We start from the raw sequence: 44,894 nt of genomic DNA, 5'->3' as shown, positions 1-44,894 counted from the left end.
GCGGCCGCCAACATCTTGCAGGGTAACGAATGATGCTTTACCCATGATGCGACGAGTCATCATACGGCCCGCAACGGCAACTTCGATGCCCAACTCTTCCAGCTCTTCGTTCTCTTTCGCGTCGAAGTCAGCGTGCAGTTGGTCAGAGGTATGATCGCGACGGAAGTCATTTGGGAAAGCGATACCCTGCTCGCGCAGGCCAGCCAGCTTTTCGCGGCGAGCTTTCAGTTCATTATTTAGATCGACCGCTTCGGTGCCCTGTGCTTGTTGTTCAGACATGTTGGTTCCTCATAACCCTGCTTTCAAACTTGCTTCGATAAATTTGTCCAGATCGCCATCCAGTACCGCTTGCGTGTTACGGGTTTCAACCCCAGTACGCAAGTCTTTGATACGGGAGTCGTCCAGCACGTAAGAACGAATCTGGCTGCCCCAACCAATATCCGATTTGTTGTCTTCCAGCGACTGCTTCTCAGCGTTTTTCTTCTGCATTTCCAGCTCGTACAACTTCGCTTTCATCTGCTTCATCGCCTGATCTTTGTTCTTATGCTGCGAACGGTCGTTCTGGCACTGAGTGACGGTGTTGGTTGGAAGGTGGGTAATACGCACCGCAGATTCTGTACGGTTAACGTGCTGACCACCGGCACCGGAGGCGCGGTATACGTCGATACGCAGGTCTGCCGGGTTGATTTCGATATCAATATCGTCATCCACTTCCGGGTAGACAAAGGCGGAGCTGAAAGAGGTATGACGGCGGCCGCCGGAGTCAAATGGACTCTTACGCACCAGGCGATGTACGCCTGTTTCAGTACGCAACCAACCAAAGGCATATTCGCCCTGAATACGAATGGTGACCGATTTGATACCCGCCACTTCGCCTTCAGACTCTTCGATGATTTCTGTTTTGAAACCGCGAGCTTCAGCCCAGCGCAGATACATACGCATCAGCATGCTGGCCCAATCCTGGGCTTCGGTGCCGCCAGAACCTGCCTGAATGTCGATGTAGCAATCGGCACTGTCGTATTCGCCGGAGAACATGCGACGGAATTCCAGCTGTGCCAGTTTCTCGTCAAGCACGTCAAGTTCGGCGACGGCTTCGTTGAAGGTCTCTTCGTCATCGGCTTCAATCGCCAATTCCAGCAGACCGGAAACATCTTCCAGGCCTTGAGACATCTGGTTGAGCGTATCAACAATGGCTTCCAGTGCAGAACGCTCTTTGCCCAACGCCTGTGCGCGCTCGGGTTCGTTCCAGACATTCGGCTGTTCCAGCTCGGCGTTTACTTCTTCGAGACGCTCTTTCTTAGCATCATAGTCAAAGGTACCCCCTAAGAACGTCGGAGCGCTCCGTGAGGTCCTGAATGCGATTTTTTACCGGATTAATTTCAAACATGATCGATTATCTTTTTCTGGGCTTGTAAAAATGCGGTGATAAGAGCGGGATTTTAACGGATCTCCGCTCTTTTTTATAGGAAATCCTGACGCTAAATTGGCCAGATATTATCGATAATCAGTTGCAGGCTGCGATTGCCACGAAACTCGTTGATATCGAGCTTATAAGCCAGCTCAACTTCACGCACGCCATTGTCTGGCCAGCAGGCGGTATCAACGTTGAACGCAATACCGTCAAGCAGCGGGCCACCGCCAACCGGTTCAACCATCACTTTCAGATGACGCTCGCCCACCAGCCGCTGTTGCAGCAGACGAAAACGTCCATCAAACAATGGCTCCGGGAACATCTGCCCCCAAGGGCCCGCATCACGCAGCATCTGTGCAATTTCCATCGTCATTTCCGCAGCCGTTAACGGACCATCGGAAACCACTTCGCCTTGCAACAAGGCGGGATCGAGCCATTCGGTGACGAGTTCACCGAAACGCTGCTGAAAGAGATCGAACTGCGCTTCTTCCAGCGACAGGCCAGCAGCCATCGCATGGCCGCCGAACTTGATCATCATCTTCGGATAAAGCGTATCCAGACGCTCCAGCGCATCGCGCATGTGCAGCCCCTGAATCGAACGCCCGGAGCCTTTCAGCGTGCCGTCACCCGCCGGAGCAAACGCAATCACTGGGCGGTGAAAGCGCTCTTTGATACGCGAAGCCAGAATACCGACCACGCCCTGATGCCATTCCGGATGGTACATCGCCAGACCGCCGGGCAGCGTTTCGCTGCTGCGCTCCAATTTTTCGCACAGCGTCAGCGCTTCCGCCTGCATGCCCTGCTCAATTTCTTTGCGCGTCTGATTTAGCGCATCCAGTTCATTGGCCAGCTGTCGCGCTTCGCCAATGTTATCGCTGAGCAACAGCGCCACCCCAACGGACATATCATCCAGTCGACCTGCGGCATTCAGGCGTGGGCCAAGCGCGAAGCCGAGATCGCTGGCCGCCAGTTTTTGCGCATCGCGATTCGAAACTTCCAGCAGTGCTTTAATGCCCGGACGGCATTTTCCAGCGCGGATACGGCTTAGCCCTTGCCACGTCAGAATACGGTTGTTGGCATCCAGCGGCACAACGTCAGCCACGGTTCCCAGCGCCACGAGATCTAACAGTTCGGCGAGATTGGGCGCAGCTATGCCCTGCGATTCGAACCAACCCTGGTCGCGTAAATGGGTACGCAACGCCAGCATCAGATAAAACGCGACACCCACGCCCGCCAGCGATTTCGATGGGAATTCACAATCGCGCAAGTTCGGATTGATGATAGCTTCGGCCGCAGGCAGCGTATCGCCCGGCAAGTGGTGATCGGTAACCACCACAGGAATGCCCAATGCATGCGCACGATCGACGCCAGAGTGAGAAGAAATCCCGTTATCGACGGTCATAATCAACTGCGCACCGCGTGCATGCGCCTGATCGACCACTTCCGGGCTCAGCCCGTAACCATCTTCAAAACGGTTTGGCACCAGATAGGTGACGTTACTGCAACCAAGCTGGCGCAGGCTCAGCACGCTGAGTGCCGTACTGGTCGCGCCATCGGCGTCAAAATCCCCTACGACGACAATCCGCAGCCCTTCGCGAAACGCGTTATAAAGGATCTCAACAGCCTTCTCTACGCCAGAAAGTTGCTGCCACGGCAGCATACCCTTCACGCTACGTTCGAGATCGACAGCGCTTCGTACCCCACGGCTGGCATACAGTCGCTGGAGCAGTGGCGGCAAATCTGGGGGCAGCTGCGCCGAGTTGTCCACTTCCCGGCGACGGAGTTGTATCTGCTGTTTCACGCCGATTATTTACCGCTGGTTTGTTTTTGGTGTTCATCGAGGAAGGCTTTCATCTCCTGTGGAGCCTGATAGCCCGGCACCACATAACCGTCATTCAGTACCACGGCCGGAGTACCGTTCACGCCAAACTGCACGCCTAACGCGTAGTGGTTGGCGATATTGATGTCACAGCTTGCCGCCTGCACGCCTTTACCGTTCATGGCATCGTCGAACGCTTTATTACGATCTTTCGCACACCAGATGGATTTCATATCCTGCTCAGCCGGGCTCTGCACACCCTGACGCGGGAAAGCCAGGTAACGCACGGTGATCCCCAGCGCATTATAGTCTTTCATCTCTTCATGCAGCTTGTGGCAATAGCCGCAGGTGATGTCGGTAAAGACGGTAATCACATGTTTTTCCTGCGCGGCTTTATAGACAATCATCTCTTTTTGCAACGCATTCAGCTTGCCCATCAGCAACTGATTGGTCACGTTCACAGGGTGCGCGCCGCTCACGTCATACATCGGTCCCTGAATAATATGTTTACCGTCTTCGGTTACATACAATACGCCGCTGTTGGTCAGTACGGTTTTCATGCCCGCAACCGGTGCCGTCTGGATATCCGAGCTCTGCACACCCAATTTTACCAGCGACTGCTGAATGGCGGCGTCGTCAGCCTGGGCCGGGCCGCAAAAAGCAGCCGCCAGCAGAGAGAACATCACTAAACCTTTTTTCATAACTTTTCCTGTGTCTTTCGTATTCAGATCACGCCCGAGGGTGATGCTGTTGATGAAGTTGCCGCAGCCGCTCCGTGGCGACATGCGTGTAAATCTGCGTGGTTGAAAGGTCACTGTGGCCTAACAGCATTTGCACCACGCGCAAATCTGCACCGTGATTGAGCAAATGCGTGGCGAAAGCATGGCGCAACACGTGCGGTGACAGTTTCGCGCTATCGATACCGGCTAATACCGCATAGTGTTTGATGCGGTGCCAGAACGTCTGACGCGTCATCTGCTGCGCGCGCTGGCTGGGAAACATCACGTCAATGGACACTCCGTTTAGCAGCCACGGACGGCCATGTTCGAGGTAATTCTCCAGCCAGTACACTGCTTCCTCACCGAGCGGCACCAATCGTTCTTTATTGCCTTTCCCGATAACCCGCACCACACCCTGTCGCAGGCTGATATCACTCATCGTCAGCCCCACGAGCTCAGTCACGCGAAGGCCGGTGGCATAAAGCAGTTCCAGCATCGCTTTATCCCGCAGTTCCAATGGGTTATCCACCAACGGGGCCTGTAGCAGACGATCGACCTGCGATTCGCTTAAATCCTTGGGCAAACGCTGGGGAAGCTTCGGTGACGCCAGCTGTGAACTGGGGTCGTCCGGGCGCACTTTTTCCCGATACAGATGCTGGAAGAAGCGGCGCATCGCGCTCAACAAGCGTGCCGAACTGGTGGCTTTGTAACCCCCTTCAACACGCTCGGCCAGCAAAAGTTGCAGGTCGGAGTATTGCACCGTTTCACTGCTCAAGTTGTGCTTATGAAGCCATTCAACCATCATCGTTAAATCGCGACGATAGGCGCTGAGGGTATTCTCAGCGAGGTTTTTCTCCAGCCAAAGCGCATCGAGAAAATGTTCGATTTGTGCGAGATCCTTTTCCATATGTGCCTCCCGGAGCGGCTGTCTGGCTCATTATGCCTTAAGGCAATACCTTTCTGATACACTAGCGCAAAGTCATAGCAAGCACTGAGAGTTTTCGCGATGAAAATTGGCCTATTTTACGGTTCCAGTACCTGTTACACCGAAATGGCGGCGGAGAAAATCCGCGACATTATCGGCGCAGAGCTGGTGACGTTGCATAATCTGAAAGATGATTCCCCCACGCTGATGGAGCAGTACGACGTACTGATCCTCGGTATTCCGACCTGGGATTTTGGTGAAATCCAGGAAGACTGGGAAGCGATTTGGGAACAGCTGGATAACCTGAGGCTGGACGGCAAAATCGTGGCGCTGTACGGCATGGGCGATCAATTAGGATACGGCGAGTGGTTCCTGGATGCACTCGGCATGCTGCATGAACAACTCGCGCGCAAAGCCGTGAAGTTCATCGGCTACTGGCCAACAGAAGGTTATGAGTTCACCAGCCCAAAACCTGTCATTGCAGACGGCCAATTGTTTGTCGGCCTTGCGCTGGATGAAACTAATCAGTACGACCTGAGCGACGAGCGCCTACAGACCTGGTGCGAACAGATCCTCGGCGAAATGGCCGAACAGTTCTCCTGATATTGACGTTATTGTTGCGCTGGCTGTTGTAAAATCGTCCGGCGCAAATCCCGCCACTCCCCTGTATCCATGCTGTCTGCGGCTAACCACAGATGCGTTTTCTTACGCCCGTCAATGCGACGTAAACGCAGCATCATGCCGCTCTTAAGCACCCAGGGTGTGCCGAGCACATCCCACTCCTGATTTTGCCAACGCAAACGGGAGTCCATCAGCAGTTTTATCTCACCCTGGCTTGCGTTAATGCGTCGCTGACTGCGCACACAGTCAAAAACCACCAGCGACAGAAGCAACAACCATAACGGGGTATAGCTCAGCGGCCAGGGCATCAGCAGAATAAAAGCTGCAACCAGTCCGTGGAGCAATAAAGAGACCCACTGCGAGCGCCATGAGACGCGTAAATCAGATTGCCACAGGACCACGTTCCCGATTCCGTGTTTGAATAAGTTGCACCATCCGTTGCATTTCCGCATCTGCTGGCTTGCCATGGTTCATCAGCCAGTTAAACAGATCCGGGTCGTCGCACTCCAGAAGACGAATAAACAGCGCTTTATCGCTGTCGCTCAGCGTGTCGTACTCATACTCAAAAAACGGCATGATGGAAATATCGAGCTCGCGCATTCCCCGACGGCATGCCCAATGAATACGGGCTTTATTGGTAATGTCCATGTTGTCCTTCCTGAATATCGATACAAGTAGTTTAACGCGTTTTATTCACTTACTTTACAGCAATATCGTTTATTGCGGCGCTGTTTCAGATAAATACCACATAGAGTGCAAGGAATTACATTATTTTCCGTGCCACCTCGTAAAACAGAATAATGGCACAAATGGTCTTCGGAAAGCGCTTGCAATGCGCAATAGCTCTTTTACCATTAGTCATTAACGTTGCGTTAAGCTATTCAGGACATGACTATGGCTTTTACTCCTTTTCCTCCACGTCAGCCTTCATCCTCTGCGCGTCTTCCGCTCACGCTGATGACCCTCGACGATTGGGCGCTGGCAACTGCTACCGGTAACGAAGCCGAAAGTTATTTGCAGGGCCAGGTCACTGCGGATGTCGCGCAAATGACAGAACAGCAGCATTTGTTGGTGGCGCATTGCGATGCCAAAGGCAAGATGTGGAGCAATCTGCGTTTGTTCCGCGAACCAGAAGGTTTTGCCTGGATTGAGCGTCGCAATGTGCGTGACGCGCAGCTCACCGAACTGAAAAAATATGCCGTCTTCGCGAAGGTGACAATTACGCCAGACGATACCCGTGTGCTGCTAGGCATTGCTGGTTTCCAGGCTCGCGCCGCGCTGGCGAATGTCTTCACGACATTGCCTGACAACAACAATCAGGCCGTTCGCGATGGTGATAGCTCCCTGCTGTGGTTTGAATACCCGGCAGAGCGTTTCCTGCTGGTTGTCAGTGAAGAAACAGCCCAACGCGTCACCGAAGCGCTGAGCGGTGAAGCCGCTCTGAACAACAGCCAACAATGGCTGGCGCTCAACATCGAAGCTGGCCTGCCGGTTATCGACACCGTAAACAGTGCGCAGTTTATCCCGCAAGCGACAAACCTTCAGGCCCTCGGCGGCATCAGCTTTAAAAAAGGCTGTTACACCGGTCAGGAGATGGTGGCGCGTGCGAAATTCCGCGGAGCAAACAAGCGTGCGCTGTGGTCTCTGGTGGGCAGCGCTAGCCGTGTGCCAGAAGCGGGTGAAGATCTTGAGATGCAGATGGGTGAAAACTGGCGTCGTACCGGCACTGTGCTGGCTGCGGTACAGTTGGATGACGGTAGCGTGCGGGTTCAGGTGGTCATGAACAATGATATGGAACCTGACAGCCTCTTCCGTGTGCGTGAGGATTCCGGCTCGCTGCGCATTGAACCACTGCCCTATTCACTCGAAGAAGCCTGACAGGCTGTTGCCGGAAAATTATCACGCCGGCAATAGCAATTTTATACAAAACAGAAGCGGAGGGGTGACATGAAACTGAATATCAAAGAACACACTCACTTCCACCGCGTCGATGCCCTCGGCGGCATCGACATGCTGCAGGCAAGATATTACAAACAGCGCTTTGCACGCCATGTACATGACACTTTCTGTATTGGCGTTATCGATCAGGGCGCACAACGCTTTTATCGTTCGGGTGCAGAACATGTCGCGCCACGTGGCGATATCATCATTGTTAACGCCGATGACGTGCATACCGGCAGTTCCGAACTGGAGCATGGCTGGGCGTACCGCGCGATTTATCCGCACCCGGATATGCTGAATGACATTCTTCGTCAGATGCCGGACGGAAAAGATTTCGTTCCGTGGTTCCCGGATGCGGTTATCCACGATCCTGGGCTTTCAGAGCAGCTACTACTGACTTTCAGCATGCTCGATAAAGAAGGCAATAATCTGCTAAAAGAAACCCTCCTGCTCTCTTCTTTAACCCTGCTCAGCGTTCGTTACAGCCGCACCCGTAAAGCCCCGCTTGAGTTACCAGCGGCGACTCAACGCATTTTGCGAGCGAAAGATTTCATCGACAGTTGCCCGGAAGAAGATCACACCCTGACACGGCTGGCAGAACTCGCGGGTCTCAGCCACTGGCATTTTCTCAGGCAATTCAAAGTCGTTACGGGCATGACCCCGCACGCTTATCTGGTTCAGGCCCGGTTGCGCAAAGCCCGTACGCTGCTACGCCAGGGCTTAACAATCCTCGATACCTCCATCATCTGTGGCTTCACCGATCAAAGCCATTTCCACCGCCATTTCAAAAATTCGATTGGCCTGACCCCGGGCGAATTCATTAAAGCCTGACCCCTTTCAGGCAGAGCAATAACATTCAATACACCCTCTTCCTGCTTCTATAGCGTTAACGGCATGTCCGTAAAGCCAGTTGACGTATTCCATGAGAAAAGCCATCGCTGAGTCCAGTTCATATACTGAACTGCAAAGTTCGCCACGTTCCTCGTTCATGCGCGGCGCCGTAGAAATGCTCCCACTCTGTGTGTCTGTGATCCCATGGGGGATCCTCGCCGGTTCGATGGCGATTCAGGCGGGACTGTCGTTCTGGCAGAGCATTGGTATGTCCGCCATTATCTTCGCGGGTGCAGCTCAACTGGTGACCCTTGGCCTGACCATGACCGGTGCCAGTGTGTTAACGATTATTGTGTCGGTGTTTTTCATTACCTCTCAGCACTTTATTTATGGCCTGACGCTACGAGAATTTGTCTCCTGCCTGAAAACAAAATTACGCTTGCCGATTGGTTTTTTATTGACCGATGAATTATTCGCCTTAAGCGAAACAAAAGATAAACGAACCGAACTGACACCGGGTTATATGATTGGCGCGGGGCTGACCTTTTATTTATCGTGGAATATATTCAGCTTTATGGGAATTGTGATGGCGTCGTCTGTCCCTAACCTTGATAAATACCACCTGGATTATTCGATCGTCGCAACGTTTATTACGATTGTGGTGCCGATGATTAAAAAAATCAGCACCCTGGCGGGCGTCGTTATCTCACTGGTGTTGTCGATGCTGCTAAGCTACTACCAGTTCGAAGGCGCGATTGTGCTGGCTGGCCTGTGCGGTATGTTCTGCTCGGTCGTCATCTCGACTCTTATCAAGGAGCAATAAATGAGCTGGTTACTTATTCTAACCCTCGCGGCCATTGTATTTTTCAATCGCTATGTGTTCCTTGAGCCGAACGTTCCGCTGAAAATCCCTGGCGTCATTAATAAAGCGTTAAAATATTCTGCCCCTTGTTTACTGACTGCAATTTGCGGCCCGATTATTTTGATGGATCATGGTGTGGTACGGGAATTCCCACTCAACCCTTACTTTCTGGGAGCCATATTCAGCGTCATTATTGCGTTGTTAATCCGTAATATTGTCAGCGCTGTATTATTAAGCCTGGCTGTGTTTTATCTCATTAACCATTTTCTACAGTAAGTCAGAACAGGAGCGATTATGCGTCGTCCAGTAAAAGGATATCACCAGTCAACGGAAATAAGGCGCTCATATGAAATATTGCCTTTTCAAGGGGTGTGGACGTGGCTGACAGGAAAAGAGTTACCTGAGCGCAAACCGCTTTGGCAAAGTAATTCTACCGAAATGGTGTTGTGGGCGCTGAGTTGGGTCGCGATCGGGGTTGTGCTAATCACGCTTTCAGTGGTGTTCATCGAAAGTATTATTCTGCAAATCGTCTGCTGGCTGGTTGGCGCTCTCTTCTCGGCCTCAGGTGCTCGTTATATTGTGGCGACCATTATTCATCATGGTGTACACGGCCATTTGTATAAATCGCAGAAAGTGAACAAAGCACTGTGTGAAATATTGTCGACATTATTTATCGTTCAACCTTACGAGTCCTATCGTCAGTTCCATGTCTACGAACACCATGGCCGCGAATTTTCCACGCTTGAAGATAAAGATTTGGCGGCGATTTATCAGCTTGGGTTTACGCCAGGCAAAACCAAATCTGCGCTGTATATGCGGCTGCTTCTGACCCTGCTCAGCCCAAAATTCCATTTGGTATTTTTCTATGGCCGCCTGAAATCCAATCTGATCGGCGTGCCTTTTTATCGCTTAATGATGACTCTGGTGTGGTTTGCGGTGCTAGCTGGCTTGAGCTATTTCATCGGTATTACAGGCACTCTCTTCATTCTGGTGATGCCCTTTGTCGTGATTTACCAAATGGCTTCGTTGATGCATCTGCTGACCGAACACGTATGGCTGGTGCGCAAAGAAGGCGAATCGGTGCGCGACAGCCATATCAATAACTGTCTGGCGCGTTTCTGTGGTTCGAAATGCCCGCCAAATTTCAGTGTTAAACACTGGGGTCACTGGAGCAAATGGACTGCGATGCATCTGTTTGTTCATCTGCCGTGTCGGATGTTGTTTGTGCAGGGTTCACTGGTGTGCCACGACTGGCATCATCGTTACGGCAGCGTGCGCCAGTGGTACGACTATGCCCGCCTGCGTGAACTGCACGCGCAGAAACTTTCAGCGGAAGACCGCTACGACTATATCGATATCTGGGGTGTTCACAACGCGCTGGATTATGTGCTGAGTTCACTGAGCGAAGAGCAAGAAGTGGAAATTGAGCATCTGGAGTACCGACTGAATTAACCCGTTACCCTCTGTCTGAAGTGATATTGCAAGCATTAATGCCCTCGGCCTTTCGGCAGTTGGCATTAACCCCTGGTGTTGTTAATGGTCATTGACCGCCTGATCGTTCTTCCGTATACGGCTGACGATCAGGTTTTTTTTCACCTGTTATCTGGCTTAAAGCTTCCCAACGTAGAGATATATGGCCAGAAAATGGCACACACTCCCGCCGAGTACAAAACCGTGCCAGATAGCATGGTTGTACGGAATCCGCTTGCAGACATAGAAAATAACGCCGAGCGAATAGACCACTCCGCCCGCAGCCAGAAGCGTAACGCCTCCCGCTGAAAGCTTCATCGCAAGCTGATACACCACGATCAACGACAGCCACCCCATCGTCAGATAGGTCACCAGCGACAACACTTTAAAGCGGTGCGCAATCGTCAGTTTGAACAAGATCCCGAGCAGCGCCAGGCTCCAGATAACAATCATTAATCCGCGCGCCAGCGTTGAATCCAGCCCTACCAGCAAAAATGGTGTGTAGGTTCCGGCAATCAATAAATAGATAGCACAGTGGTCTAATTTTTTGAGCCACAGTTTGGCTCGTTGATGGGGTACGGCGTGATAAAGCGTGGAAGCCAGAAACAGCAGGATCATGCTGCCGCCATACAGGCTGTAACTGGTGATCGCCGTTGCGCTGGCGTGAGTATCAACCGCCTGAACCAGCAGCAATACCAGTCCGACAATCCCGAACACCAGCCCTATCCCGTGACTGATGCTGTTGGCAATTTCTTCTGCCAGTGAATAACCGTGCGTAATTAATGGTTTGCTAACCATACTGAACTCCGGAAGGATAAAATACGTTAACGCATCACTAGCCTAACTGAGAATGATTCCAGTGAACACCTGTTAGCTAAAATAAAAACAGCCGACTTTACAAGTCATTTAAAATCATATTGTTAAACTGTCATTTCGCCGCACAGATGTTTCCTAAAATCAAACACACTGGAATTCAATCACATAAAACTGCTGCTGGTCCGGGTAGATTTCTGCGATGACCGATTTCAGTTCTGCTAGCGTCATGTTTTCCTGCTGCGCATGCTGCTGCGTCAGGCTGTCGAGCGTGACTTGTGAAGTGGCCGTCACGCGAATTGTGCAGAAATAGCCGTCATCCTCAAAACGCCCTACACGCAGGACATCGCCCGTTTTGAAGTGTGATTCGCTGGCATCCCGGATGGTTATGGTTTTACGCCCAGCCAGAATGTCTTCCTGAAAGCGTTGAAAAAAAGTGATGTCGTTCGGGGCCATGTTATGATTCCTGTATTGAATTTGCCGGATGAGTGCCTGCCAACGTGAGTCTTTTCTCCCACGCCGCCATCGCCAGTCTCAACAATCTTGAGATGATGGTCTACCAGTATGTCATTAAAAATCGTGACAAAGTCATGTATATGACCATCCGCGAACTGGCGGATTCTGCAGGCGTGTCCACGACTACGGTACTGCGCTTTTGCCGCAAGCTGAACTGCGAAGGTTACTCTGAGTTCCGCGTGCGCTTTAAGCTGTATCTGGAACAAGATGAACCGCAGCAAAGTAATACCTCCGCCAGTGAAATTATCAGTTTTTTCAAAAGCGTCAATAATGATGAATTTGATAAACTGATTGATGATGCCGTTGATATTATTTTAGCTTCGGAGCGAATTATATTTGTCGGTGCGGGCACATCAGGCGCATTAGCCAAATATGGTGCACGCTTTTTCTCTAACGTGGGGAAATTCAGCAACCATATTGATGATCCTTATTTTCCGGTCACCAATGATATGGCAAAAAATGCTCTGGCTATTGTCCTTTCGGTTTCAGGCGAGACAGAAGAGATCCTGCGTTTCGCCGGGCAGTTCAGCCTGCACCGCTGCAAGGTACTGTCGATCACCAGCCATGAGCATTCCCGGTTGGCTAAACTGGCCGATTTTAACCTCTCCTGGCATATATCCCCCATTCGCATTGGCGGCGTTTACGATATTACGACACAAATCCCCGTTATTTATATCCTCGAAACATTGGGCCGTAAACTGGCGAAAAAACTGACATAAAAAAACGCCCTGTTTTTTAGATGTAACAAATTACCTGAGCGTGAGTTTGTTATATCGTGACAATTATTTCCCCTTTGTTAGACTCATTCTCAATCAGCATTATCAGGGGAATGTGAAAGATGAAAAAATTAACCTTACCAAAAGATTTTATGTGGGGCGGCGCGGTTGCGGCGCATCAGGTTGAAGGCGGCTGGAACAAAGGCGGCAAAGGCCCAAGCATTTGTGATGTGCTGACCGGCGGGGCACACGGCGTTCCACGTGAAATCACTACTCAGGTTGAACCTGGCAAATACTATCCAAACCACGAAGCCGTTGAGTTCTACAGCCATTACAAAGAAGACATTAAGCTGTTTGCTGAAATGGGCTTCAAATGTTTCCGAACTTCCATCGCCTGGACGCGAATCTTCCCGAAAGGCGACGAAACACAGCCGAACGAAGAAGGGCTGAAATTCTACGACGATATGTTTGATGAGTTACTCAAATACAACATTGAGCCGGTGATCACCCTCTCTCACTTTGAAATGCCGCTGCATTTAGTGCAGGAATACGGCGGCTGGACCAACCGTAAAGTCGTTGATTTCTTTGTGCGTTTCGCCGAAGTCGTTTTCGAGCGCTACAAACATAAAGTCAAATACTGGATGACCTTCAACGAGATCAACAACCAGCGTAACTGGCGTGCGCCGCTGTTCGGCTACTGCTGTTCAGGTGTGGTGTACACCGAACACGATAACCCGGAAGAAGTGATGTATCAGGTGCTGCATCATCAGTTCGTGGCAAGCGCGCTGGCTGTGAAAGCCGCACGTCGCATTAACGCGCAGATGCAGGTTGGCTGCATGCTGGCGATGGTGCCACTGTATCCGTTCTCCTGTAAGCCAGAAGATATGATGTTCGCTCAGGAAGCGATGCGTGAACGCTATGTCTTTACCGATGTGCAGATGCGTGGCTACTACCCGACTTATGTACTCAACGAGTGGGAACGTCGCGGATTTACCATCAACATGGAAGAAAGTGATGCAGAGATCCTGCGTGAAGGCACCTGCGCTTACCTCGGCTTAAGCTACTACATGACCAACGCCGTGAAAGCAGAAGGCGGCAGTGGCGATGCGATTTCCGGCTTCGAAGGCAGCGTGCCGAATCCGCACGTGAAAGCATCCGATTGGGGCTGGCAGATTGATCCGGTTGGCCTGCGCTACGCGCTGTGCGAGCTGTACGAGCGTTATCAGAAGCCTCTGTTTATCGTGGAAAACGGCTTCGGTGCGTACGACAAAGTCGAAGAAGATGGCAGCATTAACGACGACTATCGCATTGATTATCTACGTGCACACGTCGAAGAAATGATGAAAGCCGTCACCCACGATGGTGTGGCGTTGATGGGTTACACCCCGTGGGGCTGTATCGATTGCGTATCCTTCACCACCGGTCAGTACAGTAAGCGTTACGGTTTTATCTATGTGAACAAGCATGACGACGGCACGGGCGACATGTCCCGTTCACGCAAGAAGAGCTTCAACTGGTACAAAGCAGTGATTGCCAGCAACGGCGAGAATCTGTAACCACGAATTGCCCGGTGGCGGCTTGCGCCTTACCGGGCCTACAAAACCCTACTGCTTTATCCGTAGGCGCGGTAAGCGTAGCGCCACCGCGCATCTCAGTGACTTACCGCCCGCCCGACAACTCCATAAAACTCCCGGTGACATACGACGCTTTGTCACTCAGCAGCCAGACAATCGCCTGCGCGACTTCTTCCGGTTGCCCACCGCGCTGCATCGGCAACATCGATTTCACGCGATCGACGCGTCCCGGTTCGCCGCCAGAGGCATGCATTTCGGTGTAGATAAGACCCGGTCGAACGCAGTTCACACGAATGCCCTGCGCCGCGACTTCCAGCGCCAGACCCGTCGTCAACGTATCCACTGCGCCTTTTGAGGCCGCATAGTCGACATATTCGAAAGGTGCGCCCAGCCGCGACGCCGCCGACGAAACGTTAACAATCGCCCCGCCTTTGCCACCATGGCGGTGTGCCATTCGTTTGACCGCTTCACGACAACAAAGGAAATAACCGGTGACGTTGGTCGCCAGGACGTGGTTGATTCGCTCGGCGGTGAGATTTTCAATGGTGCTTTGCTGGAACAAAATTCCGGCGTTATTGACCAGCGCGGTCAAGGGTTCGCCTTCGCGGTCCAGCGCTTCAAACATTGCCATGACCTGCGCTTCATCGCTGATATCCGCGCGCACCGCAAAAGCCTTTCCGTCATTCTCAATGATCTCATTCACGACCTGCGTAGCGGCCTGGATGTTGTGATGGTAATTCACTGCGACAGTGTAGCCTTCCTGTGCCAGTTGCAGCGCCGTCGCTCTGCCAATTCCCCGGCTCCCACCGGTTACCAATGCCATAGCCATTCTGTTCTCCCAAAAAGTAAGGGCGCCGAAGCGCCCTCAAAAGATAGTGTCGTTACCCGATTACTGGTACTCGCTCATTGGCACGCAGGAACAGAACAGGTTGCGGTCGCCGTAGACATCGTCCAGACGTTTCACCGTCGGCCAGTACTTGTTCGCCATGCCTGCCGGGAACACAGCCACTTCGCGGCTATAACCGTGGTTCCACTCAGCCACCAACTCGTTCTGCGTGTGCGGCGCATTCACCAGCGGGTTATCTTCCAGCGGCCATTCGCCTTGCTGTACGCGATTGATTTCATTGCGGATAGCCAGCATCGCGTCGATAAAGCGGTCGAGTTCGACTTTGCTTTCCGATTCGGTCGGCTCCACCATCAATGTGCCCGCGACCGGGAAGGACATCGTCGGGGCGTGGAAACCGTAGTCGATCAGACGCTTAGCGATATCCAGCTCGCTGATGCCAGTTTCTTCTTTCAGCGGACGAATATCGAGAATACATTCGTGCGCCACGCGACCATCGCGCCCGGTATACAGCACCGGATAAGCATCCTGCAAACGGGTGGCAATGTAATTGGCGTTCAGAATCGCCACCTGGCTCGCCTGTTTCAGCCCTTGCGCGCCCATCATGCGGATGTACATCCAGCTGATTGGCAGAATCGAGGCGCTGCCGAACGGTGCAGCTGAAACTGCGCCCTGACGGGTGAGCATCCCTTCGATTTGCACCACGCTGTGACCCGGTACAAACGGGGCCAGATGCGCTTTCACGCCAATCGGTCCCATACCTGGGCCGCCACCGCCGTGCGGAATGCAGAAGGTTTTGTGCAAGTTGAGGTGCGACACGTCCGCGCCGATAAAGCCTGGCGAAGTAATGCCGACTTGCGCGTTCATATTCGCGCCATCGAGGTAAACCTGACCGCCAAACTGGTGCACGATTTCGCACACTTCGCGGATGGTTTCTTCATACACACCGTGGGTAGACGGATACGTCACCATGATGCAGGAAAGGTTCGCACCTGTTTGCTCGGCTTTCGCACGCAAATCAGCAAGATCGATGTTGCCTTGCTTGTCACACGCCACAACGACAACCTGCATTCCCGCCATCTGCGCAGAAGCCGGGTTGGTGCCGTGCGCTGAGCTTGGGATCAGGCAAATATCGCGATGCCCTTCGTTGCGGCTTTCGTGATAGTGACGGATCGCCAGCAGACCTGCGTATTCGCCCTGTGCGCCAGAGTTTGGCTGCATACACAGCGCGTCGTATCCGGTCAGTTTCACCAGCCAGTCAGACAACTGGTTAATCATCTGATGATAACCTTCTGCCTGATCCGCCGGGCAGAACGGGTGCAGTTCGCTGAATTCCGGCCAGGTAATTGGGATCATTTCGGCGGCGGCATTGAGCTTCATGGTGCACGATCCCAATGGGATCATCGCCTGATTCAGCGCCAAATCTTTACGCTCCAGCGAGTGCATGTAGCGCATCATCTCGGTTTCGCTGTGATAGCGATTGAACACCGGATGAGTCAGAATTTCGTCTTCACGCAGCATTGCCGATGGAATAGAACGGCTGTCGTGCGCCACTTCTTTATCCAGGCCGTCGATAGTCAGGCCATGATTGTCGCCAACGATAACGCCTAACAGTGCCAGCACATCTTCACGCGAAGTGGTTTCATCCAGTGTGATGCCCACTGCGTTGTGGATGTCACTGCGCAAGTTGATTTCTGCCGCTTCGGCACGCGCCAGTACGGCGGCTTTGTCAGCCACTTCCACACACAGGGTGTCGAAGAAGTGTTCGTGACGCAGCTTCAGGCCTTTCTGTTGCAGGCCCGTTGCCAGAATATCGGTCAGGCGATGGATACGCCCGGCGATACGTTTCAGGCCAGCCGGACCGTGGAATACGGCATAAAGGCTCGCGATGTTCGCCAACAGCACCTGGGAAGTACAGATGTTGGAGTTCGCTTTCTCGCGGCGGATATGCTGCTCGCGGGTCTGCATCGCCATGCGCAGCGCGGTATTACCGGCAGCGTCTTTCGACACACCAATAATACGGCCCGGCATGGAGCGTTTGAATTCGTCTTTTGCGGCGAAGAAGGCCGCATGTGGGCCGCCGTAGCCCATTGGCACGCCGAAGCGTTGAGCAGAGCCGAACACAATATCCGCGCCCTGTTTGCCCGGTGCGGTCAACAACACCAGCGCCATGAAATCAGCGGCGACGCTGACAATCACTTTGCGCGTTTTCAGTTCATCAATCAGTTTGCTGTAGTCATGCACTTCACCCGTGGTGCCAACCTGCTGCAACAGCACGCCGAACACGTCCTGATGGTCTAACGCTTTTTCAGCGTCATCGACAATTACTTCAAAACCAAAGGTTTCCGCACGCGTGCGCACCACGTCCAGCGTCTGCGGGTGAATGTCAGCCGCTACGAAGAAGCGATTCGCATTTTTCAGTTTGCTTACGCGTTTTGCCATCGCCATCGCTTCGGCGGCGGCAGTTGCTTCGTCCAGCAGTGAAGCAGAGGCGATATCCAGACCGGTCAAATCCAGGGTGATCGTCTGGTAGTTCAGCAGTGCTTCCAGTCGGCCCTGCGACACTTCCGGCTGGTACGGCGTATAAGCGGTGTACCAACCCGGATTTTCCAGCATGTTGCGCAGGATAACCGGCGGCAGTTGCACAGCGGTGTAGCCCATGCCGATGTAAGACTTAAAGCGCTTGTTGCGGCTGGCAATGGTTTTCAGTTCTGCCAGCGCGGCGAATTCGGTGGTCGCGTCACCTACCTGCGGCGGGGTCGCGAGCTGAATGTCCTGCGGCACAATCTGGCCGGTCAGCGCGTCTAACGACTCTGCGCCAACGGTGTTCAGCATCTCCTGCTGCTGTGCCGCATCCGGGCCGATATGGCGTTCAATGAAAGCGCCGCGATGTTCAAGCTGGCTTAAGGTCTGTGTCATGAGCGAGGGTTCCTGATACGTGCAGTAAATCGTGATGATCTCGAACGGGATTGCCCGGTGGCGCTAGCGCTGACCGGGCCTACGCTTTTACTCGTCTTCTAACAGGGCTTCGTATGCTGTCGCATCCAGAAGCGCCGCGACTTCTGCTTCGTCGCTGGCTTTGATTTTGAAGATCCAGCCGCCAGTGTAGGGCTCACTGTTGACCTGCTCCGGGGAGTCGCTCAGTTCATCGTTGACGGCAACGATTTCACCGCTGATAGGCGCGTAAATATCAGAAGCCGCTTTTACGGATTCCGCGACGGCACAGTCATCGCCTGCGGCAACGATTTTTCCCACTTCCGGCAAGTCGACAAACACCATATCGCCCAGCAGTTCCTGCGCGTGTTCGGTGATCCCAACGGTGTAAGAGCCATCGGCTTCTTTACGCAGCCATTCGTGTTCTTTGCTGTATTTCAGTTCTGCAGGTACATTGCTCATTCACATTACTCCTGAAAAAATAATCGATTACACGACGGCTTTGCCAGCGCGTACAAAAACAGGTTTGGTCACTTTGACCGGCATTTCACGGTTACGAATTTGCACCACAGCGGTTTCGCCAATCCCTGCCGGAACGCGCGCCAGCGCAATGCTGTAGCCGAGAGTTGGCGAGAACGTGCCGCTGGTGATAATGCCTTCGTGCTGATTGCCTTGGGCATCGGAGAAGCGCACAGGCAGTTCGACGCGCAGTACGCCTTTCTCGGTCATCACCAGCCCGACGAGTTGTTCGGTGCCATGCTGACGCTGAGATTCAAGCGCTTCGCGGCCGATGAAATCACGGTCTGCCGGTTCCCAGGCGATGGTCCAGCCCATGTTAGCCGCCAGAGGTGAAACGCCTTCGTCCATCTCCTGACCGTACAAATTCATGCCCGCTTCCAGACGCAGCGTGTCACGCGCGCCGAGACCGCAAGGTTTAACCCCGGTTTCAACCAGTGCATGCCAGAAATCTGCGGCTTTTTCATTTGGCAGCGCAATTTCATAGCCTGCTTCACCGGTATAGCCGGTGGTGGCAACAAACAAATCACCTGCCTGCACCCCGAAGAACGGCTTCATACCTTCCACCGCTTTGCGCTGCTCGTCGTTGAGCAAGCTGGCGGCTTTGGCCTGTGCATCCGGCCCTTGCACCGCAATCAGCGACAGATCGTCACGCACGGTGATTTCGATGCCGTACGGTTCAGCGTGCTCACTTACCCAGGCCAGGTCTTTTTCACGAGTGGCGGAGTTTACGACGAGGCGGAAATAGTCTTCGGTGAGGAAGTAGACAATCAGGTCATCAATGACCCCGGCGGAGGCATTGAGCATGCCGGTGTAGAGCGCTTTGCCGGGTTTGGTCAGTTTGGCGACGTCGTTTGCCAGCAGATAGCGCAGGAATTCGCGAGTGCGGCTGCCGTGCAGATCGACAATGGTCATGTGCGAAACATCGAACATTCCGGCACTGGTGCGTACCGCATGATGCTCATCAATCTGCGAGCCGTAATGCAGCGGCATCATCCAACCGTGGAAGTCCACCATACGTGCGCCACACAGCGTGTGTTGTTCATACAAAGGCGTCTGTTGAGCCATCTTGTCCTCGTTGAGTCAGCGGGGCAACCAGGTGCTTTGAAGTCATTTATACGACCACAAAGCCCAGCGTCGACACCGCTCCGGGCACCGACGCAAACGTTCTCTTTTGCCTGACGTTACCACCGAAAACCGCGGTAAACCATAAGGCAAAGCGAACCATCAGATTAGCTTATGACCAAAATGAGCCAAAAACTCTACAGAACGATCGACTGCCTTTCTGCGACTAATGCCACATAAAATTAACATTCATGATCAACATTTGGTGGAAGATGATATTTCGTGCGGGAAATTGGGCGGATTTTTCGTAGGGGATTTTTTGCAGCATTAATAAAACTAATGCGACAAAGTGAGTGAAATTAGATTATTTCAAATGAGGGATAATCACCCGGCGCGCTGGCCGGGTCGAAAAGTGTGATCGCGTTAACGCAACCAGTCTGGCAGATCGTTGAGTCCCATCGCCTGACGAATTAACTGAGGTTTTACCCCGGGTAGGGTATCTGCCAGTTTCAGGCCAATATCACGCAGCAGTTTCTTCGCCGGATTAACACCCGCGAATAACTCACGGAAGCCCTGCATACCCGCCAGCATCAGCGCGGCGCTGTGTTTACGGCTGCGTTCATAGCGACGCAGATAGAAGTGCTGCCCGAAATCTTTGCCCTGCGCATGCAGACGGCGAATTTCGTCGATGAGCTCTGCGGCATCCATAAAACCGAGGTTGACGCCTTGTCCGGCTAACGGGTGAATGGTGTGGGCGGCGTCGCCCACTAACGCCAGCCGATGCGCAGCAAACTGACGTGCGTAGCGCCCGGTCAAGGGGAACACCTGACGCTCGCTTTCCACTTTGCACAGGCCCAGGCGATTATCAAACGCGATGTTCAACGCCTGATTAAATGCTGCTTCATCGGCCTGCTGCATCTTCGCGGCTTCTTCCGGCGATAATGACCAGACGATGGAACACAGATGCGGGTCACTTAGCGGCAGAAACGCCAGAATGCCATCGCCATGAAACGCCTGACGCGCCACGGCCTGATGCGGTTCGTAAGTGCGAATGGTTGCCACCAACGCGTGATGACGATAATCCCACGACGTCAGCGGAATATCTGCTTTACCACGCAGCCATGAATGTGCGCCATCGGCCCCGATTACTAACCGCGCGGTCAGCATATTGCCGTCTTTAAGCGTGAGAAACGCTTCGTTTTCGCCCCACGCCACCTGCGCCAGTTCGGCGGGAGCCATCAGTGTGACGTCTTTACAGCGCTGCGCTTTTCGCCACAACGTATGGTGAATCACACCATTTTCAATAATATGCCCTAGATGGCTGTAGCCGAGGCTCGCATCGTCAAACGCGATACGGCCAAAACTGTCCTGATCCCACACTTCCATGCCGTGATAGCGGCTGGCGCGTTCGGCGACAATGTCATTCCATACATCGAGCTTCGACAGCAGTTTTTCGCTGGCGGCGTTGATGGCAGAGACACGCAGTTGCGGCGCGGAATCAGCCTCAATCGCCTGCGGCTGATGTTGTTCGATGACCGCGACGCGCAGTCCGCTGCCCTGTAGGCCACAAGCGACCGCGAGGCCAACCATTCCTCCACCGACGATAGCGATATCAACACTTTGCATTGTGAAACTCCTTATCTCGCTACCTGACCCAGGGTACGCTGCGCCAGCGCATCGCGCGCCGGAGTGAATAATTCCATCGCCATCAGCCCGACATTTCGCCCGGCCACCAGCGGTGCCCAGCGATTGGCGAACAGATGAACCAGACCGTCGGTCACGCCGATGGTTGCACTTTTATCGTCGGTTCGACGCTGTTGATATTGGCTTAACAGCGCGTAATCACCGGGATCGTTCGCCTGCGCCAGCATTTCTGCCAGTGACATGACGTCACGCAGACCTAAATTAAAGCCCTGCCCGGCAATCGGATGCAGGGTTTGCGCCGCGTTTCCGACCAGCGCCATGCGGTGCGATATCGCTCGATTTGCGGTAGTTAAGGAAAGCGGATAAACGTTGCGGCTGCCGCTTTGGGTGATGCGTCCAAGCCGCCAGCCAAAGGCTTGCTGGAGTTCGTTGCAGAAGCGTTCATCAGACCAACTCAGCACCTCATCACGGTTTTCAAGCTGATGACACCACACCAGCGAACAACGTCCGTCAGACATCGGTAACATCGCCAGCGGGCCGTGTTCGGTGAAGCGCTCAAATGCGCGCCCGTCATGCGGCACGGCGGTGCTCACATTGGCGATAATCGCTAACTGCTCGTAAGGCTGCTGCTGCCAGGCAATGCCACACTGTTCGCCGAGCGCAGAACGGGAACCGTCAGCGGCGACCAGCATTTTGCCGGTAAGCACATTGCCATTATCGAGAGTGACCTCGACGCTTTGCTGGCTGCGCGTAAAACTGTCGACTCGCGCCGGACAATGCAACGTCACGCCTGGCGCTTTGCGCAACAATTCAAACAGACGTTGGCCCACGTCATGCAATTCCACCACCTGACCCAACGCGGGAAGATGATAATCGTCGGCTTCCAGGGTGACGAAACCCGCATGCCCGCGATCGCTGACGTGAACGGTACGAATTGCCGTCGCGCAGTCGCGGATCGCTTGCCAAATGCCGACTCGCACCAATTGCTGACAAGTGCCGGCGGCTAACGCGATGGCTCGCGCATCAAAACCGGGATGCTGTTGTGAATCGGGCGCGACGGCTTCAATCAGATGTACGGGGACTTTGCCCGCGCTGAGATGCGAAATCGCCAGCGCCAGCGTCGCGCCAGTCATGCCGCCACCGACAATAATCACGCTCATTGTGCGTGTGCCGCCATCAGCGCCTCGATATCATCCGCGCGTTTAACGACGCTGGCGGTGAGATTTTCATTGCCGTTTTCGGTGATCACAATGTCATCTTCGATACGAATGCCGATGCCGCGATACTGCTCTGGCACGTCGGCGTCGGGTGCGATATACAGCCCCGGTTCAACGGTGAGCACCATGCCCGGTTCAAGTTCACGGGAACGATCCGGGCCATACTCACCCACATCGTGAACATCCATGCCCAGCCAGTGGCTGAGGCCATGCATGAAGAATTTTCGGTGCGCGTTGTCGGTGATCAACTGATCGATTTCACCATTGAGGATCCCGAGTTCGGCTAATCCGGTCACCATCACACGCACCACTTCGCCAGTCACTTCCTGCATCGTCGTGCCTGGGCGATAAAGTTTGAGCGCCGTTTCCAGTGATTCGAGCACGATGTCGTAAATTTCACGCTGTGCAGGGGTGAATTTGCCGTTCACCGGGAACGTGCGAGTGATGTCGCCTGCGTAACCGAGATATTCACAGCCCGCGTCGATCAGCACTAAATCACCGTCGCGCAGTGCAGATTCGTTTTCGGTGTAATGCAGAATGCAGCCGTTATCGCCGCCGCCCACAATGGTATTGTAGGAAGGATAACGCGCGCCATGACGGGTAAATTCATGATGAATTTCCCCTTCGAGCTGATATTCAAACATCCCCGGACGGCATTTTTCCATCGCCCGAGTGTGTGCCAGTGCGGAGATTTCCCCGGCCCGGCGCATGACGGCAATTTCTTCTGCTGATTTAAACAGACGCATTTCATGCACCAGCGGTCGCCAGTCAACGAGTGCCGCCGGGGCTTTCAGATTCTGGCGAGAGCCTTTGCGCAGTTTTTCCAGCGCGTTGAAGACGATGGTGTCGGCATACGCGTATTCACCCTGCGCGTGATACACCGCATCCAGACCGTTCAGCAGTTGATATAGCTGTTCGTCAATTTCAGTGAATGCCAGCGCACGATCGACGCCAAGTTTCGCCGGAGCGGCCTCTTGCCCAAGACGGCGACCAAACCAGATTTCAGCCGTCAGGTCGCGCACACGATTAAACAGCACGCTGTGGTTATGGGTGTCATCACTTTTAATCAGCACCAGTACGGCTTCCGGCTCGTGGAAGCCGGTGAAGTAGCTAAAATCGCTGCTTTGACGATATGGATATTCCGTGTCGGCGCTGCGAATGGCTTCCGGTGCGGCAAAAATCAACGCCGCGCTGCCTGCTGGCATCTGCGCCAGCAGTTTCTGCCGACGCTGAAGATACTCCTGCTGAGTCATGACACCCTCCTGAGCATGCTGATGATTAATGTAATGTCGGTTTGCGAACTTCGGGTGCGGTCGGCTGTTGATGCGTGAAGGTGTCGTGGCACAGCAATGAGGCTACGCGCACATACTCGATAATCTCTTCGAGCGACATCTCAAGCTCTTCCTGATCTTCGTCTTCATCATAACCAAGCTGAGCGATGTTTCGCAGATCGTCGATGGCTTCGCCGGTTTCGCCTTTTACTTTCTCAAGTTTAGGCTGCGTGACGCCCAGGCCCAGCAGGAAATGGTTTACCCATCCCGCCAACGCATCGGCACGCTCAAAGACGCTCACTTCATCGCCATCTGGCATGTAGAGCTGGAACTGGAAGCCTTCATCTTCCAGTGCGTCACTGGTGACCGCATGGATTTTTCGCAGGATCTCAGCCAACTCATGACCAAAGGCCATGCCTTCGTTGGTCAGGTCATGGACCAACGGCAGCCAACTGCTGTCTTTGTTGCCGCCACACAGCATGCCGCTAATCAAACCATGCATCTCGGCAGGTGTTAAGCCCACGCCCTGTTGGTTAAGTAACTGGTTCACATCGTTGTAACCAGGCATTTCGTTCTGTATAGACATGCGCATTCGTCGTCGTTGGAGGGAAGTTTCATGTTATGCTACCACTTTGGACCCTGGTGAACCAGAATTGGGCTTGTATGTTCACAGTGGGGTAGCTATAGTGTCGCCCCTTCGCGGGCCCCGATGCGGGCTGTGGAGGTTGCGCAGTCAATTAGCAGGAAGGTGGCATGTCTGCAGAACCCGTCGATATCCAAATTTTTGGCCGTTCACTACGTGTGAATTGCCCGCCTGAACAAAGGGATGCCCTTAATCAGGCTGCGGACGATCTGAATCAGCGGTTGCAAGATCTGAAAGAACGCACTAGAGTCACAAATACTGAACAGCTTGTGTTTATCGCCGCCCTGAATATCAGCTACGAGCTGACGCAGGAAAGAGCGAAAACGCGTGATTACGCTGCCAGTATGGAAACCCGAATTCGGATGCTCCAACAGACCATTGAACAGGCACTTCTCGATCAAGGTCGCACAACCGAAAAAACGGCTCCAAACTTTGAATAACACTTCATGGTTTACTATGGTAGAGTGACCCTGAAGACAAAATTTCTCTGAGATGTTCGCAAGCGGGCCAGTCCCCTGAGCCGATATTTCATACCACAAGAATGTGGCGCTCCACGGTTGGTGAGCATGCTCGGTTCGTCCGAGAAGCCTTAAGACTGTGACGACATATTCACCTTGAACCAAGGGTTCAAGGGTTACAGCCTGCGGCGGCATCTCGGAGATTCCCTACCCTCTTCTTACTACCATGACACTCGTCTCAAACACCTTCTCAGCCAGACAACACATTCGCCAAACTATTCGGCAGCATCGTCGCGCCCTTACACCCGAACAACAGCTGTATTTTGCCGACCAGGCCGCGAATCGAATGATGGCGTACACGCCGGTCATGATGGCCCATACCGTGGCACTGTTTCTCTCGTTCGACGGCGAACTCGATACGCGCCCGCTCATCGAACAACTGTGGCGCAGCGGTAAGAAAGTCTATCTGCCTGTTTTGCATCCTTTCAGCCCAGGTAATCTGCTGTTCCTTCATTACCATCCGCGCTCTGAACTGGTGGTTAACTGTCTGAAAATTCAGGAGCCGAAACTGGATGTGCGTGACGTTTTGCCACTCAATAAGCTGGATGTGCTGATTACACCGTTAGTTGCCTTTGACACACAAGGACAACGGCTCGGCATGGGTGGAGGCTTTTACGACAGGACGCTGCAAAACTGGCAGCGCTATGGCTTGCAGCCGGTCGGCTATGCGCATGATTGTCAGCAGGTGGATACATTGCCGGTTGAGAAGTGGGATATTCCGCTGCCTGCGGTGGTGACGCCTTCGAAAGTGTGGCAATGGTGAGTTTGTCGCCCGGTGGCGCACCGCCACCGGACACAATCCTGTAGGCCGGATCCACCCGGCGCGACAATCAGTACAGCAGACGAGCGCGGATGGTTCCCGGAATCGCCTTCATGCTTTGCAGCGCTTTTTCCGCCACATCTTCTTCCGCTTCAATATCAATAACCACATAGCCCATCTGCGGCGTGGTTTGCAGATACTGCGCGGCGATATTCACGCCCTGCTCAGCAAAAATCTGGTTAATCGCCGTCAGTACACCCGGGCGGTTTTCGTGGATATGCAGCAAACGACGCCCACCGTGTAGCGGCAGCGACACTTCCGGGAAGTTAACCGCTGACAGCGTTGAACCGTTGTCAGAGTATTTAGCCAGCTTACCCGCCACTTCCAGACCGATGTTTTCCTGCGCTTCCTGCGTGGAGCCACCAATGTGCGGCGTCAGGATAACGTTATCGAATTCACACAGTGGTGAGGTGAACGGATCGCTGTTGGTCGCCGGTTCCGTTGGGAACACGTCGACAGCCGCCCCGGCCAGATGCTTACGCGCCAGCGCATCGCACAACGCAGGAATATCGACCACCGTGCCACGTGCGGCGTTGATAAGCAGAGAGCCTGGCTTCATCAGCGCAATCTCTTCGGCACCCATCATATTTTTAGTCGATGCATTTTCCGGCACATGCAGACTCACCACGTCACTCATGTTCAGCAGATCAGAAAGATGCTGAACCTGTGTGGCGTTGCCGAGCGGCAGTTTGTTTTCGATATCGTAGAAGAAGACATGCATCCCCAACGATTCCGCGAGGATCCCAAGTTGCGTGCCGATGTGGCCGTAACCGATGATCCCTAATTTTTTGCCACGCGCTTCAAAGCTGCCCGACGCAAGTTTGTTCCAGATCCCACGGTGTGCTTTGGCGTTCGCTTCAGGAATACCACGCAGCAGCAGCAGCAGTTCACCAATCACCAGCTCAGCCACCGAACGCGTGTTAGAGAACGGGGCGTTAAACACAGGCACGCCACGTTTTGCCGCCGCGTTCAAATCGACCTGGTTGGTGCCGATACAGAAGCAACCGATCGCCACCAGTTTTTCTGCTGCCTGGATAATTTCTTCAGTCAATTGAGTACGGGAGCGCAGGCCGATGAAATGGGCATCACGGATCGACTCTTTCAGTTGCTCGGCGTCGAGCGCGCCTTTGTGAAATTCAATGTTGGTGTAGCCTGCCGCACGAAGATTATCGAGTGCTTTTTGATGCACGCCTTCCACCAGCAGAAACTTAATTTTGTCTTTTTCCAGTGATACCTTAGCCATTTCCCCGCCCTGTCTGTCTTGTATCGATGTTGTGGTGAACGAACGTCCACCCCAGCAACATATCAAAAAAAACTATTGCGGCAATATGAACGTTTGCGTCGGCATGCTGAAGGAATGTCATTCAGAGGAAAAAGGCAGCATAAAATGCTGGATGCAGGAAGAGTGGCAGGGTGTTAATCAGAAGTAGTCAATAAATGTGACACAAGTCACCGAATTTGGCCTGGTGAAAATTTTTACGGGAGCCAGAGCGGCTCCCGTCAGATCATTTGGTGATGGTTTTCACGCCATCAGCAGTACCAATCAGCGCCACATCCGCGCCACGGTTGGCGAACAGGCCGACGGTAACAACACCAGGAAGTGCATTGATCGCATTTTCCAGTGCGATGGCATCGAGGATCTCAAGACCGTGCACATCCAGAATCACGTTGCCGTTATCGGTCACGACATTTTGACGGTATTCCGGACGACCACCGAGTTTAACCAGTTCACGCGCCACTGCGCTGCGCGCCATTGGGATAACCTCAACCGGCAGCGGGAATTTACCCAGAATCGCGACTTGCTTGGACGCATCGGCGATACAGATAAACTTATCCGCAACCGAGGCAATGATTTTCTCACGCGTCAGCGCCGCGCCGCCGCCTTTGATCATCTGCATATGATCGTTAATCTCATCGGCACCATCAACGTAGACACCCAGGCTGTCCACTTCGTTGAGATCAAAAACGTGAATACCGAGGCTTTTCAGTTTTTCGGTAGAAGCGTCCGAGCTGGAAACCGCCCCTTCAATCTGACCTTTCATGGTCCCCAGCGCGTCGATAAAGTGCGCAGCGGTAGACCCGGTACCCACACCGACAATCGTGCCCGGTTGTACATATTGAAGTGCTGCCCAGCCAACTGCTTTTTTCAGTTCATCCTGCGTCATGATTTTTGCCTGTGATGTGATGGGATGCCGCGCATTATAGACCATTCACCATCGAAATGTCCTTGCAGAGGCTGACCCGAGCGCGCCAATTTCATTCTGTATCAAAGGTAAATTTATGTCATAGTGCGAGGAATAAACGATGAGGAGTCAGTCAGAGCAATGAAACGTCCGGACTACAGAACACTACAGGCATTGGATGCGGTTATTCGGGAACGCGGGTTTGAGCGCGCCGCACAAAAGCTGTGTATTACCCAGTCCGCCGTCTCTCAGCGAATCAAACAGCTGGAAAATATGTTCGGGCAGCCCTTGCTGGTGCGAACCGTTCCTCCTCGTCCGACCGAGCAAGGCCAGAAACTGTTGGCGCTGCTGCGTCAGGTTGAGCTGTTAGAAGAAGAGTGGCTGGGCGATGAGCAAACCGGCTCCACGCCGTTGCTGCTGTCACTGGCGGTCAACGCCGACAGTCTGGCAACCTGGCTGCTGCCCGCGCTTTCTACTGTGCTTTCTGATTCCCCGATTCGCCTGAACATTCAGGTTGAAGATGAAACCCGCACCCAGGAACGTCTGCGTCGCGGTGAAGTGGTCGGGGCGGTGAGTATTCAGCCACAGGCGTTGCCGAGCTGTCTGGTCGATCAACTCGGCGCGCTCGACTATCTGTTCGTCGCCTCAAAGTCATTTGCGCAACGTTACTTCCCCAACGGCGTAACGCGTTCGGCGCTGCTGAAAGCGCCAGTGGTGGCGTTTGACCATCTGGACGATATGCACCAGGCGTTTTTACAACAGCACTTCGATTTACCACCGGGCAGCGTGCCGTGTCATATCGTTAACTCATCAGAAGCCTTCGTGCAGTTAGCGCGTCAAGGCACCACCTGCTGTATGATCCCGCACCTGCAAATTGAACGTGAACTGGACAGCGGTGAGCTGATTGATCTGACGCCGGGTCTGTTCCAGCGCCGAATGCTGTTCTGGCACCGTTTTGCGCCAGAAAGCCGCATGATGCGCCGCGTCACCGATGCGCTGCTCGAATATGGGCACAAGGTTCTTCGTCAGGTTTGATCAAAAACGCCGGGTTTCCCCGGCGTTTTCATTTATAGAACGCGTAACTGAATTATTCCGCTTTCTTCTGTGGCTCAGCCTGTTGCTGTGTCGGCTCCAGTTGGAACACTACATCGACCTGGTCTTCAAACTGAATTGTCGGCTGCTCGTAGGTTTCCTGCGCGGAAGGCGCAGCGGCAGCATCCGCTTTCATCATACGAACCATTGGGCTCGGCTGATAGTTAGACACGTGATAACGCACGCTGTAGACCGGCCCCAGCTTGGCATTAAAGCCTGAAGCCAATTCCTGAGCCTGATGTACGGCGTCATCAATCGCCGCTTTACGGGCTTTATCTTTGAAAGATTCCGGTTGCGCAACGCCCAGGGAAACGGAACGAATTTCGTTCAGACCCGCTTTGAGCGCGCCATCTAACAATGAGTTCAGTTTATCCAACTGACGCAAAGTCACCTCAACGGTACGCACCGCGCGGTAACCTTTCAGAATGCTTTTGCCGTTCTGATAGTCGTAGTCTGGTTGGGTACGAAGATTGGCAGAACTGATGTCTTTTTTAGCGACGCCGTTTTGCTCAAGGAACGAGAGATATTGGGCCACGCGATCGTCGGCCTGCTTTTTCGCTGATGCGGCATCTTTCGCCGCCACATTGACTTCAATCGCCAGGGTTGCGATATCCGGCGCTGCATCAACGCTTGCCGTCCCGGAGGTCACAATGTGCGGCCCATCTGGCAATTCATTTGCCTGTACCGACATCGCACCGAATCCCACTAATGCCGCCAGGGCCATCACTTTAAACTTCATTGTCTTTTCTCCTTGTTACCTGGTCACCCGAAACAGGGCGCATGCCTGCAAGCTTAGCGTCTGAGGGCTAAATGTCCATCAGACAAGACCTAGTTGAATAAGGCCTGAAGATGGGCAATGCCGTCCTTTGCCAGTTGGAAGGCGATGAACCACATGACCAGGCCAACCAGCGTGTTGATAATTCGCTGCGCCCGCGCTGTGCGCAAACGCGGAGCCAGCCAGGCGGCTAAAAGCGCCAGACCAAAGAACCACAGGAACGAGGCGCTGACAGTCCCCAGCGCGAACCAGCGTTTTGGCTCTGCGCCCAACTGACCGCCCAGGCTTCCCAGCACCACAAAAGTATCCAGATACACATGGGGATTAAGCCAGGTCACCGCGAGCATCGTGACGATAAGCTTCCAGCGCCCCTGCTTCATCACTTCCGCGCTCGCCAGCTCAAGGTTGCTGCTCATCGCTGTTTTCAACGCGCCAAAACCATACCACAACAGAAACGCCACGCCGCCCCAGGTGACCAGTGCCATCAGCCACGGTGACTGCATCAACAGTGCGCTCCCGCCAAAAATCCCGGCACAAATCAACACTAAGTCACTGAGTGCGCAAAGAAAGGCAATCATGATGTGGTACTGACGGCGAATGCCCTGATTCATCACAAAAGCGTTCTGCGGCCCAAGTGGCAGGATCATGGCCGCGCCAAGGACAAGCCCCTGAAAATAATAAGATAACACGATATTTTTGCCTGTGAATGTTCGTCAATGGCGAGACTATACCGCGCACTTATCATTAGCGGAAATGGATAATTTTAATCGCTTATTAGCAGTATTAATAATGCCTATATATTGTGCTAAGACAGCTGCTCACTCAGACATTCAGATATACTGGCTACACAACTCGCTGCATTATTGCTCAAGGAAAGAACTTGAAATTCAAAGCATTTCCGCTTTACGGCATTACCCTTGCCCTCCTCTCGCTAGCTCCTTTCGTTCAGGCCGAAACCGTTTTGCGCTATACCGATCATGAGCCGCTAGGCAACATGCGCACTAAAGTCATCAATGATGTGTTCTTTAAGGCAATTGAACAGGAATCCCACGGGCACTTGCGCATTGAGCCGCACTGGAACGGTGAGCTGTCTGTCAGCTATGACGCGTTGAAAACCGTGAGCGAAGGTAAAATTGCCGATATGGGCATGGTGGTGCCAGAATACACCGCAGATCAGCTGCCACTGCACCAAATCTTTAAAAGCTTCCCATTGGGGCCTGATAACGGCGATAAGCAGGTAAAATTCTTCCATAAAACGTTCAGCCAGCTGCCACAGTTTTCCGCCGAGCTTGCGGCGAACAATCTGGTGAATCTGCAATTCTTTGTTGGCTATCCGGCGGCCTTCTTTTCCACCGACCCTAATCTTAAATTCGACCATCTGAACAACACCACCTGGCGCACCGCCAGCTTTTGGCATCAGGCCTATCTGGAAAATGCAGGCGCGAAAGTGGTCAAAATGCCCTGGAATGAACAGATAACCGATGCCCTGGCTAGCGGTAAGCTGAATGGACTGCTGGTTAATCTCGACAGCGGCGATGACATTAACGCCTGGAAAGCCGCGAAAGAAATTCGCGTATCGCAACGGTTATGGATGGGTCACGTTTATCTGTTAGCCATGAATAAACAGCGGTGGGAAAGTTTGTCTGCGGAAGATAAAGCGGCTATCCAACGCGCAGCCGTTCGCACAGAGAAAATCCTCGGCATTATGCTCGATAGCAGTTTGAAAAATATGTCTGAAGCGATGAGACAACATGGGGCGCATGTCAGCACGCTCACAGATGAAGAACTGAGTACCTGGCAGCACACCAGCCGCTATCAGCAAGTTCAGGCAGATTGGGTGGCCAAACAGGAAGCGAAAGGCGTAGAGAATGCCGGAACGACATTAAAAGCAGTCAGCGCCCTTCTCGAACAGGCGCAATAAACAATAAAGCCCGCGTTATTGCGGGCTTTCAACATTACAGCTATGGCTACGCCGCCTCTTGCTCTTGTTCCTTCACGCGTTTGAAATTCACATCCATCTGCGGGAACGGGAAGCTGATGCCGTTGGCATCGAAATCACGTTTTATGCGTTCAAGCACGTCCCAGTAAACGTTTTGCAAATCGCCGCTTTTACTCCAGGTCCGCACCACAAAATGCATCGCCGATGGCGCCAGTTCATTAAGACGCACGGTAATATCGCGATCTTTGAGGATACGCTCATCAGATTCGACGATATTGGTCAGCAGCTGTTTGACCTTATCGATGTCAGAATCATAAGCCACGCCAATGATGAATTCGTTACGGCGAACCGGTTCGCGGGAAAAGTTGATGATGTTCCCGGCAATGATTTTACCGTTCGGGATAACCACGATTTTGCCGTCGATAGTACGCATGGTGGTGGAGAAAATCTGCACGTTGAGCACGGTTCCTGCGACACCGCCGAGATCAACATATTCACCCGCGCGGAACGGACGGAACATCACCAGCAGTACACCAGCGGCCAGGTTGGACAGCGAACCCTGCAACGCCAGACCCACAGCCAAACCGGCTGCACCCAACACGGCAATAACCGAAGCGGTTTGCACCCCGACACGCCCCAGTGCAGCAATCAGCGTAAAGGCAATAATCGCGTAGCGCAGCATCGCTGACAGAAAATCCGCCACGGTGGCATCAATCTGGCGTGCACGCATGACACGGTTTACTGCGTTGGACACCAGCCGGGCAACAATCATCCCGACGATGATAATGGCGATGGCCGCGACGATATTCACCGCATAGCTCAGCAGCAACGCCTGATTACGTACCAGCCACGAACCGGCACTGTTGATGCTGCCAACAACATTCAAATCTTCCATCTGATCATCCTTATAACAACCCAAACGGGGAGTAAAAATCGACAAACCTGTAAAAAGGCAGTTCGTTAAGGGTAAGCAAGAATCGTCCGCAATGCCAAGCAGATCACAAAATTATACAAAATCATCCTGTTGAAAAGGCAATAAAAAAGCCCGCTAATTAGCGGGCTTAGGGCAGAAATACGGCTTCAAAAATTACAGAACGTCAACCGCGTTCAGTTCTTTGAATGCCTGCTCCAGACGAGTGATCATAGAGGTCTGAGCAGCGCGCAGCCATACGCGTGGATCGTAGTATTTCTTGTTCGGCTGGTCGTCGCCTTTCGGGTTACCCAGTTGGCCTTGCAGGTAAGCTTCGTTAGCTTTGTAGTAGCCAAGGATGCCGTCCCAGGTTGCCCATTGGGTATCGGTATCGATGTTCATTTTGATAACACCGTAGCTTACGGAGTCTTTGATTTCCTGAGCAGAAGAACCGGAACCGCCGTGGAAGACGAAGTTCAGGCTGTTGTGCGGCAGGTTGTGTTTCTTGGACACGTATTCCTGAGAATCACGCAGGATAGTAGGAGTCAGAACCACGTTGCCTGGCTTGTACACACCGTGCACGTTACCGAAGGAAGCCGCGATGGTGAAACGTGGGCTGATTGCGTTCAGTTTGGTGTACGCGTAATCAACGTCTTCTGGCTGAGTGTACAGCGCAGATGCGTCCATATGGCTGTTATCAACGCCATCTTCTTCGCCACCGGTACAACCCAGTTCGATTTCCAGCGTCATGTTCATTTTGGCCATACGCGCCAGGTACTTAGAGCAGATCTCGATGTTCTCTTCCAGAGACTCTTCAGACAGGTCAATCATGTGAGAAGAGAACAGTGGTTTGCCGGTTGCAGCAAAGTGTTTTTCACCCGCGTCCAGCAGACCGTCGATCCACGGCAGCAGTTTCTTCGCGCAGTGGTCAGTGTGCAGGATAACTGGAACACCGTAGTGCTCAGCCATCTGGTGAACGTGGTGTGCGCCAGAGATAGCGCCCAGGATTGCTGCGCCCTGAGGAACGTCAGTTTTCACGCCTTTACCCGCGATGAAGGCTGCGCCACCGTTAGAGAACTGAACGATAACTGGAGCTTTTGCTTTTGCAGCAGTTTCCAGTACGGCGTTGATGGAGTCAGTACCTACACAGTTTACCGCTGGCAGTGCAAAGTTGTTTTCTTTAGCTACCTGGAACACTTTCTGAACGTCGTCGCCAGTGATGACGCCCGGTTTTACGAAATCAAAAATTTTAGACATGTTATGGTCCTGTATCTTCGGCCGAGAAAAAGAGGTGCGTGCCTTAAAGCCCGCTGAAAATAGGGCAGGTTTCCCTGCCCTTGAATGGCTTACTTCTTAGCGCGCTCTTCGAGCATCGCTACTGCTGGCAGAACTTTGCCTTCCACGAATTCGAGGAATGCGCCACCGCCAGTGGAGATGTAGGAGATCTTGTCAGAAATACCGAACAGATCGATTGCAGCCAGGGTGTCGCCGCCGCCTGCGATGGAGAACGCGTCGCTGTCTGCGATAGCGTTAGCCACGATTTCAGTACCTTTACGGAAGTTCGGGAATTCGAATACGCCAACTGGACCGTTCCACAGAATGGTTTTCGCGTTTTTCAGGATATCAGCCAGTTTCTGTGCAGACACGTCGCCCAGATCCAGAATCTGCTCTTCATCTTTGATGTCGTTAACCGATTTCAGGGTCGCAGCCGCAGTTTCAGAGAACTCAGTCGCTACGCGAACGTCAGTCGGAACTGGGATGTCGCAAGTGGTCAGCAGACGTTTTGCTTCTTCAACCAGGTCTGCTTCGTACAGGGATTTGCCCACGTTGTGGCCCTGAGCGGCAACGAAGGTGTTGGCGATGCCACCACCAACGATCAGCTGGTCAGCAATTTTGGACAGAGAGTCCAGAACAGTCAGTTTGGTAGACACTTTAGAACCACCAACGATAGCCACCATTGGGCGAGCAGGGTTACCCAGCGCTTTACCCAGTGCGTCAAGCTCAGCCGCCAGCAGAGGACCCGCACACGCCACATCAGCAAATTTGCCGATACCGTGAGTGGAAGCCTGCGCGCGGTGTGCAGTACCGAATGCGTCCATCACAAAGATGTCACACAGTGCGGCATATTTTTTAGACAGTGCTTCGTCGTCTTTTTTCTCGCCTTTGTTAAAGCGAACGTTTTCCAGAACCACCAGTTCACCGGCAGCCACTTCAACGCCGTCCAGGTAATCTTTAACCAGACGTACCGGACCAGACAGTTTTTCTTTCAGGTAGTTAACTACCGGAAGCAGAGAGAATTCTTCGTTGTACTCGCCTTCGGTCGGACGACCCAGGTGAGATGTAACCATCACTTTCGCGCCCTGTTTCAGAGCCAGTTCGATAGTGGGCAGAGAAGCACGAATACGCGCATCGCTGGTCACTTTTCCGTCTTTAACCGGAACGTTCAGATCGGCACGAATGAAAACGCGTTTACCCGCCAGATCCAGATCGGTCATTTTAATTACAGACATGGTGAATCCTCTCATTGATTCTAAAGTTTTGCAGACGCGAAAGCGTCTTACCTGAAACCTGTAATGGCCATCGCTAACGTGGTGTCGAGCATGCGGTTAGCGAAACCCCATTCATTATCACACCAGACCAGGGTTTTGATCAGATGTGCGCCACTGACCCGCGTCTGAGTGCCATCAACAATAGCACTGTGCGGATCGTGGTTAAAATCTATTGAGACCAACGGTAATTCCGTATAGTCAACTATACCATGAAATGCTCCCTGTGCCGCTTTTTGCAGCAACAGGTTGACTTCACTGGCTTTAACCGGACGCTTAACAGTCACGCTGAGATCGATTGCCGTGACGTTAATCGTCGGCACGCGTACAGCAATGGCTTCAAAACGGTCATTAAACTGCGGAAAAATTCGGGTAATGCCTGCCGCCAGTTTCGTATCAACGGGGATTATCGACTGACTTGCGGCACGAGTACGGCGTAAGTCCGGATGATACGCATCAATAACCTGCTGATCATGCATCGCCGAATGGATGGTCGTGACAGTACCCGATTCAATTCCCCAGGCGTCGTCTAACAGTTTAATGACAGGGATAATACAGTTGGTGGTGCAGGATGCATTGGAGACAATGCGGTGTTCGCGTTGCAATTCATGATGATTGACGCCGTAGACTACCGTTGCGTCAAGATCGTTGCTGCCAGGATGTGAAAAGAGCACTTTCTTTGCGCCTGCGGCCAAATGTGCTTCGCCGTCGGCTCGCGTTCCATAAACGCCGGTGCAATCGAGAACCACATCAACACCCAACTCACGCCATGGCAGCGCTTCAAGCGATGGCTCATGGAGTAAACGAATGGTGTCATCACCGACGAACAACTGCTCCTGCTCCTGGCGAACATCCCAGGCAAAACGACCGTGGCTGGTGTCATATTTCAGCAAATGCGCGATGCCCGCAGCCTCTGCCAGTTCATTGATTGCCACCACGGTGATTTCCGCACGACGCCCGGATTCATATAAAGCACGAACCACGTTACGCCCAATGCGACCGAAGCCATTAATCGCTATACGTACGGTCATAGATCTCCTGCAAGGCTATCCCTGAGTTATGTGACTGAAAGCGTAATCCAGCCTCATCAGGAAGGGAATCCTTGCTGTCGCAAACTGCGACTGATTGATTAATTGTCGAACATTTAGTCGACTGAAACGCTTCAGCTAGAGTAATCGAAACGCGGAATAAAAGGAATGATTGTCCAGACAGAGAAGCTCGTTATCTGACGTACATCACATTTTTATTGGAATAATTTATGTCGTTGTAACGTCCTTGTGGAATAGCAGACACAAAAAAGCCGGGCAGAGCTTGCGCTTACCCGGCTTATGGTGATGTGCATTTTTTAGGCCCGGCAAGCGAAGTGCAGCCAGGCAAAAAAGGCGATTACAGCAGCGCTTTCGCTTTTGCGACCACGTTCTCAACGGTGAAACCGAACTCTTCAAACAGCAGTTCAGCTGGAGCAGATTCACCGAATGTGGTCATACCGACGATAGCGCCGTTCAGACCTACGTATTTGAACCAGTAGTCAGCGATACCCGCTTCAACGGCTACACGTGCAGAAACAGCTTTCGGCAGGACGGATTCACGGTAAGCGGCATCCTGCTTGTCGAATGCGTCAGTGGACGGCATGGAAACCACGCGCGCCTTCACGCCTTCGGCAGACAGTTTGTCCCACGCCGCCACAGCCAGTTCAACTTCAGAACCGGTAGCGATGAAGATCAGTTCTGGCTGGCCCGCGCAGTCTTTCAGCACGTAACCACCGCGAGCGATGTTTGCGAGCTGAGTCTCAGTACGATCCTGTTGCGCCAGGTTCTGACGAGAGAGGATCAGCGCGGTTGGGCCGTCGTGACGCTCAACGCCGTATTTCCACGCGACTGCGGATTCAACCTGATCACATGGACGCCATGTGGACATGTTCGGGGTCACACGCAGGGAAGCCACCTGCTCTACCGGCTGGTGAGTCGGGCCATCTTCGCCCAGACCGATGGAGTCATGGGTGTAGACCATTACCTGACGCTGTTTCATCAGCGCAGCCATACGTACAGCGTTACGTGCGTATTCGACGAACATCAGGAAGGTAGAGGTGTACGGCAGGAAACCGCCGTGCAGGGAGATCCCGTTGGCAATTGCGGTCATACCGAATTCACGCACACCGTAATGGATGTAGTTCCCGGCGGTATCTTCGTTGATCGCTTTAGAACCAGACCAGATAGTCAGGTTAGATGGCGCCAGGTCAGCAGAGCCGCCGAGGAATTCTGGCAGCCAAGGACCGAACGCTTCAATCGCATTCTGAGACGCTTTACGGCTAGCAATTTTAGACGGGTTCGCCTGCAGTTTCGCGATGAATTCGTTCGCTTTCGCGTCGAAATCAGCTGGCATCTCACCTTTCATACGACGGGTGAATTCAGCCGCTTCCTGTGGGAAGGCCTTAGCGTAGGCCGCAAACTTCTCGTTCCAGCTCGCTTCTTTCACCTGGCCCGCTTCTTTTGCATCCCACTGCGCGTAGATGTCAGACGGGATTTCGAATGCCGGGTGTTTCCAGCCCAGTGCTTCACGGGTCAGTGCGATTTCTGCGTCGCCCAGTGGAGCGCCGTGGGAATCGTGCGTACCGGCTTTGTTCGGGGAACCGAAACCGATGATGGTTTTGCACATCAGCAGGGACGGTTTGTCGGTGACTGCACGCGCTTCTTCTACTGCACGTTTGATGGAGTCAGCATCGTGACCATCAACGCCACGCACAACGTGCCAGCCGTAGGCTTCGAAACGTTTAGCAGTATCGTCAGTGAACCAGCCTTCAACGTGACCATCGATAGAGATGCCGTTGTCGTCATAGAACGCAACCAGTTTGCCCAGTTTCAGGGTACCTGCGAGGGAACACACTTCGTGAGAAATGCCTTCCATCATGCAGCCGTCGCCCATGAACGCATAGGTGAAGTGGTCTACGATGTCATGACCTGGACGGTTGAACTGTGCGGCCAGCGTTTTTTCAGCAATAGCCATACCGACTGCGTTCGCAATACCCTGACCCAGCGGGCCAGTGGTGGTTTCTACACCAGCGGTGTAGCCCACTTCCGGGTGACCCGGAGTTTTGGAATGCAGTTGACGGAAGTTTTTCAGCTCTTCGATTGGCAGATCGTAACCGGTGAGATGCAGCAAGCTATAGATCAGCATGGAGCCGTGACCATTGGACAGCACGAAGCGGTCACGATCGGCCCATGACGGGTTCTGTGGGTTGTGGTTCAGGAAATCACGCCACAGGACTTCGGCAATGTCAGCCATACCCATAGGGGCACCCGGGTGGCCGGATTTGGCTTTCTGTACTGCGTCCATGCTCAGCGCACGAATAGCATTAGCAAGCTCTTTACGTGAGGACATTTTGACTCCAGATCGGACTGTAGAAGGCAATGCCAAAACGGCTTGACGACCGCGCGTTTTAGGCTACGCCGGAAAAAAGTGGTAACAATGTAACCCAAGCCGCAAAACATGTACATGGAGCATCCGCGCGGTGCCTGGGAAATCTCTGGATTGTGCTCGCAGGTTGCGCAATCTCCTCGCGGCGTTGCCGTTATTTTCTTTATACTTGGCTAAATTCCGTTCCGTTGAATAACGGAATATTTCAGACAATGACCACCCATAATTACGGAAAATTAATGATGAAACTGCACTCTTTGGTAGTGGCCTTTGGGATAACGAGCGTTCTGACCGGTTGTCAGAACATGGATTCAAACGGACTGATGAGTTCAGGCGCTGAAGTCTTTCAGGCTTACTCTCTGAGCGACGAACAGGTGAAAACCTTGAGCGATCAGTCCTGTAAAGAGATGGACAGCAAAGCGACTATCGCGCCCGCCAGCAGTGATTACGCTAAACGTCTGACGAAGATTGCCACTGCGCTTGGCGATAACATCAACGGCCAGCCGGTGAACTACAAGGTTTACGTCACCAAAGACGTTAACGCCTTCGCGATGGCTAACGGCTGCATCCGCGTTTACAGCGGGTTGATGGACATGATGAACGACAATGAAGTTGAAGCGGTGATTGGTCACGAAATGGGCCACGTTGCGTTAGGTCACGTGAAGAAAGGCATGCAGGTGGCGTTGAGCACCAATGCGGTGCGCGTTGCGGCGGCTTCTGCGGGTGGCATGATTGGCAGCCTGTCGCAGTCACAGCTGGGCGATTTGGGTGAAAAACTGGTCAACGCGCAATTCTCGCAGCGTCAGGAATCCGAAGCGGATGACTACTCTTATGATTTGCTGCGCAAACGCGGGATCAATCCATCGGGTCTGGCTACCAGTTTTGAGAAGCTGGCGAAACTCGAAGCGGGCCGTCAAAGTACCATGCTTGACGATCACCCTGCATCCGAAGAGCGTGCCCAGCATGTTCGCGATCGCATGAAAGCAGACGGTATTAAATAAATCCTGACGCCGACGATAAAACAACGGGCGTTATTGGCGAAGCCAGTTTGGACACGGACAGCGCGCAGCCACCGGAGCGTACACGTAGTACGTGAGGATGACGAGCACTGCCCGGGTTCAAAATGGCGAGTAAAATAGCCCGTTAAGGTTACTCGCCTTTTTTCGTTGCCTGGATATAGAGCATCTCCAGTGCCAGCGTCGCTGCGGCCAGCGCAGTGATCTCTGACTGATCATAAGCCGGAGCCACTTCCACCACGTCCATTCCGACGATGTTCAGATCTTTCAGGCCACGAACCAATTTGATCGCGCGATCGGAGGTTAAACCACCGATAACCGGCGTACCCGTGCCAGGCGCAAACGCAGGATCCAGGCAGTCGATATCAAAGGTCAGGTAAACAGGCATATCACCGACGATCTGTTTCACCTGCGCCAGAATGTCATCCACGCCGCGATCGTTCACCTGTGCGGCATCCAGCACGGTGAAGCCGTTATCTTTGTCGAACTCGGTACGAATACCAATCTGTACAGAGTGATTAGGATCGATCAGACCTTCTTTCGGCGCGGTGAAGAACATAGTACCGTGGTCAAATTCGCAGCCGTTCGCGTAAGTGTCGGTATGCGCATCGAAATGCACCAGCGCCATTTTACCGAAGTGTTTTGCGTGCGCGCGCAGCAGTGGCAGAGTGACGAAGTGGTCACCGCCGAAGGAGAGCATGCGCTTACCCGCAGCCAGCAGCTTCTCGGCATGGGCTTGCAGTTTCTCACTCATTTCACGGGCATCGCCAAACGCATAAACCAGATCGCCACAGTCCACGACGTTCAGGCGCTCGCGCATGTCGAAGTTCCATGGGAAGCGGTTGTGTTCCCACGCAAGGTTGGTCGATACCTGACGGATTGCCGCCGGGCCATGACGACCACCCGCACGACCAGAAGTCGCCATATCGAATGGCACGCCGGTAATAACCCAGTCTGCATCGCTATCGTAAGGCTGGAAATTCATCGGCAAACGCAGAAAACCAAAAGCGTTAGAGACCAGAGAGTTGTCGTACTGATGACCTAAAGTGCTCATGGATATGACCTCATTTACAGTCGTGTAATGGAAAAAAATAAAAAAAAATCCCCTCCGCGTCGTTAGGCCCGACGAGGAAGGGATTTATTCATGTACAGCTTATTAAGGCGATTATCGCCAAAATTTTGACCGGGTCAAGCGCCCTGTTTATTCATCTTCCAGGTAAGTGTAACCGTACAGACCGGCTTCAAACTCTTCGAGGAACTGCTGTTGCAGCGCATCGTCAAGATCGGTCTGTTTCACCTGGTCGCGGAACTGGGTCAGCAGTTTTTTCGGATCAAGCTGCACGTATTCCAGCATATCTGCCACGGTGTCGCCTTCGTCGGAAAGTTCCACTTCTACGCTGCCGTCAGGGAAGACAAACACGTCCACCGCTTCGGTATCACCGAACAGGTTGTGCATGTTGCCCAAAATTTCCTGATACGCGCCGACCATAAAGAAGCCCAGCATCGGCGGGTTCTCAGGATCGTATTCCGGCATTGGCATGGTGGTGGCGATCCCGTCACCGTCGACGTAATGATCGATAGCACCGTCGGAATCACAGGTGATATCCAACAGAACGGCACGACGTTCCGGCGCATGGTTCAGCCCTTCCAGCGGCATGACCGGGAATAGCTGATCGATGCCCCACGCATCCGGCATCGACTGGAACAGCGAGAAGTTGACGTAAATCTTGTCCGCCATCCGCTCCTGCAATTCATCAATAATCGGACGGTGCGCGCGGTTGCTCGGGTCAAGCTGCTTCTGCACTTCGTGACACATGCTCAGATAAAGCTGTTCCGCCCATGCGCGCTCTTGCAGATTAAAGGTGCCAGAAGAGTAGCCGGTGTGAATATCATGCAGATCCATCTGGCTGTCGTGCAACCATTCACGCAGCGAGCGGCGACCGCCCGGTTCGCGCATTTCCTGCCAGGTTTCCCACATGCTTTGTAACGCGCGAGAAGCATCTTCGGGAGGCGCAACCGGCGTGGTGTACTCGTTACGCTCAACGCCGATGATGTTCGACACCAGCACCGTATGGTGCGCGGTAACCGCACGACCAGACTCGGTGATCACCGTTGGATGCGGTAAGCCGTTTTCTTCGCAAGCGTCGCCAATCGCCCAGATGATGTTATTGGCGTATTCATTCAGGCCGTAGTTGACGGAACAGTCAGACTGCGAGCGCGTACCTTCATAGTCCACGCCCAAACCGCCGCCCACGTCAAAGCACTGAATGTTGACGCCAAGTTTGTGCAATTCAACGTAAAAACGCGCCGATTCACGCACGCCAGTGGCGATATCGCGAATGTTTGCCATCTGCGAGCCCAGATGGAAGTGCAGAAGCTGAATGCTGTCCAGACGACCGCGCTCGCGCAGGATTTCGACCAGCTGCAGAACCTGAGTGGCCGCCAGACCGAATTTGGATTTCTCGCCGCCGGAAGACTGCCATTTGCCAGAGCCCTGAGAGGCCAGGCGAGCGCGTACTCCAAGGCGCGGCACCACGTTCAGCCGCTCGGCTTCTTCCAGTACGATGGCGACTTCGGACATCTTCTCGATAACCAGATAGACCTTGTGGCCCATCTTCTCGCCAATCAATGCCAGACGAATGTATTCACGGTCTTTATAACCGTTGCAGACGATAACACTGCGGGTCATTCCGGCGTGCGCCAGCACGGCCATCAGCTCGGCTTTAGAACCGGCTTCCAGGCCCAGCGGTTCGCCAGAATGGATAAGGGATTCAATGACGCGGCGATGCTGGTTTACCTTAATCGGGTAAACGAGGAAATAGTCGCCCTTGTAGCCGTAGGATTCACGCGCACGCTTAAAAGCGGCGTTAATCGAACGCAGTCGATGTTGCAGGATCTGCGGGAAGCAGAACAATGCAGGCAGTCGCTGTCCTTGCGCTTCACGAGCTTTCACCAGTTTGGCGAGATCCACCTGTGCATCTGGCACATCCGGATCCGGGCAAACGCTGATATGACCCAGCTCGTTCACGTCGTAGTAGTTGTTGCCCCACCAGGCAATGTTGTAAGTACGAAGCATCTTGCTGGCTTCCTGAGAGCTCATTGCCACCTCCTGCATGGAACGTAGTACACCCTGCTCGCCGGCTGACGAAAGGGAAGATAAAGACATGTCGTCAGACATAGCGAACCTCAAATGTTGTCGAAAGTGTAAAACAGTTGACTACTATCGCAATGTTATAAAGCGATAACAACCCATAAACAGCCGTCTGATTCAGCAGAGTATGCTGAACGTCAGCCTGCGCGACCGGTTTCTTGTTCATATCATTGTAAAACATCGACCCGGGGTTTGTAGGACCACGGAGAAACCACGAGAAAACCCCTTACGAACAGGAGCGCCCAAGTCCTGGTATTACAGTGCCTTGCCGGCCCTGGAATCCTGAGATGTGCCCAAATGGGAATAACTTCGGCTGGTATTTATCGAAGAGAAAGGTGTTGTGGGATTTAAATGCACGCCTGAACGGCATGACTGAGTCTGCAAAAAACGATGGTTCATTATGTCGTATCACCTCCACGCCAACCCTTCGGGGCCAGCGACAAGCCAAAGCCAAACTATTCCGTGTAAAAAACACTGCTTAACCCGGCTGGAAGTGGCGACACGAAGGAACATCATCGTGCGCTGATTGAGTGAGCCGCGCGCGGCGTTTTATACCGACAACGGGGGTAAAATGCAAAATAAAAATGCGCACTCTTCCACCACTGTCAGGAAAAATTGCCAGACCCTTTCGCGGGCAGTTAGGACGTATCTCAAAAAAAACTGGAAATGGGGTGAATACCTGACCTAAAATAGCCGTCCAGATGTTAATCCATCTATACTGATTAACACCCAGACTGTTGGTGTGTTTACCCACAGCCTTTGGTCGAAACGACTATCAAAGTCTTAATCATCAACAGTTTGAGCTAACCTAATTCTTCCAGGTGAAATAAAACATGGCAAAACACCTCTTTACGTCCGAGTCCGTATCTGAAGGGCATCCAGACAAAATTGCTGACCAAATCTCTGATGCAGTGCTTGATGCGATCCTCGAGCAGGATCCAAAGGCGCGTGTCGCGTGTGAAACTTACGTCAAAACCGGGATGGTTTTGGTCGGCGGTGAAATCACGACCAGCGCGTGGGTGGATATCGAAGAGATCACCCGCAACACGGTTCGCGAAATTGGCTATGTGCATTCTGATATGGGCTTTGATGCCAATTCCTGTGCGGTACTGAGCGCCATCGGCAAACAGTCACCTGACATCAACCAGGGCGTTGACCGTGCCGATCCGCTGGAACAGGGTGCGGGTGACCAGGGTCTGATGTTTGGTTATGCGACCAACGAAACCGACGTGCTGATGCCAGCGCCAATCACCTACGCCCACCGTCTGGTGCAGCGTCAGGCTGAAGTGCGTAAAAATGGCGCGCTGCCGTGGCTGCGCCCGGACGCAAAAAGCCAGGTCACTTTCCAGTATGACGACGGCAAAATTGTCGGTATCGACGCAGTCGTGCTGTCCACTCAGCATTCAGAAGACGTTGATCAGAAAACCCTGCAAGAAGCGGTGATGGAAGAAATCATCAAGCCAGTTCTGCCTGTCGAATGGCTGAACAGTGCGACCAAATTCTTCATCAACCCAACAGGCCGTTTTGTTATCGGCGGCCCAATGGGCGACTGCGGTCTGACCGGGCGTAAAATTATCGTTGATACCTACGGCGGCATGGCACGTCACGGCGGCGGCGCGTTCTCCGGTAAAGACCCATCGAAAGTTGACCGTTCTGCGGCATACGCTGCGCGTTATGTGGCGAAAAACATTGTCGCTGCGGGTCTGGCAGACCGTTGTGAAATCCAGGTTTCTTACGCGATTGGCGTAGCAGAGCCGACGTCCATCATGGTTGAAACCTTCGGTACTGAAAAAGTGCCGACCGAGCAACTGACCCTGCTGGTGCGCGAGTTCTTCGACCTGCGCCCGTATGGCCTGATTCAAATGCTGGATCTGCTGCACCCAATCTACAAAGAAACCGCCGCTTACGGCCACTTTGGTCGCGAACATTTCCCATGGGAAAAAACCGACAAAGCCGCCCTGCTGCGTGACGCTGCCGGTCTGTAATTAACAACTGATAGCGTTCTTAAAGGCCAGCCTCGTGCTGGCCTTTAGCATTTCTGCTCCCGGAATTTTGCCCGCCCGCGCTTCGCTTTTGTAAGCTACATTTCTTTAACGCCCTGCACGCGTGAGATATCGCCGCCACCCGGCAAACGACTCCTACTGAAACCGCTTACACCACGCAACAAAAGCACTTCTT

43 protein-coding genes, 1 other RNA gene and 1 pseudogene are annotated in these 44,894 nt (G+C 53.2%); 15 read left to right on the top strand and 30 right to left on the bottom strand.

The window, feature by feature from the left end; translation table 11 throughout:
• The 5 genes and pseudogenes from lysS to xerD form a co-directional block, all read right to left on the bottom strand.
• Positions 1-279, bottom strand: a pseudogene (gene lysS, locus VH187_RS01130) (lysine--tRNA ligase); the annotation flags it as partial.
• A gap of 9 nt (positions 280-288) precedes the next feature.
• A protein-coding gene (gene prfB / locus VH187_RS01125; RefSeq protein ID WP_329699660.1) for a peptide chain release factor 2 occupies positions 289-1,387 on the bottom strand; the annotation gives its coding sequence in 2 pieces (ribosomal slippage) (positions 289-1,311 and positions 1,313-1,387; 1,098 coding nt in all).
• Between the two features lie 91 nt (positions 1,388-1,478).
• Entirely contained in the window at positions 1,479-3,212 is a 1,734-nt protein-coding gene (recJ, locus tag VH187_RS01120) for a single-stranded-DNA-specific exonuclease RecJ (RefSeq protein WP_329699659.1), read from the bottom strand.
• 5 nt (positions 3,213-3,217) lie between these two features.
• Positions 3,218-3,931, bottom strand: coding sequence for a bifunctional protein-disulfide isomerase/oxidoreductase DsbC (gene dsbC / locus VH187_RS01115; protein WP_329699658.1), 714 nt, complete (start codon positions 3,929-3,931; stop codon positions 3,218-3,220).
• A gap of 28 nt (positions 3,932-3,959) precedes the next feature.
• Entirely contained in the window at positions 3,960-4,856 is an 897-nt protein-coding gene (gene xerD, locus VH187_RS01110; protein WP_329699657.1) for a site-specific tyrosine recombinase XerD, read from the bottom strand.
• 99 nt (positions 4,857-4,955) lie between these two features.
• Between xerD and fldB the strand changes: the two genes are divergently transcribed.
• Positions 4,956-5,477 (top strand): flavodoxin FldB, encoded by a 522-nt coding sequence (gene fldB, locus VH187_RS01105; RefSeq protein ID WP_329699656.1) that lies wholly within the window; start codon positions 4,956-4,958, stop codon positions 5,475-5,477.
• Positions 5,478-5,485: 8 nt separating this feature from the next.
• Here fldB and VH187_RS01100 read toward each other — a convergent pair whose 3' ends face one another.
• Positions 5,486-5,896, bottom strand: coding sequence for a protein YgfX (locus VH187_RS01100; protein WP_329699655.1), 411 nt, complete (start codon positions 5,894-5,896; stop codon positions 5,486-5,488).
• On the bottom strand, positions 5,877-6,143 hold the full coding sequence (gene sdhE / locus VH187_RS01095) for an FAD assembly factor SdhE (RefSeq protein ID WP_329699654.1): 267 nt from the start codon (positions 6,141-6,143) through the stop codon (positions 5,877-5,879). The genes VH187_RS01100 and sdhE overlap by 20 nt, the downstream gene beginning before the upstream one ends.
• Positions 6,144-6,389: 246 nt before the next feature.
• On the opposite strand from sdhE, the gene ygfZ reads away from it, so the two are divergent.
• From ygfZ to VH187_RS01070, 5 genes are all read left to right on the top strand, one after another.
• Entirely contained in the window at positions 6,390-7,373 is a 984-nt protein-coding gene (gene ygfZ, locus VH187_RS01090; RefSeq protein WP_329699653.1) for a tRNA-modifying protein YgfZ, read from the top strand.
• A 69-nt stretch (positions 7,374-7,442) separates the two neighbouring features.
• Positions 7,443-8,267 (top strand): AraC family transcriptional regulator, encoded by an 825-nt coding sequence (locus VH187_RS01085; protein ID WP_329699652.1) that lies wholly within the window; start codon positions 7,443-7,445, stop codon positions 8,265-8,267.
• A gap of 91 nt (positions 8,268-8,358) precedes the next feature.
• A complete protein-coding gene (locus VH187_RS01080; RefSeq protein ID WP_414713894.1) occupies positions 8,359-9,090 on the top strand; it encodes an AzlC family ABC transporter permease in 732 nt (243 codons plus the stop codon).
• Positions 9,091-9,405, top strand: coding sequence for an AzlD domain-containing protein (locus VH187_RS01075; RefSeq protein WP_329699651.1), 315 nt, complete (start codon positions 9,091-9,093; stop codon positions 9,403-9,405).
• A gap of 18 nt (positions 9,406-9,423) precedes the next feature.
• On the top strand, positions 9,424-10,581 hold the full coding sequence (locus VH187_RS01070) for a fatty acid desaturase (protein ID WP_329699650.1): 1,158 nt from the start codon (positions 9,424-9,426) through the stop codon (positions 10,579-10,581).
• 156 nt (positions 10,582-10,737) lie between these two features.
• Here the strand turns inward: VH187_RS01070 and trhA are convergent, their stop codons facing one another.
• Positions 10,738-11,397, bottom strand: coding sequence for a PAQR family membrane homeostasis protein TrhA (gene trhA / locus VH187_RS01065; protein WP_329699649.1), 660 nt, complete (start codon positions 11,395-11,397; stop codon positions 10,738-10,740).
• 159 nt (positions 11,398-11,556) lie between these two features.
• Entirely contained in the window at positions 11,557-11,868 is a 312-nt protein-coding gene (gene yqfB, locus VH187_RS01060) for a N(4)-acetylcytidine aminohydrolase (RefSeq protein WP_329699648.1), read from the bottom strand.
• A gap of 44 nt (positions 11,869-11,912) precedes the next feature.
• Between yqfB and VH187_RS01055 the strand changes: the two genes are divergently transcribed.
• Both VH187_RS01055 and VH187_RS01050 read left to right on the top strand, forming a co-directional pair.
• Positions 11,913-12,647, top strand: a complete 735-nt coding sequence (locus VH187_RS01055; protein ID WP_329699647.1) for a MurR/RpiR family transcriptional regulator — start codon at positions 11,913-11,915, stop codon at positions 12,645-12,647.
• 119 nt (positions 12,648-12,766) lie between these two features.
• Positions 12,767-14,200, top strand: coding sequence for a 6-phospho-beta-glucosidase (locus tag VH187_RS01050; RefSeq protein ID WP_329699646.1), 1,434 nt, complete (start codon positions 12,767-12,769; stop codon positions 14,198-14,200).
• 103 nt (positions 14,201-14,303) lie between these two features.
• Here the strand turns inward: VH187_RS01050 and VH187_RS01045 are convergent, their stop codons facing one another.
• From VH187_RS01045 to VH187_RS01010, 8 genes are all read right to left on the bottom strand, one after another.
• Positions 14,304-15,047, bottom strand: a complete 744-nt coding sequence (locus tag VH187_RS01045; protein ID WP_329699645.1) for an SDR family oxidoreductase — start codon at positions 15,045-15,047, stop codon at positions 14,304-14,306.
• A 60-nt stretch (positions 15,048-15,107) separates the two neighbouring features.
• Positions 15,108-17,981: an aminomethyl-transferring glycine dehydrogenase gene (gene gcvP, locus VH187_RS01040; protein WP_329699644.1), complete on the bottom strand. Its 2,874-nt coding sequence runs from the start codon at positions 17,979-17,981 to the stop codon at positions 15,108-15,110.
• An 87-nt stretch (positions 17,982-18,068) separates the two neighbouring features.
• Positions 18,069-18,458 (bottom strand): glycine cleavage system protein GcvH, encoded by a 390-nt coding sequence (gene gcvH / locus VH187_RS01035; RefSeq protein ID WP_329699643.1) that lies wholly within the window; start codon positions 18,456-18,458, stop codon positions 18,069-18,071.
• 27 nt (positions 18,459-18,485) lie between these two features.
• On the bottom strand, positions 18,486-19,580 hold the full coding sequence (gene gcvT, locus VH187_RS01030; RefSeq protein ID WP_329699642.1) for a glycine cleavage system aminomethyltransferase GcvT: 1,095 nt from the start codon (positions 19,578-19,580) through the stop codon (positions 18,486-18,488).
• Positions 19,581-20,000: 420 nt separating this feature from the next.
• Positions 20,001-21,203, bottom strand: coding sequence for an FAD-dependent 2-octaprenylphenol hydroxylase (gene ubiI / locus VH187_RS01025; protein ID WP_329699641.1), 1,203 nt, complete (start codon positions 21,201-21,203; stop codon positions 20,001-20,003).
• Between the two features lie 11 nt (positions 21,204-21,214).
• Positions 21,215-22,381 (bottom strand): 2-octaprenyl-6-methoxyphenyl hydroxylase, encoded by a 1,167-nt coding sequence (gene ubiH, locus VH187_RS01020; protein WP_329699640.1) that lies wholly within the window; start codon positions 22,379-22,381, stop codon positions 21,215-21,217.
• Positions 22,378-23,691 carry a Xaa-Pro aminopeptidase gene (gene pepP / locus VH187_RS01015; RefSeq protein ID WP_329699639.1) on the bottom strand — a complete coding sequence of 438 codons (1,314 nt, stop codon included), beginning with the start codon at positions 23,689-23,691 and terminating at the stop codon, positions 22,378-22,380. Before pepP ends, ubiH begins: the two co-directional genes overlap by 4 nt.
• Before the next feature lie 25 nt (positions 23,692-23,716).
• On the bottom strand, positions 23,717-24,295 hold the full coding sequence (locus tag VH187_RS01010) for a YecA/YgfB family protein (protein ID WP_329699638.1): 579 nt from the start codon (positions 24,293-24,295) through the stop codon (positions 23,717-23,719).
• A gap of 167 nt (positions 24,296-24,462) precedes the next feature.
• On the opposite strand from VH187_RS01010, the gene zapA reads away from it, so the two are divergent.
• From zapA to VH187_RS00995, 3 genes are all read left to right on the top strand, one after another.
• Positions 24,463-24,792, top strand: a complete 330-nt coding sequence (zapA, locus tag VH187_RS01005; protein WP_312628635.1) for a cell division protein ZapA — start codon at positions 24,463-24,465, stop codon at positions 24,790-24,792.
• Between the two features lie 41 nt (positions 24,793-24,833).
• Positions 24,834-25,017: non-coding RNA, 6S RNA (gene ssrS, locus VH187_RS01000), on the top strand.
• A gap of 19 nt (positions 25,018-25,036) precedes the next feature.
• Positions 25,037-25,633 (top strand): 5-formyltetrahydrofolate cyclo-ligase, encoded by a 597-nt coding sequence (locus VH187_RS00995; protein ID WP_329699637.1) that lies wholly within the window; start codon positions 25,037-25,039, stop codon positions 25,631-25,633.
• Positions 25,634-25,700: 67 nt separating this feature from the next.
• Here VH187_RS00995 and serA read toward each other — a convergent pair whose 3' ends face one another.
• Both serA and rpiA read right to left on the bottom strand, forming a co-directional pair.
• Entirely contained in the window at positions 25,701-26,933 is a 1,233-nt protein-coding gene (gene serA / locus VH187_RS00990) for a phosphoglycerate dehydrogenase (protein WP_329699636.1), read from the bottom strand.
• Positions 26,934-27,195: 262 nt separating this feature from the next.
• On the bottom strand, positions 27,196-27,855 hold the full coding sequence (gene rpiA / locus VH187_RS00985; protein WP_329699635.1) for a ribose-5-phosphate isomerase RpiA: 660 nt from the start codon (positions 27,853-27,855) through the stop codon (positions 27,196-27,198).
• 159 nt (positions 27,856-28,014) lie between these two features.
• On the opposite strand from rpiA, the gene argP reads away from it, so the two are divergent.
• Positions 28,015-28,908, top strand: coding sequence for a DNA-binding transcriptional regulator ArgP (argP, locus tag VH187_RS00980; RefSeq protein ID WP_329699634.1), 894 nt, complete (start codon positions 28,015-28,017; stop codon positions 28,906-28,908).
• A 52-nt stretch (positions 28,909-28,960) separates the two neighbouring features.
• On the opposite strand, the gene VH187_RS00975 is transcribed toward argP, so the two are convergent.
• A complete protein-coding gene (locus VH187_RS00975) occupies positions 28,961-29,704 on the bottom strand; it encodes an oxidative stress defense protein (protein ID WP_329699633.1) in 744 nt (247 codons plus the stop codon).
• An 89-nt stretch (positions 29,705-29,793) separates the two neighbouring features.
• Positions 29,794-30,429: an arginine exporter ArgO gene (gene argO / locus VH187_RS00970; protein WP_329699632.1), complete on the bottom strand. Its 636-nt coding sequence runs from the start codon at positions 30,427-30,429 to the stop codon at positions 29,794-29,796.
• A 191-nt stretch (positions 30,430-30,620) separates the two neighbouring features.
• On the opposite strand from argO, the gene dctP reads away from it, so the two are divergent.
• A complete protein-coding gene (gene dctP / locus VH187_RS00965; RefSeq protein WP_329699631.1) occupies positions 30,621-31,661 on the top strand; it encodes a TRAP transporter substrate-binding protein DctP in 1,041 nt (346 codons plus the stop codon).
• A 46-nt stretch (positions 31,662-31,707) separates the two neighbouring features.
• On the opposite strand, the gene mscS is transcribed toward dctP, so the two are convergent.
• The 5 genes from mscS to tkt all read right to left on the bottom strand — a co-directional run bounded on the left by mscS (position 31,708) and on the right by tkt (position 38,513).
• Positions 31,708-32,574 (bottom strand): small-conductance mechanosensitive channel MscS, encoded by an 867-nt coding sequence (gene mscS, locus VH187_RS00960; protein ID WP_329699630.1) that lies wholly within the window; start codon positions 32,572-32,574, stop codon positions 31,708-31,710.
• Positions 32,575-32,766: 192 nt separating this feature from the next.
• Complete coding sequence (gene fbaA, locus VH187_RS00955) at positions 32,767-33,846, bottom strand: class II fructose-bisphosphate aldolase (protein ID WP_329699629.1); 1,080 nt, start codon at positions 33,844-33,846, stop codon at positions 32,767-32,769.
• 89 nt (positions 33,847-33,935) lie between these two features.
• Complete coding sequence (gene pgk, locus VH187_RS00950; protein ID WP_329699628.1) at positions 33,936-35,099, bottom strand: phosphoglycerate kinase; 1,164 nt, start codon at positions 35,097-35,099, stop codon at positions 33,936-33,938.
• Between the two features lie 47 nt (positions 35,100-35,146).
• Positions 35,147-36,166, bottom strand: coding sequence for an erythrose-4-phosphate dehydrogenase (gene epd, locus VH187_RS00945; RefSeq protein WP_329699627.1), 1,020 nt, complete (start codon positions 36,164-36,166; stop codon positions 35,147-35,149).
• A 355-nt stretch (positions 36,167-36,521) separates the two neighbouring features.
• A complete protein-coding gene (gene tkt / locus VH187_RS00940) occupies positions 36,522-38,513 on the bottom strand; it encodes a transketolase (protein WP_329699626.1) in 1,992 nt (663 codons plus the stop codon).
• A 278-nt stretch (positions 38,514-38,791) separates the two neighbouring features.
• On the opposite strand from tkt, the gene loiP reads away from it, so the two are divergent.
• A complete protein-coding gene (loiP, locus tag VH187_RS00935; RefSeq protein WP_329699661.1) occupies positions 38,792-39,550 on the top strand; it encodes a metalloprotease LoiP in 759 nt (252 codons plus the stop codon).
• Positions 39,551-39,698: 148 nt separating this feature from the next.
• Here the strand turns inward: loiP and speB are convergent, their stop codons facing one another.
• The 4 genes from speB to VH187_RS23525 all read right to left on the bottom strand — a co-directional run bounded on the left by speB (position 39,699) and on the right by VH187_RS23525 (position 43,115).
• The gene (speB, locus tag VH187_RS00930; protein ID WP_329699625.1) at positions 39,699-40,619 is read right to left on the bottom strand and encodes an agmatinase; all 921 of its coding nucleotides are present in this window, start codon (positions 40,617-40,619) and stop codon (positions 39,699-39,701) included.
• 147 nt (positions 40,620-40,766) lie between these two features.
• Positions 40,767-42,743: a biosynthetic arginine decarboxylase gene (gene speA / locus VH187_RS00925; RefSeq protein WP_329699624.1), complete on the bottom strand. Its 1,977-nt coding sequence runs from the start codon at positions 42,741-42,743 to the stop codon at positions 40,767-40,769.
• Positions 42,736-42,882, bottom strand: a complete 147-nt coding sequence (gene yqgB, locus VH187_RS00920; protein WP_329699623.1) for an acid stress response protein YqgB — start codon at positions 42,880-42,882, stop codon at positions 42,736-42,738. Before yqgB ends, speA begins: the two co-directional genes overlap by 8 nt.
• Positions 42,883-42,971: 89 nt before the next feature.
• Complete coding sequence (locus tag VH187_RS23525; RefSeq protein ID WP_422663479.1) at positions 42,972-43,115, bottom strand: hypothetical protein; 144 nt, start codon at positions 43,113-43,115, stop codon at positions 42,972-42,974.
• A gap of 434 nt (positions 43,116-43,549) precedes the next feature.
• Here VH187_RS23525 and metK point away from each other — a divergent pair, with 434 nt between their 5' ends.
• Positions 43,550-44,701: a methionine adenosyltransferase gene (metK, locus tag VH187_RS00915; protein ID WP_329699622.1), complete on the top strand. Its 1,152-nt coding sequence runs from the start codon at positions 43,550-43,552 to the stop codon at positions 44,699-44,701.
• Positions 44,702-44,894: the final 193 nt, after the last annotated feature.

It is taken from the genome of Scandinavium sp., from assembly GCF_036271055.1.
In the GTDB taxonomy this organism is placed as follows: Bacteria; Pseudomonadota; Gammaproteobacteria; order Enterobacterales; family Enterobacteriaceae; genus Scandinavium.
The sequence above is the reverse complement of the archived record's forward strand: the minus strand, read 5'-3'. Positions and strand labels throughout refer to the sequence as shown.

Excerpts from the sequence above, each read along its gene's own strand:
- dsbC (WP_329699658.1), bottom strand. The coding sequence starts at position 3,931 with ATGAAAAAAGGTTTAGTGATGTTCTCTCTGCTGGCGGCTGCTTTTTGC.
- pgk (WP_329699628.1), bottom strand. The coding sequence starts at position 35,099 with ATGTCTGTAATTAAAATGACCGATCTGGATCTGGCGGGTAAACGCGTT.
- VH187_RS00975 (WP_329699633.1), bottom strand. The coding sequence starts at position 29,704 with ATGAAGTTTAAAGTGATGGCCCTGGCGGCATTAGTGGGATTCGGTGCG.
- gcvT (WP_329699642.1), bottom strand. The coding sequence starts at position 19,580 with ATGGCTCAACAGACGCCTTTGTATGAACAACACACGCTGTGTGGCGCA.
- VH187_RS01070 (WP_329699650.1), top strand. The coding sequence starts at position 9,424 with ATGCGTCGTCCAGTAAAAGGATATCACCAGTCAACGGAAATAAGGCGC.
- tkt (WP_329699626.1), bottom strand. The coding sequence starts at position 38,513 with ATGTCCTCACGTAAAGAGCTTGCTAATGCTATTCGTGCGCTGAGCATG.
- fbaA (WP_329699629.1), bottom strand. The coding sequence starts at position 33,846 with ATGTCTAAAATTTTTGATTTCGTAAAACCGGGCGTCATCACTGGCGAC.
- gcvP (WP_329699644.1), bottom strand. The coding sequence starts at position 17,981 with ATGACACAGACCTTAAGCCAGCTTGAACATCGCGGCGCTTTCATTGAA.
- VH187_RS00995 (WP_329699637.1), top strand. The coding sequence starts at position 25,037 with ATGACACTCGTCTCAAACACCTTCTCAGCCAGACAACACATTCGCCAA.
- VH187_RS01080 (WP_414713894.1), top strand. The coding sequence starts at position 8,359 with ATGAGAAAAGCCATCGCTGAGTCCAGTTCATATACTGAACTGCAAAGT.
- pepP (WP_329699639.1), bottom strand. The coding sequence starts at position 23,691 with ATGACTCAGCAGGAGTATCTTCAGCGTCGGCAGAAACTGCTGGCGCAG.
- loiP (WP_329699661.1), top strand. The coding sequence starts at position 38,792 with ATGAAACTGCACTCTTTGGTAGTGGCCTTTGGGATAACGAGCGTTCTG.
- metK (WP_329699622.1), top strand. The coding sequence starts at position 43,550 with ATGGCAAAACACCTCTTTACGTCCGAGTCCGTATCTGAAGGGCATCCA.
- ubiH (WP_329699640.1), bottom strand. The coding sequence starts at position 22,381 with ATGAGCGTGATTATTGTCGGTGGCGGCATGACTGGCGCGACGCTGGCG.
- serA (WP_329699636.1), bottom strand. The coding sequence starts at position 26,933 with ATGGCTAAGGTATCACTGGAAAAAGACAAAATTAAGTTTCTGCTGGTG.
- VH187_RS01045 (WP_329699645.1), bottom strand. The coding sequence starts at position 15,047 with ATGGCTATGGCATTGGTAACCGGTGGGAGCCGGGGAATTGGCAGAGCG.
- trhA (WP_329699649.1), bottom strand. The coding sequence starts at position 11,397 with ATGGTTAGCAAACCATTAATTACGCACGGTTATTCACTGGCAGAAGAA.
- VH187_RS01050 (WP_329699646.1), top strand. The coding sequence starts at position 12,767 with ATGAAAAAATTAACCTTACCAAAAGATTTTATGTGGGGCGGCGCGGTT.
- ubiI (WP_329699641.1), bottom strand. The coding sequence starts at position 21,203 with ATGCAAAGTGTTGATATCGCTATCGTCGGTGGAGGAATGGTTGGCCTC.
- ygfZ (WP_329699653.1), top strand. The coding sequence starts at position 6,390 with ATGGCTTTTACTCCTTTTCCTCCACGTCAGCCTTCATCCTCTGCGCGT.
- yqfB (WP_329699648.1), bottom strand. The coding sequence starts at position 11,868 with ATGGCCCCGAACGACATCACTTTTTTTCAACGCTTTCAGGAAGACATT.
- xerD (WP_329699657.1), bottom strand. The coding sequence starts at position 4,856 with ATGGAAAAGGATCTCGCACAAATCGAACATTTTCTCGATGCGCTTTGG.
- argP (WP_329699634.1), top strand. The coding sequence starts at position 28,015 with ATGAAACGTCCGGACTACAGAACACTACAGGCATTGGATGCGGTTATT.
- mscS (WP_329699630.1), bottom strand. The coding sequence starts at position 32,574 with ATGGAAGATTTGAATGTTGTTGGCAGCATCAACAGTGCCGGTTCGTGG.
- yqgB (WP_329699623.1), bottom strand. The coding sequence starts at position 42,882 with ATGAACAAGAAACCGGTCGCGCAGGCTGACGTTCAGCATACTCTGCTG.
- sdhE (WP_329699654.1), bottom strand. The coding sequence starts at position 6,143 with ATGGACATTACCAATAAAGCCCGTATTCATTGGGCATGCCGTCGGGGA.
- epd (WP_329699627.1), bottom strand. The coding sequence starts at position 36,166 with ATGACCGTACGTATAGCGATTAATGGCTTCGGTCGCATTGGGCGTAAC.
- fldB (WP_329699656.1), top strand. The coding sequence starts at position 4,956 with ATGAAAATTGGCCTATTTTACGGTTCCAGTACCTGTTACACCGAAATG.
- VH187_RS01010 (WP_329699638.1), bottom strand. The coding sequence starts at position 24,295 with ATGTCTATACAGAACGAAATGCCTGGTTACAACGATGTGAACCAGTTA.
- rpiA (WP_329699635.1), bottom strand. The coding sequence starts at position 27,855 with ATGACGCAGGATGAACTGAAAAAAGCAGTTGGCTGGGCAGCACTTCAA.
- speA (WP_329699624.1), bottom strand. The coding sequence starts at position 42,743 with ATGTCTGACGACATGTCTTTATCTTCCCTTTCGTCAGCCGGCGAGCAG.
- gcvH (WP_329699643.1), bottom strand. The coding sequence starts at position 18,458 with ATGAGCAATGTACCTGCAGAACTGAAATACAGCAAAGAACACGAATGG.
- VH187_RS23525 (WP_422663479.1), bottom strand. The coding sequence starts at position 43,115 with ATGAACCATCGTTTTTTGCAGACTCAGTCATGCCGTTCAGGCGTGCAT.
- speB (WP_329699625.1), bottom strand. The coding sequence starts at position 40,619 with ATGAGCACTTTAGGTCATCAGTACGACAACTCTCTGGTCTCTAACGCT.
- VH187_RS01075 (WP_329699651.1), top strand. The coding sequence starts at position 9,091 with ATGAGCTGGTTACTTATTCTAACCCTCGCGGCCATTGTATTTTTCAAT.
- zapA (WP_312628635.1), top strand. The coding sequence starts at position 24,463 with ATGTCTGCAGAACCCGTCGATATCCAAATTTTTGGCCGTTCACTACGT.
- VH187_RS01085 (WP_329699652.1), top strand. The coding sequence starts at position 7,443 with ATGAAACTGAATATCAAAGAACACACTCACTTCCACCGCGTCGATGCC.